This is a genomic window from Phenylobacterium sp. (assembly GCF_025351295.1).
In the GTDB taxonomy this organism is placed as follows: Bacteria; Pseudomonadota; Alphaproteobacteria; order Caulobacterales; family Caulobacteraceae; genus Phenylobacterium.
In genome coordinates this window covers 1-47,031 of sequence record NZ_JANXWD010000015.1, presented here as the reverse complement: position 1 = coordinate 47,031, position 47,031 = coordinate 1, and the positions used below count along the sequence as shown (strand labels likewise).

Genomic DNA, 47,031 nt, shown 5'->3' with positions numbered 1-47,031 from the left:
AAGCACTGAGGGGCTCCGCCCCGGGCCTCACCCCCCGATCCTCAACCCCCGATCCTCACCCCCCGGGGCCGTCATCCCCGGCCTTGTGCCGGGGTCCCATCGTGGCGCCGGTACGGTCGTGAGAGCAGGCCGCGCTGCGCGGCCTGCCGCACTGACTCGCGCAAGCTGAGGCATGGGTCCCCGGCAAAAGGCCGGGGATGACGCGCAAAAAGGGGTAGCGACCCTGCCGAGCCCCCTACTTCACCGCGATCGTCTCGATCCGCCAGCGCAGCTGCGCCGCGCTCGCGCCCGGCACGCCGTCGACCCGGCGCAGGGTGGCCTTGCCAGACCGGTGGTATTCGCCGCCGGCGGCATAGCGCCCGTACAGCACCACCGGCACGTCCACATAGAGCGAGCCGGCGGCGCCCTCGATCGCGCCCGGCGCGCCCACCTGGGCGTGCAGGGTCCTGAACGGGCGCAGATCCTCCTGGACGCCGTCGACCCGCAGCGCCGCGCCGTCCGCTGTCTTCCCGGCCTCGACCAGGGCGTAGTAGGTCTCCACGACCGTCGCCGCCGCCTGGCCGCTGCCGGCCTCGGCGGGACGCTCATTCAGCGGCGTGCGGTCGTCGGGCAGCCCGCCCGGCGTGCCCGGCGCCGGCGGCTCGACGGGGGCGTCCAGCAGGGCCTTCTGCGCCGGCTGCACGCAGCGCACGCCCGGGTCGGTGGCAATGTCCTCGCCGGCCTTCACCGCCGCCAGCATCCCCTCCTGGCCCTTGGTCCACCATTGCAGCCCGTCGCCGACATAGCGCACGCCGCTGCCCGAGACGCCGGCGCTCATCCGATAGGTGCTGCCGTCCAGCTTCACCTGCGCCGTCGTCGCGTCCGGATAGAGCGCCTTCAGCGTCCGGCCGTCCGCGCAGACATAGGGCGTCCAGGCCACCGCGCCCTCGGCCGGCCCGGCTGCGGGCGGGCGCGAACAGGCCGTCAGCGCCAGCGGCGCGACCAGCCACAGGATCGACCGCATGGCCGCTACTTCTTCAGCCAGGGCTTGGACTTCGAAGACGACCGCGCCGCCGCGGCCCGCTCGTCGCCCATCCGGCCGCGGCCGGGCGGCCCGCCCTTGCCCGCCGCCGCCGCCTTCTTGAGCCGCAGCGCCTTCTGGATCGGGGTCTCGCCCGGCGGCCCTGCCTCGTCGTCACCTTGCGCCATGCCCGGGCTCCTTCAAACGCCGCCAAGTCTAACCCGCTCGCCGCCCCTGTCGCGGACATTCCGAACGCGGGCGGGGTTGCCGCGACCTTGGGGCTAGAGCACAGTTCACGCGTCCGCCGTACCGGTTCGGGAGGGTGATCTGAGCACCGAGCTAACCCCGTTCTCGGTCAGCGCCGGCGAGTTGCGTCGCTCCCATGTCGAGGTCCGGACCTATGTCGAGGCCCTGGCCGATCGGCTCGAGCGCGCCCTTCCCGACCGCGTCACCGTGGAACGCAAGCGCGAAGGGCTGTTCAGCAAGGAGACCCACGTCGCCAGCCTGACCTTTCGTGGCGACAAGGCGATCTATGCCCTGACCATCGGCAAGGGCCAGGTCACCGCCACCCGCGGCAAGGTGGTGCGCGGCGTCTCGATCAGCTCGACCCAGATGCAGCCGCCGGAATGGCTGGCCGAGCTGGGCGACGAGCTGCGGATCGTCGCCCAGCAGACGGGCGAGGCCAGCGAAGCCCTGCTCGGCTTCCTCTAGCCGCGCCAGGAGCAAGCGATGGCCTGGTTCTCCAAGAAATCCCCCGCCGAGCGCGAGGCGCAGGACGCCGCCAAGGACGCCCGCGGCGCCGCCGCCGTGCGCCTGGCGGCCTGGGACGTGGCCCTGTCGCGGGGCGGCCTGCCGGACTTCGTCCAGCAGCGGCTGGGCGACGCCGCCGCGCGCCGCACGCCCTGGCTGGCCACCATGACCGCCTCGGAGCTGCTGATCGTCCGCTCGCACGGCGCGCGGCCCATCGCCACCATCTGCGGCACGTGCTGGTTCCAGTTCGGGGCCAGCTGGACGCGGGGCCATGCCTCCGGCTGGCGCACCGCCCTGGAGCGGCTGATCGACGAGGCCCGCGCCTGCGGGGCCAACGCCGTGGTCGACGTCAAGCTGCGCACCTCGGCCTCCGAGGGCGCCAGCATGGACTACAGCCTGATCGGCACTGCCATCCGCTTCGACAGCCTGCCGTCCAGCCCCGACCCCGTCGTCGCCACCACGCCTGCCCTGGAGTTCGTCCGGCTGCTGGAGGCCGGGGTCGTCCCCGTCGGCATCGCGGTCGGGGCCCACTACGAGTGGATGACCGATAATTCCTTCGGCGGCCTATCCGGCAATGTGTTCAGCGGCAACCAGCCCCTGACCAAGCTGGGCCGCTTCTGGGAGAGCATCCGTCGCCAGGCCCACGCCGAGCTTCGCCGCGACGCCGCCCGGCAGGGGACCGGCGTGCTGGCTCACACCCACTTCGGCCAGCTGATCAAGCAGGAGGTCGAGAAACAGCCCGACCGCTACCTGGGCCGCCACATCGTGGTCGGCACCGTGGTCCACGCCAAGCCGGGCGAAGGCGTGCCGCACGACATCGAGATGGTGGTCGACATGCGCGACGGGGACTCGTCCCTCATCCGCCCCGACGCCGAACCGGCCATGGCCTATCTGAACGACGAGACCGAGGGAGCCATCTGATGAGCGCGACGACCAACATCCCGGCCCATGCGCTCGAGCGGCTGAAGGGCCTGCGCGGCGAGGGCCATCCCGGCGGCATCTTCACCTCGGACTTCTCGGTCAACGAGTTCCTGCTGGTGCGCAAGGCGGGCTTCGAGCCAGTCGGCCTCTGCGTCGGCTCCTGCATCTACCATGTGGGCGTCCAGTACGGGAACTGGAACAAGAACGAGGAGATGACCGTCCTCTCGCAGGCCATGTACCACGCCCGCGAACTGGCCATGAGCCGCATGCGCGAGGAGGCCGCCGACATGGGCGCGGACGGCGTCGTCGGCGTCCGGCTGACGGTCAAGCGCCAGGAGTGGGACGGCAACGTGCTGGAGTTCGTTGCGATCGGCACCGGCGTGGTCCACGCCGTCGGCCACGCCGCCTTCAAGGGGCCCAAGGGCCAGCCCTTCACCTCCGACCTCTCGGGCCAGGACTTCTGGGTGCTGCTCCAGGCCGGCTATCGACCGCTGGAGATGGTGATGGGCAGTTGCGTCTATCACGTCGCCCACCGCGGCCTGTTCAAGACCCTGGGCCAGACCGGCCAGAACGTCGAACTGACCAACTTCTCCCAGGCCCTCTACGACGCCCGCGAGATCGCCATGGAGCGGATGCAGGCCGAGGCCATCGCCGCCCAGGCCGAGGGCGTGGTCGGCATGCAGCTGCACGAGGGCAGCCACGCCTGGCAGCCGCATATCATCGAGTTCTTCGCCGTCGGCACCGCCGTCACCCCGATCGGCGCCGAACTGGCCGCCTCCACCATCCCCGACCCGCAGCTGGTGCTCTCCGTCAACGGCTGAGCGCGGCGGCGCGCTCCGTCCGGCTGCGGCTCAAAAAGACAGCACGGCGCGCCGCGAAAACGAGCTGCACGCGCCCGCTCCCGGCGCTCCGCCCCCGCTGCGCGTCCCCGGCATGCCCGCGGGCGTACCGGACTGTGAGCCATCGGAGCGATCCCATGTTCCTGTCCCGCGCCTGCCGCCTTCTGGCCCTCGGTTTCGCCTCCGCCTTCGCGTGGCCGCGTTGGGTGTTCCGCGCCATGGCCCATCCCGGCGCCGCCCGTCCCGCAGCCGTCCTGATCGCCCGAGCCTGGTGGATCTCGCCTGAACTCTAAACCTACGGCAAGGTTTCGCCTCATTCCGGACGAATAATACTTAGTTAAAACACAATATAATTCGCCACATTTCAAACATAGATGAGGTTGTGGAAGGTCTTTATGCAACCAAAAGTCCTCCGTCGAATTATGACATATGAAGAGGGCATAAAATGATGAATGCGGATCGCGTTTTATTGGTCGACGATGACTATTTGAGTAATCTAGCCCTGCATGAATATCTGGAGGCTGAGGGCTTTCCGGTGGAGTCCGTCTATTGCGGACCGACCGCCCTGGCCGCGCTGCGCGACCATCCGCCCCAGGCCCTGGTTACCGACGTGGACCTGGGTCCCGGCCCCGACGGCTTCGACGTCGCCCGGGCCGCCCGCGCCGCCTGCCCCCAGCTGACCGTGGTCTACATCTCCGCCCATAACGGCAACCGCCATCCCGCCGAGGGCGTCCCCGGCTCGGAATTCGTCGCCAAGCCCTTCCAGGGCAAGGACATCGTCGCGGCGCTCCGCCGTGCGGGGCACCTTAAGGCCGCCTGAAGCGCCTAATCGCCGCGGGCGGCCTCTGGCGCCTCAAACGTCGAGCCGAACTCGGCGATCGCATCGGCCATGAAGCCGCCGCCCGCAGGGGGCGGATCCTGGTCGGTCCGATGCCGCACGAACAACTCTTCGAAGCCGCCGGGTATGAAGCTGACCAACAGCTCGACCGGCGCGCCCGACACATTGACGTATCCATGCCGTACGCCGGCCGGCACGCGCACAAAGTCGCCCGCCGCCAGGTCCACGATCGTCTCCCCGATCAGGAACCGAAGCGACCCGGCGCGCACATAGAACGTCTCCTCAATGCCCGCGTGCCGATGCGCGCCGTAGTCCGCCACGCCCGCCGATCCGGTCCCGGCGGCGACGACATATTCCATCAGCGAATAGGCCCCGCCGGTGTCGCGCCCGAACACCAGCACGCGGCCGCGGTCGTCACCGTCTTCGAACGGAACCCCGCCGCTCGACGGTACGGTCAGGAGGTCGGTCATCGGCGCAGCATAACCGACGCCATCCGCCGAGGGGAACAACCCTGGCCGTTGGGCCTTAGACAGGCTTGACTGGAGGCGCGCGTGCTGTTGGAACCCGGGACCACCTGCTGGCGGCGCGAGACCGCGGGCCGCGCCGCCCTGCTGATCGACATGGCGGACTATTTCGACGCGGCGATGAAGGCCATGCGCAAGGCCCGCCACACCATCCACCTGCTGAACTGGGCCTTCGAGCCGCAGACCCTGTTCCACCCGCAGCCGGGGTGCACGGGTCCTGAGGACGACCGGATCGCCAACTTCCTGAAGGCCCTGGCGCGGGACAATCCGAAGCTCGACGTGCGCATCCTGTGCTGGAAGTCGGCGCTGCCGGTCGCCGCCACCCAGAACTGGTTCCCGCTCGCAGACCGCAAGGTGTTCGCTGGAACCCCGGTGAAGTTCGTGCTGGACGGCCAGCTGCCGGTCGGCGCCTGCCATCACCAGAAGGTGCTGGTGATCGACGACGCCATCGGCTTCTGCGGCGGCGGCGATATCGGGCCTGACCGCTGGGACACGCCGCAGCACCTGGACGACGACCCACGACGGGAAAAGACCCGGCACGCCCACGGCAACAGCAAGGACGACTTCAACAGCCGCCACGAGGTGATGGGCCTGGTCGAGGGCGCGCCCGCCAAGGCGCTGGGCGCGCTGTTCCGCGACCGCTGGGCCCGCGCCACCGGCGAGATCCTGCCTGAACCCCCGGCCACCCGGCCCAGCTGGCCGGCCGGGGTGACCGCGCAGTTCGAGGGCGTCGAGGTCGGCCTCTCGCGCACCGCCGGGGCCTGGCGAGGCCATCCCGAGGTCCGTGAAGCCGAGCGCCTCCACCTCGCGGCGATCGCCGGCGCCACGCGGTCGATCTACATGGAGAACCAGTACTTCACCTCGCCGCTGATCGCCGCAGCCCTGGCGCGGCGGCTGGCCGAGCCGGACGGGCCGGAGGTGTTGCTGGTCGGCACCGAGCATTCGCCCAGCTACTTCGACCAGGCGACCATGGACCGCACGCGGGTGAAGTTCATCGAGACGCTGAAGCGCGCCGACCGGCACGGCCGCTTCCAGGCCTACAGCCCGGTCACCACCCTGGGCCGGATCATCATCGTCCACGCCAAGCTGACGATTATCGACGACCGGCTGCTGCGGATCGGCTCGGCCAATATCAACAATCGCTCGCTGGGCTTCGACACCGAGTGCGACATGAGCTTCGAGGCCGCCGGGCGGATCGGAACCGGCGCCCGGCGTGAGATCGCCCGCCTGCGCACCCGGCTCCTGGCCCACTGGCTGGGCTGCGACGAGGCGATCGTGGACGCCGCGATCCGCAAGGCCGGCGGCCTCGGCGCCGGGGTGGAGGCGCTGCGCAACGCCGGCTACGCGCGTCTGCGGCCGATCCTGCTCCCGAAGGTCACAGGCGTCGCGGCCGCCATCGCCGCCTACCACCTGGGCGACCCGTTCAGCCCCAACGACTCCTGGCGCCCCTGGCGGCGCAAGACGGAGTCCGAAAGCGCCGCGCGGCGCGGCCGGCGATCGTCGGCGGACGCGGCGGCGCTCAGCTGACCGCCACCACCTGGACCGCCGCCCCGTTCACCGTCACCACGTCGTCCACGCCCTTGCCCAGCACCGCTCGCGCCAGCGGTGACACATAGCTGACGCTGCCGGCCCTGGGATCGGCCTCGTCCTCGCCGACGATGCGGAACACCTGCCGCCGACCGTCGTCGCGTTCCACCTCCACGGTCGTTCCGAACTGCACCCTTCCCGCCGCCCCGTCGGGCTCGGTCAGCTGGGCGCTGCCGCGCCGCGCGGACCAGTAGCGCAGGTCCCGCGTGGCCCGCGCCATGGCGGTGCGGTCGGCGGCGATCCCGCCTTCGGTCTGGGCGGCGGCATAGGCCGCCCGCGCCGCCGCCAGCTTGGCCTCGATAGCGGCCAGCCCGGTGGCGGTGACCAGGTTCGGCTGCGTCGAGACCGGCCGGTCCGGCAGGTTGGCGGCCTGGGCCTCGTAATCCTCTTCCCGGGTGAAGGCGACGGCCATGGCTAGCCCGCCTCGCGTGCGGCGGCATAGTCCGCGATCAGCTGCGGGAAGGACTCGTTCGGCGGGAACCGCTCATAGCTGTGAACTGCGGGCGTCGTGACCCAGGCCAGCTTCTCGCTCACATACGTCTCCGCGAACGGCGTGAACCCGGCCGTGTCGTCGAGCATGGTGGCGCGCACATTGACGATGCCGAACCCAGGCCGGGTGAACACCCAGCTCATGCAGTAGGGACAGTGGAAGTGCCCCCCGTCGTCGCGCCGGAGCGCACCGCCAGCCACCGGCTCGCCGGCGGTGACCGCGAACCCCGCCTCCGGCACGACCACGGTGAGCGAGAACGCGCTCCCGGTCATCCGCTGGCAGCCGGTGCAATGGCAGGCCATGGTCAGCAGCTCAGGCCCCGAGATCGCGAACCGCACCCGCCCGCACCGGCACCCACCGTCCCGCGCCTCGCTCATTGTCTGCCTCCGCTCGTCCAGCGCGCCGACTGTACCCCGGTTCCGCCGCGGGGCCCGCGTCGTCTTCGCCCCTTGCGCAAACCCAGGCCTGCCCCAGATTCAAGACTCGCTTGGAGACCATCCCCCGTGACGTCCCCCTTCGACGGCTATGAGGTTGAGACCGGGCTGCGCCCCGCGCCCCGGGCCTATCCGTTCGACCTGGACCGCGCCCTGTCGGCTGTGGTCGCCCTGCAGGCCCGCGTCCCCGGCGACGCCTTCACCGCCCAGACGCTCGGCACCGACCGGCTCGGCAACGGCACGGTGATCGGGCCGACCGGCCTGGTGCTGACCATCGGCTACCTGATCACCGAGGCCCAGGACATCACCCTCACCCTGAACGACGGCCGCCGCGTCCCCGCCCACGGACTGGGCGCCGATCCGGTGACCGGCCTCGGCCTGGTCCAGGCCCTTCAGCCGCTCGACGTCCCGGCCCTGCCACTCGGCAATTCCCGCACGCTGGCCGCCGACAGCCCGGTGATCATCGCCGGTGGCGGCGGGCGCGCCCACGCCGCGGCCGGCCAGGTCCTGACCCGCATGCCGTTCGCCGGCTACTGGGAGTATCTGCTGGATGACGCGATCATGACCGAGCCGGCCCACCCGCACTGGAGCGGCGCGGCCCTGATCGGGGCCGGCGGCGAGCTGATGGGCGTCGGCTCGCTCAGCCTGCAGCGCCAGTCGCGCGGCGGCGTCACCCCGCTCAACATGTTCGTGCCCTCAGAGTTGCTGCCGCCCATCCTCGACGACCTTGCCAAGGGCCGGCCGCCGCACCCGCCCCGCCCGTGGCTGGGCGTCCTGGCGCAGGATCTCGGGCGTCAGGTCGTGGTGGTGGGCCTCAGTCCCCGCAGCCCCGCCGCCCGCGCCGAACTGCGCAAGGGCGACGTCATCCTCTCCGTCGCCGGAACCCCCGTCGCCGACCTCGCCGACTTCTACAAGCGCCTCTGGGCCCACGGCCCGGCCGGCGCGGTCATCCCGCTCAGCCTCCAGCGCGAAGGCGATGTCTTCGACGTCGAGATCCGCTCCGCCGACCGCACGGCGCTGCTGAGGAAGCCCCACTTCAACTGAGGCACGACGCGGTCTTCCCTCCGGCACGATCAATTTCGACTCGCGGTCACCGTCGAAAATTTTCTATGATGTTGCCAGGGCGGGGCTCGGCCTTGGGGCTGAGCGAGCTTCGCCTCCATGCAAGGCCCCGGAAGGACACGCTCGTGCGGGTTCCCGTTCGCGGTATCGCGCTCGCCGGCACGCTGCTAGCGGCCGCCGTGGCTCTGACCAGTACACAGCGGCCGGCCCGCGCCGCCGACCACTTCGACCCGCCCCCCCGGACCGACCCGACGGTCACCTCGACGCCGGACATCGCCGCCGACATCGCCGACGTCTACGTCTGGCACACCTCCGACACCCTGGTGATCGCGCTGACCTTCGCCGGGCCGGCGCCCAACACCCGGCCGGCCCGCTACGACCGCGACGTGCTCTATACGATCAACATTTCCAACGCCAACGCCCCGACCGACCCGGAATTCCAGATCCGCTTCCGGTTCGCCCAGGACGCCCAGGGCAACAACGGCGTCGAGGTCAGCGGCCTGCCCGACGGCGGCCCGCCGCTGGTGGGCCCGGTGGAACAGACGCTCACCCGCAACGGCATGCTCGTGCGCGCCGGGCTCTACGACGATCCGTTCTTCTTCGACCTCCAGGGCTTCAAGGAGACCCGCGCCACCGGCGCCCTGGCCTTCGTCTCCACCCGCAACTTCTTCGCCGGCCAGAACGACACCGCCATGGTGATCCAGATCCCGCGCGCCCGCGTCGACGCCGGCAATGAGCTCAACATCTGGGCGACCACCGCGCGCATCAAGGCGCCGACGTTATGAGACCGCTCCTGGTCATCCTTCCGGCCCTGTTTGCGCTCGCGGCCTGCGGCGGCGGCGGCGCGGACCCGCTGACGCCCATCCCCTCCACCGCCCCGCCGGGCGCGCCGCTCAGCGCCCTGCCCTGTCTCAACCAGGCGGTGGGCCCAGGCCAGCGCAGCGTCGCCAACCTGGTGGTCCCCGACACCATCAAGCTGGACTTCACCAAGCCCTCCGGCTTCCCGAACGGGCGGCGCCTCACCGACTCGGTGATCGACACCGAGCTGGCCTGGCTGTTCATCGACCTGACGAAGCACCCCGCCAACGTCCTGGCCAGCCGCCCGCTCGGGCCCCAGGCCAACGACGTGCCGTTCCGCAGCGACTTCCCCTACCTGGCCCCGCCGCAGGGAAATCCCCCGCCGCCGCCGGCCGGCGCCGACTTCAACTTCCGCACTGACGCCCCTTCGGCCTACGTCCAGGTCGACCGCATGGGCATGCCGGCGATCTCCACCGTGGTGATCGGCTCGTCGAAGAAGCTCTCCTACAACGACGACAGCCCGGCGGTGGACGGGACCCTGAAATACGTCAACGAGATCTCCACCACCCTGGGCGGGCTGGCCAACGCCCTGGCCGACGACTGGCAGAAACTGGGCCTCGCCGTCTGCGCCAAGCCCTGAGGCGGGTTTTTAGAAGCCAGATCTGCCGTCGTCGTCCCGGCGCCTGCAGTCCATCACCAAGACCGCCCGAGTCTTCGCCATCTGCGAACGCCGCCGCCTTTTTGGATGGTCATCCTATCCCAAACCGGACATACTTTTCCCACGCGGCCCTTATGCTGCCTCGATTTCAGCAGGAGGTCTCGCGATGGTTCGGGATGTTTTGAGGAAGCGGGTCATGCGCACCCAGGTGACCTTGGCCGCGGCGGCCGCCGCCGTCCTGTTCGGGACCGGCGCCGCCCAGGCCGCGACCCTGTCCACCACCGACAGCTTCACCGGTTCGGCCCTGGTCTATGACCCGGCGACGGACTATTCCCCCGGCAGCGGCTACGCCCCACCGACCAGCCTGGGCGGGTATGACGGCCTGCTGACGCTGAAGGGGTTCAACCCGGCGCTGGGAACCCTCAACTCGGTCTCGATCAGCGAGACCATCGAAAGTTCGCTTGAATTCAAGCAGGCCTACGCTTTCGGCGACTCCATCACGATCAACGCCAACCTGTTTGTGTCAGGCCAGGACCCTTACGGCGGCGCCGGGTTCGGCCTTCCCTACACATTTTCCATCGCAGGGACGGTTGCCGGACATACCTACGATACCGGAACACAGTATTTCAACCAGACGTCTGGCGCCTACGTGAACAATCTGGCCCTGGCGTTTGGCCCGTTCTTCGCCAGCAAGATCTATGTGCCAGTGCTGGGATACGTTTATCTTGGTCCGAGTACAGGATCGTACCTGGGCAACACCACATCGACCTACACCTATGCCATGACGTTCGACTATGACTATACGCCGAGCGCGACCGGCGGCGCCCCCGAGCCCACGACCTGGGCGCTCCTGCTCCTCGGCCTCGGCAGCTCCGGCGCCGCCCTGCGCGCCCGCCGACGCCGAGGTTTCGCCTCCTAGCGCCGGTATTCCTCGAACTTCGACAGCGCCAGCAGTTCGGCCGTGCGGGCCTTGGTGACGCGATCGAGGCACAGGGCGTAGGTCATCGGCTGGATCGAGCCGCCCTCATAAACGCTCGCCTCGTAGCGGCATTGGCTGTCGCGGAAGTTCAGCCACGACCGCTCAGCCTGGCGCAACTCCGGCGTGGCCCGAAGCCTGGCGTAGGCCGTGTTCAGCTGCCAATTGGCGGCTTTCGCCGAGGCGGTCGCGTGAGCGTTCATGTCTGCCTGTGTCTGAGCGAAGGCGCTCCCGGAGAATCCACCCGAGAACAACAGCATTGCACCGAGGATCCATCGCGACAGTCCGCTCATCGGTTGGCCAGCCAGTCGAACACGCGACCGTCTCCTACTTCTGCACCGGCCGCCGCAAAGGTGGTTTCGCGGCTGACGCCTTCGTCGCCTCCGCCTCATCCTCCGCCAGCAGCCCGTGCACGAACCCCGGCAGCCAGGAATTGCGGCCCGGCTTCATCCGCTCAGCGCGGTAGATGTGGCCCATGTCGGCGTAGGCGCGGTCGAAGTTCTTGTTGACGATGACGTAGTCGTACTCGGCCCAGTGCAGGATCTCCTCGCGGCCCAGTTCCAGCCGGGCGCGCATGGTCTCCTCCGAGTCCTGGGCGCGGGCGCGCAGGCGGCGTTCCAGGTCGCCCCAGGCCGGCGGGAGGATGAACAGGCGCACGCTGTCGTCGGGCGCCTTTTCGGCGATCTGCGCCGCGCCCTGCCAGTCGATGTCGAACAGCACGTCGTGGCCGCCCTCCAGGGCCGCCATCACCGGCGCCTTGGGGGTGCCGTAGTAGTTGCCGTTGACCACCGCCCACTCCAGGAAGTCGCCGGCGTCGATCATCGCCTCGAACTGGGCGCGGCTCTTGAAATGGTACTCGCGCGCCTCTGCCTCGCCCGGCCGCGGCGCGCGCGTGGTGGCCGAGATCGACAGGGTCAGGTCCGAGTGGTCGGCCACCAGGTTGCGGGTCAGCGAGGTCTTCCCCGCCCCCGCCGGGCTCGACACCAGTAACAACAGCCCCCGCCGCGTGGTCTCCCAGGGCTTGGCGTGGTCGTCCGTGTGCGCCGCGTTCATGCCAGACTCTTTGACGCGTAGCGGCCCGCATTCAAACCGCAGAAAACGCGAAAAACGCAGAAACCTGCCCGGACTCCTCCTGCGTTTTCCGCGTTTTCTGCGGTCCCCGCCTTCGGCGGTGCGTCACTCCACATTCTGCACCTGCTCGCGGAACTGCTCGATGGTGGCTTTGAGGTCGAGGCCCAGGGTGGTCAAGGCGCCGGTCTGCGATTTTGAGCACAAGGTGTTGGCTTCGCGCATGAATTCCTGGGTCAGGAAGTCCAGCCTGCGCCCCACCGCCACGTCCGCCGCCAGCAATCCCCGCGCCGCCTCGACATGCCCGCCCAGCCGGTCCAGCTCCTCGGTCACATCGGCCTTTACCGCCATGGCGGCGGCCTCCTGGACGATGCGCTCCTCGCTGGCCGCCTCGCCCGCCAGCTCCTTCAGCCGGGTCTCGAAGCGGGCCTTGATCGCCGCCGGCTGGCCCGCCGCCGCCGCCCGCGCCTGGGCGGACAACTCGCCGATCCGCGCCACCTGGCCCGAGAGCACGACCAGCAACTGGCGGCCCTCCAAAGCCCGGCCCGCCGCCAGCCCGTCCAGCGCCGCGCCGATCGCCGCCGCCATCGCCGCCTCCAGCCCAGCCTGAGCGTCCGGGTCCAGCCCGGCGTCCTCGACCTCGATCACGCCCCTGAGCGCCAGCAGGCCGTCCAGCCGTCCGCGCTCCACCCGCCCGTCCGCGACCAGCCCATCGCCCGCCGCCACATAGCGCTCCAGCTGCTCCAGGTTGATCCGCACCGAGCCCGCGCCCTCGCTGCGCTTGGCGGTCACGCCGACGGTGAGGTTTCCCCGCTGGAACCGACCCTGCGCGCCCTCGCGCGCGGCCCGCTCCAGTCCCTCGAAGCCCGGCGGCCCGCGGAACCGCACCTCCAGGTTCCGCCCGTTGACGCTGCGGGCCTCGACCGCCCAACTCCAGGCGCCCAGGGCGCCGTCGGCCCGGCCAAAGCCGGTCATCCCGCTGATCGGCATCAGTTTTCCCTCCCCTTCATGGGGAGGAACAGGCTGCGCAGCAGCCCGGGTGGGGAACGAACGATCATCCCCGACGCCGCGCTCCGGCCCACACTTCCCCACCCGGACCGCTTCGCGGTCTGTCCATCCCCATTAAGGGGAGGGAAAAGGCCTGCGTTCGTCTTCACTTCGCACTCGCTTTCGCCTTCTCGATCGCCCGCCATCTTTCCACGTTCTTCGCATGCGCCTCATAGGTCGAGGCGAACGCATGTCCCCCCGTCCCGTCGGCGACGAAATAGAGCTCGTCGGTCTTGGGCGGATTCAGCACCGCCTCCAAGGCCGCGCGGCCGGGGTTGGCGATCGGGGTCGGCGGCAAGCCGATGGTCCTGTAGGTATTATAGGGACTTGTGCTCGCAAGTTCAGACGCCCGGATGCCGCGGCCCAGCGGCCGTCCGCGGGTGAGGCTGTAGATGATCGTCGGATCGCTCTGCAAGGCCATGCCGGCGCGCAGGCGGTTGATGAAGATCGCTGCGATCCGCGGTCGCTCGGCGGCGAGGCCGGTCTCCTTCTCGACGATGGAGGCCAGGGTCACCGCATCCTGCGGCGTCGCCAGCGGCAGGCCGGGCTGGCGCGCCGCCCACAGCGCCTCCAGCACCCGGTTGCGGGCGTCGCGCATCTGCTGGATCGCCGCCGCCCGGGTCTCGCCGCGCTGGACCTCGTAGGTGTCGGGCAGCAGCGAACCCTCCGGCGGCGCCTCGGCGGCCCCGGTCAGCTCCGGCGCCGCCGCCACGGCGTCCAGGGCCATGCCGCTGGTCCAGCCCTCGGGAATGCTGATCAGGTGGCGCACCACCTTGCCGGCCCGGATGTCGGCCAGGACCCGGGCCATCGAGGCGCCGGACGGCACCTCATATTCCCCGGCCTTCAGGGTCGCGGTCCCGGTAAGCCGCGCGGCGACGTCGAACAGGGTGGCGGAACCGATAACCCCGGCCGCCTTCAGCGCCTGGCCGATCTGGCGCACGCCAGAGCCGCGCGCCAGCATCACCGTGGTGACCGCGCCGGGCCTGGCCTTGGGCCCCGGCCCGGCGTAGCTGAACACCGCCGCCAGCCCGAGCAGGATCGCCACGCCCAGGGCGATCAGCCCGCCCCCGCCCGCGGCCCTGCGGCTCAGGCGAAAGCGGCGGGTCACTGGTATTTCTTGAAGATCACCGAGGCGTTGGTGCCGCCGAACCCGAAGCTGTTCGACAGCGCCACATTGATCTCCATCGGCTTGGCCTTGTGGGCGATCAGGTCGATTGGCGTCTCGACGGAGGGGTTGTCCAGGTTGATGGTCGGCGGCGCGATCTGGTCGCGGATCGCCAGGCAACAGAACGCCGCCTCGATGGCGCCGGCCGCCCCCAGTAGGTGGCCGGTCGCCGACTTGGTCGAGCTCATCGAGGCCTTGGCCGCGGCATTGCCCAGCATCCGCTCCACCGCGCCCAGCTCGATCTCGTCGCCCAGCGGCGTCGAGGTGCCGTGGGCGTTGATGTAGTCGATCTCGGCGGGGTCGATGCCGGCGTCCCTGATCGCCGCCCGCATCGCCCGGAAACCGCCGTCGCCGTCGTCCGCCGGGGCGGTGATGTGATAGGCGTCGCCGGCCAGCCCGTAGCCGATGATCTCGGCATAGATCTTGGCGCCGCGCGCCAGGGCGTGCTCCAGCTCCTCGACAACCACGATGCCCGCGCCTTCGCCCATGACGAAGCCGTCGCGGTCCCTATCATAGGGGCGGCTGGCCCTTTCCGGCGTGTCGTTGAAGCTGGTCGACATGGCGCGGCAGGCGATGAAGCCGGCGATGCCCACCGGCACCACGCTAGCCTCGGCCCCGCCGGCGATCATCACGTCGGCGTCGCCGTACTTGATGAGCCGGCAGGCGTCGCCGATGGCGTGGGCGCCGGTGGCGCAGGCGGTGACCACCGCGTGGTTCGGCCCCTTGAAGCCGTAGCGGATCGAGACCTGGCCGGAGACCAGGTTGATCAGCGCCGAGGGAATGAAGAACGGGCTGACCCGGCGCGGGCCCTTCTCATGCAGCTCGATGGCCGTCGCGGCGATGGTGCCCAGGCCGCCGATGCCGGAGCCGATGATGACCCCGGTCCGCTCCTTGTCCTCGTCGGTCTCCGGGACCCAGCCGGAATCCTTCACCGCCTCGTCCGCCGCGGCGATGCCGTAGAGGATGAAGTCGTCGACCCGCCGACGGTCCCTGGCCGACATGGTCTTTTCGGGATCGAACGAGCCCGGCACATCCGGCCCGCCGCCGCCCCGCCCGTCGACGCGCGGGACCTCGCAGGCCACTTGGCACGCCCAGCCGTCGACGTCGAAGGCGCTGATCCGCCCCGCGCCAGAGTCCCCGGCCAGGATCTTCTTCCAGGTCAGCTCTGTCCCCTGCCCCAACGGGGTGATGAGCCCGATGCCGGTGACGACGGTGCGACGCATGTGTGGGCCTCAAAAACGAAAACCGCCGCGCCTACGGGGCGAACCCCAGGGACGCGGCGGCTTTGATTCCGATGAAACGGTTCCGGACGGCTTAGCCGCCCAGCCGCTCGCCGATGAACTTCACGGCGTCGCCGACCGTCTGGATATGTTCGGCGGCATCGTCCGGGATCTCGATGTCGAACTCTTCTTCGAACGCCATCACCAGCTCGACATTGTCGAGGCTGTCGGCGCCCAGGTCATCAATGAAGCTGGCCTTTTCGGTCACCTTCTCGGGATCCGCATCGAGATGTTCGATCACGATCTTGCGGACGCGTTCAAGGACGTCGGACATTTAGGTAGGTCCCTCAGGGCTTAGTCAGGTGTTTGCATCGGCGACGCAGAGGTTGAAGTCAACCGTCGCCTTGGCGATCAAATCCGGGGGTCGGGTAGCATGTTCCCTCCGGACTGGCGATAGTCAGATCATGGCCATCCCGCCGTTCACGTGCAGCGTCTGGCCGGTGACGTAATTTGCCTCGTCGCTCGCCAGATAGGCGCAAGCGGCCGCCACGTCATCCCCAACGCCCAGCCGGCCGGTCGGAATGGTGGCCAGGATCTGGGTTTTCTGCGCCTCGGTCAGCGCCTCGGTCATCGGGCTTTCGATGAAGCCGGGGGCGACACAGTTCACGGTGATGCCACGCGTGGCCACTTCCTGCGCCAGGGCCTTGGAAAACCCGATCATTCCGGCCTTCGAGGCCGCGTAGTTGGCCTGGCCCGGATTGCCCATCACGCCCACCACCGAGGTGATGCCGATGATCCGGCCGTGGCGGCGCTTCATCATGCCCCGCATGGCCGCGCGGCTGAGCCGGAAATAGCTCTCCAGGTTGACCTTCAGCACGGTCTCCCAGTCGTCGTCCTTCATGCGGAGCAGCAGGCCGTCCTTGGTGATGCCGGCATTGGCCACCACGATGTCGATCGGCGCGCCGGCGGCGGTCTCGGCCGCCTCGATCAGGCCGTCGACGGCCTTGGATTCGGACAGATTCGCCGCCACCGCCGACACGCGCGCGCCCAGCGTCGCCGAGAGTTCCTCCAGCGCGACCTCGCGGGTGCCGGACAGCACCACGTGAGCGCCCTGGGCGTGCAGTGTCCTGGCGATGGCGGCGCCGATGCCGCCGGTGGCCCCGGTGACGAGGGCGGTCTTGCCGGTCAGGTCGAACATGCCATCCCCTCTCAGAGCGATTTCGCGAAGGCTTCCAGGTCGGCGGACCCGTTCAGGGGAACGGCCTCGGCGTCCGGGGCGATCCGCTTGGCCATGCCGCTCAGCACCTTGCCCGCGCCGGCCTCAGCGAAGCGGGTGATTCCGCCGGTCCCGGCCATCCAGATCATGCTCTCGCGCCAGCGCACCCGGCCGGTGACCTGTTCGACCAGCAGGCGTCGAATGACCTCGGGATCGTTGGTCGGCTGGGCGGTGATGTTGGCCACGATCGGCGCGCGGGGCGCCAGGATGGTCGCCGCCGCCAGGGCTTCGGCCATTTCATCCGCGGCGGGCTGCATCAAGGGACAGTGGAACGGCGCCGAGACGTTCAGCGGGATCGCCCGCGCGCCCAGTTCCTTGGCCTTCTCGATGGCCCGGTCGACGGCGGCCTTCTCGCCGGAGATCACCACATTGCCGTTGTTGTTGTCATTGGCCACGACGCAGACGCCCACCTCTGAGCCGGCCTTGGCCGCTGCCTCCGCCAGCGCCAGGTCGGTCTTCGGCCCGATCAGCGAGGCCATGGCGCCCTGCCCGACCGGCACGGCCCGCTGCATGGCCTGGCCGCGCAGCTTCAGGAGGCGCGCGGTGTCCGACAGGCTGATGGCGCCGGCCGCCGCCAGGGCGGAATATTCCCCCAGGCTATGGCCGGCCACGAAGGCCGCCTTGCCGATCCCGACGCCGAACTCGGTCTCCAGGGTCCGCATCACCGCCACGCTGACCGCCATCAGCGCCGGCTGGGCGTTCTCGGTGAGGGTCAGCTGATCCTCCGGCCCGTCCTTCATCAGCTTGAACAGCTTCTGCTCCAGGGCGTCGTCGACCTCCTGGAAGACCTCGCGCGCCGCGGCGAAGGCCTCGGCCAGGTCCTGGCCCATCCCGAGCGCCTGGCTGCCTTGTCCGGGGAAGAGGAAGGCGAGGCTCATTCCGAAACGCTACCTGTTGATTCCGAGGTCGCGAGGGTTAGGGGATAGAACCGGCGGCGACAAGAAAACGAATCCAGGAGCGGACGCATGCGAGCAGTGATCCGACGCGACAGGCGGCTGGTCTGCGACGAGATCGCGGAGCTGACCCCCGGCGCCGGCCAGGTGCTGGTCAAGACGCTGGCCTGCGGCATCTGCGGTTCGGACCTGCACGCCCTGCACCACATGGAGCATATGATCGACCTCGGCCGGCGCTCCGGCGCGCCGGACAGCGGCTTCGATCCCAGCGCCGACACGGTGTTCGGCCACGAGTTCTGCGCCGAGATCCTCGACCACGGCCCGGGCTCGGCCAAGGCCCTGAAGATCGGGACCCGGGTGGTCAGCGTGCCGGTCACCGTCCACGGCGCCGGCATGGAGGCCCTGGGCTTCTCCAACCGCCTCCCCGGCGGTTTCGCCGAGCGGATGATCCTGTCGGAGGCGCTGATCCTGGCGGTCCCCAACGGCCTGCCGACCGACCAGGCCGCCCTCACCGAGCCCTTCGCGGTCGGCGCCCACGCGGTGGCCAAGGCGCGGCTGGAGCCCAAGTCGGTCTCGCTGGTGATCGGCTGCGGCCCGGTCGGCCTGGCGGTGATCGCGGGCCTGAAGGCCAAGGGCCACGGCCCGGTGATCGCCGCCGACTTCTCGCCGCGCCGCCGGGCCGCCGCCGAGCGCCTGGGCGCCGACATCGTCATCGACCCGGCGGTCGAGAGCCCGCACGAGCGCTGGGAGGGCCTGGGGGTCCCCAAGAGCCGCGCCGCCCAGGGGATGATGCGGATGATGGGCCAGGCCATCGCCCAGCCGGTGGTGTTCGAGTGCGTCGGGTCTCCTGGCGTCCTGCAGGCGCTGATCGAGGCCGCGCCGGCCGGCAGCCAGATCGTCGTGGCAGGCGTCTGCATGGAGACCGACAAGATCGAGCCTTCCATCGCCATCACCAAGGAGATCGAGCTCACCTTCGTGTTCGGCTATTCGCCCGAGGAGTTCGCCATGACCCTTCGCCAGCTCTCCGAGGGCGTCATCGACGTCACCGGCCTGGTCACCGGCACGGTCGGGCTGGACGGGGTGGCCGACGCCTTCACCGCCCTGGGCGATCCCGAGGCGCACGTGAAGATCCTGGTGCAGCCCAACGGCTAGGGCGCGTCAGGCGAAAGTGGATCCCGGTTTCGCCGCCCGACGCGCTCTAATTCAAAGAGTTAGAGCCTTTTTATCGGGTTCAAGTGAGTCCACTTGAACCAGAAAGGCCCTAGGGCGCGCTGGCGGTTACTCCGGGGTGGTCGTGCAGATAGGCGGCCGCGGCGGTCGTGAGCGCGGCCGACGAGACCCCGTCCACCGGGCCGACGTAGTAGCCCTTGCGCGCCAGCAGGGCCTGGGTTTCCGACAGGGTGGCGGCCGGCGGGATGACCATGGCGAGCTCGGTGGGCGGGCTGGCGCCGGGCTGGTAGCCGGAGGCGTCGCGGTCCAGGGCCGACCGCTCGGCAGGCCTCAGGCGGGCTTCCAGCTCCAGCTGCTTCTCGCGGGACGCCGTGTCGCCGGCGTTCGCCGCCACCGTGAACCAGCGGTAGGCCTCCCGCAGGTTCCGCTCCACCCCGCGACCGCTCTCGTAGAGCAGGCCGAGGTCGTGCTGCGAATCGACCACGCCGCGCTCGGCGGCGCGGCGGAACCAGACCGCGGCTTCACCGTCGTCGCGCGCGCCACCCTCCCCGTTGACCAGGAAGATCGCCAGGTTGTGCATGGCGATCCGGTCGCCGCCCTCCGCCGCGCGACGGGTCCAGCCGCGCGCGGCGCCCAGGTCGCGCGGCGTGCCGGCCCCGCCGCTCTCGTAGAGGCCGGCCAGCGCCAGCTGCGCCTTGGCGTCGCCCCCCTGGGCCAGGCCGGTCAGCCGCGGCAGGGCCGTCGCCTCGCCCCGGGCGAGCGCCGCGGTCGCCGCCTCATAGGTGTCGCGCACGGCGTCCCTGGCCGGCGCGGTCGGCGCGGCGGCCGCCGGCAGCGCGGTCGCCAGGCGGCCGGCGACGGCCGGGCGAGCCGGCATCGGGCCAGGCCGCAGCGGCAGATCGGTCGGCGGTGACGCGATCGCCTGCGGCAGCGCCCCGGGATGGGCCAGCACCAGCGCGCACGCCCCCAGCACGCTGAGCGCGGCCGCCGTGCTGGCGGCGCCGAAGATCAGCCGGATCGAAGCCGGGTCCGTCGCCGCAACGACAGCCGTCCGGGCGGCCGCGGCAGGCGCCAGGTCGGCGGACGCATCGACCTGCGGGGCCGCGCCGCGGTCGACCCGGATCTCCAGGCGTTGCGCCAGCGCATCCAGCGTCGCACCCAGGGCCGCGTGCCGGCCGGCGGCGTCGTGCTCCCGTTGCGACACGCGCCAGGCCAGCGTCTCCAGGGCCTCGGCCAGGGCGACCATCGCGTCCGGCGGCAGCGGCGCGGGCCCGGGGGCGGCCAGCCGGCCTTCCACATCGCCCAGGATGGCGTGCAGCTGCGCGACCGCGCGGCGCGTACGGTCGTCGTCCGGGCCCCGCGGCTCCGGATCGGCTCCCCTCGGCCAGGCGCCGTCAGCGGCCATCTGCCCTCCCAGCCGCGCGCCCCACCGGCCCGGCACGACCCCAGGCTACACCGAACCGGAAACCCGTACGCAAGGACACATCGCCTGGCGCAGGCGATCACCGCCGGCGCCTTAATGTAAAGCTTACCGGACCTGCGCGCCGTCGCGTAGCCTGCAAAGCAGCGCGTTCGCGACCGATCGCTCGGCGGTCACAAGCAACGGCCGCCAGCCTTCGCGACCCTCCACCGTCTAGAGGCTCTACCTTGACAGTGACCGAACGCGGTTCTAGAGCGGTAAGTGGCTAACAAAAGGTAAATTCGGGACTTGCAACCCTGGGCGCCGCGCCGGTTCTATTTTCCCCTCCGAGGGGAATATTCGGCGAACGCGGGCTGACCAAGTCTCGACCAAGTAGTGCGCATCTGCCGAAGGTGCGCTTCAAGGGGTGTAAAAGATGAAACTTCGTATTGCGCTGGCCGCCGCGGCCCTGGGCCTCGTCGCCGCCTCCCAAGCCTCCGCCGCCGGCCCGGCCACGGCCAACACCACCGCCACGGCCACCATCGTCGCCCCGTCCCAGCTGACGGCGACCCGCAGCCTGGACTTCGGGACCATCGCCAAGCCGACCACCGGCACCACCACGGTGACCGTCGCCTCCGCCGCCAGCCCGGCGGCGACCCCGGCCGTCTCGGGCGGCAACGGCTATATTCCCACCGCCGGCCTGGCGCACGCCTCTGCGTTCCACCTGCTCGGCACCAGCGCCGAGACCTATTCGGTCACCTCCACCACGCTCGTATTCACCGGCGCGACGGGCAATCTGTCCGCCATCGGTGCGGAGGCTCCCGTGGCGGCCAGCGGCGTGCTGAACACCCTGCCGGCCTCGGGCACGGATGACGTCTACATCGGCGGCCACTTCGACATCACCGCGTCAACCGTCGCGGCCACCTATAACGGCACGCTGACCCTGACCATCAACTTCGACTGAACAGGGCAGCCGGGCGGCAAACGGGCCTTTCCGTAAACCTTTCGGCGGGACAGTCGCTCCGGCCATGACACGAGCCATATCCAACCTTGGAACCCTGGTCGTCTCGACGGCGCTGCTGGCGGCTGCGTCCGCGCAGGCCGCGACCGTCCCGGCGCACGCGGCCATCGTCGAGGCCAGCAACGTCAAGGTCGAATGGGCGCTGGCCCCGCCCAGCGTGAAGGCCGTGATCCAGGGGGCCGACTTCCTGGGCAACATGCCGTCCCTGGCGATCGGCCTGCTGATGCCGCGAAATGCAAGGTTAACGCTTCGTCGCGAAGATGAGACGGGGGCGACCGTGACCGCTCCCGCCGGCTTCGTGGTGGTCACGACCGAGGGAGGCGACGCCTTGATCGTGAGAACCGGCGCCGACGCCGAACGCCTGATCGCGCGCCAGGGCGCCATCGTCGCCGGCTCGCTGGCGGGCCGCACCGCGACCAGCATCGACGTGGCCCGGGGCGGCCTGACCCTGATATCCACCGCCGGGTCGCAGCCGCCGGCCCCGGCGGCCACGCTCGTGGTCACGGTTCAGTACAACTGATGCGCGCGCCGCTCTTCGGCCTGCTCACCGCCGCGACCGCGGCGGCCGGCGCCTTTGTGTCGTGCGGCCCGGTCCTCGCCCAGCCCGCGCCCGTGGCGCCGGCGGCGAGCCCGCTCAACGCCTTCCTCAACATCACCCCCAAGCGGCTGACCTTCGACCGCAGCCGGCGCAACGGTACGGTGGTGCTGCTGAATCAGGGTACGGAGCCGGTGACCGTCGACATCGCCCTGATCGACCGGGTGATGCTACCCGACGGCCAGATCTTCGCTGTCGAGGACGCCGACAAGCGCGCCGACGGCAAGGCCGCGGCCGCCCAGCTCAAGTCGGCCAGGGACCTGCTGCAGATCTCGCCGCGCCGCGCCATCCTGCTGCCCGGCCGGCCGCAGACCGTGCGCGTGCGGCTGGCGACCCTGCCCGAAGCCACCGACGGCGAGCACCGCAGCCACCTGACCGTCACCACCATCCCGCCCCGCGACGCCGGGACCACGGTGGACGCCGCCGCGGCCACCGGCGGCCAGAACGAGCTGCGCTTCCAGATCACCGCCGTCTACGGCCTGTCGATCCCGATGATCGTGCGCCCGGCCGACGCCGACGTGCGCGCCACCCTGGAGGGCGCCAAGCTGGAGTATCCCGAGGTTTCCACCGACGGCCGCTCGCCGCCGAAGCGGATGCCGGTGGTCAGCCTGGACCTGGTCCGCGCCGGCACGAGCTCGGTCTACGGCAATTTCGAGGTGCGCGTGGTCGGCGAGAAGAAGGGCGCCGATCCGCTGGGCGTGGCGCGGGGTGTCGGCGTCTATCCGGAAATCGCCCGCCGCATCGTGCGGATCCCGATCAGCCGCGCGCCCGCCGCCGGCGAGCAGCTGGAGGTGACCTTCACGGACGACGACACGTCACCGGGGAAGGTCCTTGCGAAAGCCGCGATCTAGTTGGCCCTGCCCCCTCGCGACCGCAGTCCTCATCCTGCTGCGGAGCGCGCCGGCGTACTCCGCGCCGTCCCCGCCGCCTGAGCGCTCGGCCGCGCCGGCGGCGAGCGAGCGGTCGATCGAAGCCATCGACCCGGCCAGCCTGCTGCTGTTCTCGGTCTCGCTGGACGACCTGACCCTGTCCGACGGGCTGGGCGCCTATGGCGCGCCTGAGGATCCCCTGGCGCCGTTCGGCGAGCTGGTGCGGCTGCTGGAGGCCGACGTCGACGTCATGCCCGCCGAGCGCCGCATCGTCGGTCGCCTGGGGCCGACCAAGCGCTCGCTGGTGGTGGACCTGAATGCCGGCGTCGCCCGCGTCGGGGGCCAGGAGATCGCGATCTCCAGCCAGGACGCGGTGGTCACCCCGACCGAGATCTACATGCGCGTCTCGGCGATCCAGAAGCTGCTGCCGCTCAAGATCGAGGTGGCCTCCGACGACCTGGCGCTGCGGCTGCACGCAATCGAGAAGTTCCCCGTCCAGGCCCGGCTGGAGCGCCTGGCCAACCGTCCCGACGGCGCCCAGGTCGGCGGCGCCAGCCAGGAGGCGCTGAAGGTCGACCAGCCCTATGCCTTGATCAGCCCTCCCGGCTTCGACGTGACGCTGGACGGCGGGCTGCAGTCGGGCCGCCACAACCGCGACTTCCGCTACGACATCCGGATGGCCGGCGACCTGCTGTACGCCAACCTGCAGGCCTACCTGGGTTCCGACGAGCTGGGCCGGCCGGCCAATGCGCGCTTCCTGCTGCAGCGCCGCTCGCTGGAAGGAAACCTGCTGGGCCCGCTGCACGCCCGCGAGGTCACTGCTGGCGACACCTTCACCCCGGGCCTCTCCATCGGTCCGCGCAGCATCGGCGGGCGGGGCTTCTCGTTCTCCACCGCGCCGCTGGAGCAGACCAACATCTTCAACCGCATCGACCTGCGCGGCGAGCTGCCGCCCGGCTTCGATGTCGAGCTCTATGCCAACGACGTGCTCAAGGGCAGCACCAACCAGTCGGTGAACGGGCGCTTCGAATTCCTGGGCGTGCCCCTGTCGCCGGGGCTCAACGTCCTGCGCCTGGTCACCTATGGGACCCGCGGCGAGCGCACCGAGGAGGTCCAGGTGGTCAATGTCGGCGCGGCCCTGCTGCGCCCCCACGAGGCCCAGTTCGCCTTCGGCATCGTCGATCAGGACCAGCCGCTGTTCCGCTTCCGCAACCAGTCGCCCAGCATACTGGGTGATCCCGGCCTGTTCGCCACCCGCGGCACGCGGATCGTCGGGTCGCTGAACTATGGCGTCACCGACCTCCTGAGCCTCACCGCCGGGGTGGCGCGGGTGCCACAGGTGGGCGGCGGCGCCCTCGGCGTCTACACGGCCGGCGCGCGGACGTCGTTGATGGGCCTGGCCACCCAGGCCGACCTGGCCGTGGACGGCAGCGGCGGGTCGGGCGTCTCGCTGGGGATCGCCGGCCAGCTGCGCGGGACCTCCGCCGTGCTGCGCCACGCCGAGTACCGCGATGGCTTCGTCGACGAGAACAATCTGGGCTTCAACTCGCGCCTGGAGATGCAGCGCCGGACCGAGCTCACCTTGGATTCCAGCGTCAATCTGCGCGGCCGGATCGTCCCCGTCTCGATGCGCGTGATCCGCAACGAATACGCCGGCGACTCGCACGACCTGCTGGCCTCGGCGCGCGCGTCCTCCAGCATCGGCCAGGTGCTGATCTCGGCGGGTGGGGAGTACCAGCGCCAGGACTACCCGCTCTCGCGCCCCACCGAGACCCTGAATGGCTATATCGCGGCCTCGACGTACCAGACCGGCCACTGGCAGATCCGCTCGACGCTCGACTATCAGGTGCTGCCGGACTTCAAGGCCAAGTTCCTCGCCGTGACGGTCGACCGGCGGCTCAACGACGCCTGGTCCATGCGCTTCGGCCTCGGCCAGCCGCTGGACAAGCTCAGCGGCTGGAACGCCACGGTCTCCAGCATCCTGTCGACCTCGAAGGGCGACCTGGCCCTGACCGGCCAGTACGACCACTCCGACGACAACTGGCGGGTCGCGCTGCAGTGGAACTTCGGCATCGGCTACAACCCCGGCCGCAAGGGCTATGACCTGATCCGCAGCGGGCCGGGCTCTGGCGGCTCGGTGCTGTTCAATGCCTTCATCGACGAGAACGGCGATGGAATCCGCCAGGCCAGCGAGGCGCCGGCCCCGAACGTCGGCCTGACCGGCGCGGCGCAGCGCGGCATCGTCACCGGCGCGGACGGGCGGGTGCTGGTCACCGGCCTGGGCGGCGGGCCGACCGCGCACATGGACGTCAGCCTCGACAAGGTCGCCGACGCCTCGGTCTCAACCCCGCCCTCGCGGCTGGACCTGCGGCCGCGGCCGGGCAGCATCGCCCGCGTCAACTATCCGATGCGGCCGACCGGCGGGGTGATGGTCAAGGTCGAGCTGCTGCGCGACGACGGCAAGCGCGTCGGCCTCTCCTCGGTCCGCGTCCAGCTGGTCCCCGACAAGGGAACGCCGGTCGACGCGGTGACCGAGTTCGACGGCTCGGCGATGTTCGACGCCGTGCCCATCGGCGCCTACCATCTGCAGCTTGAGCAGCGCCAGGCCGACCGGCTGCGCATGCGCCTGCTCCAGGAGCCGACCGTGACCATCAAGAGCGGCGGCGACTTCGCCCCCGACGTGGTGGTGCAGGTGCGCTTCCTGCCGCCCGCGCCCGAGACCACGGTCGCCAAGGCCGGGGGGAACTGAGGTGGCGCGACAGGCGGACCCGGGTCTGGTATCCGACGCCAAGATGCGGCCGGCCCTCCCAACCCTGCTGTTCCGCGCCGCCGGCTTCGCCTGCGCCCTGCTGGCCGCGCCCGCCGCGTCGGCGGCCTCGTATGTCGTCAACATCGGCGGCGGCCTGGACCTGCAGTCCGTCGCCACCGCAGCCGCCGGCGATACGGTGTTCCGGATCAACCCTTCCAGCGGCGCGGTCACCGTCCAGAGCGGCGCCGGCCGCCGGCTCTCGACGACGTCCGTGCGCGGCCAGGTGACCATCACCTGCAAGCCGTCCCGCCCGACCGACACCGCCTGCACCACCGCCAATGTGCCGATGCGGATCGGGACCATCGGGCCGCTGATCGGGCGCGCCCGGGCCCTGACCAACTTCACCGTCGCGATGGGCACCGCCAGCGTGGTGGGGCCGCCGACCGGGACCAACCCGCTCGGCTTCCAGCTCGCGCCGCCCGGCGACAACACGCCCAAGACCTTCTTCGTCGGCGCGGACTTTCCGGTGGCCGGCGACGACGCGCCCCTGGCCAGCGGCAACGGCGAGAACAGCTTCTACGTCTACGCGGTCGACCCCGCCGGGCTCGAGATGGCCGGCGACAGCGACAAGGGCAAGGTCAAGGCGCTGCGCGCCCTGGCGGTGGCCAAGACCGCCGACCTCAGCTTCGGCCGCATCCAGATCCCGCCGTCGGGCGCCAGCACGATCTCCCTCAACGCCAGCACCGGGACCCGCACGGTGACCGGCGGCGCCTTCGCGTTCCCGACCCCGGCGCCGACCCGCGGGGCCTTCACCGTCACCGGCGAGGGCGGCCAGCAGGTCTCGCTGACCATCCCCACGACCTTCAACCTGACCGGCCCCTCGACGATTCCCGTGACGGTGACCAACACCGCCCCGCCCTCGCCCAGCCTGAGCGGCGGCCTGGGCTCGGGCGGGACCTACAGCTTCACGATCGGCGGCAGTTTCGCGATCTCCAACACCACGCCGACGGGCGCCTATTCCGGCGTCCTGACCGTCAGCATCGACTACAATTGAGCCCCCTTGCGCTAAGGCGGGCCGCGGTATTCAACTGTCCCGCTTTCTTCAAAGTCTCCCGAGGAATCCACCCATGACGCGTCTCGTTCTCGCCGCCGCCGCCGCCGCTCTGCTGGCCACCCCGGCCTTCGCCGCCCTGAAGCCCGGCGACAAGGCGCCCACCTTCACCGCGCCCGGCTACCTGGCCGGCGAGCCGGTGACCCTGTCGCTGGCCGAGGCGCTGAAGAAGGGGCCGGTCGTACTCTACTTCTTCCCGGCCGCCCACACCTCAGGGTGCAACCTTGAGGCCCACCTGTTCTCCGAGGCCATCGACGACTTCAAGGCCCAGAAGGCGACGGTGATCGGCATCACCGCCGGCAAGGTCGACGAGCTGGCCGCCTTCTCCAAAGAGACCGAGCACTGCGGCGGCAAGTTCGCGGTGGCCGCCGACCCGGGCGCCAAGATCGCCAAGCAGTACGACAGCGTCATGATGGTGAAGCCTGACTGGTCGGACCGCACCTCCTATGTCATCGCCCCGAACGGCACCGTCCTGCGCGCCTATTCCAAGCTGGACCCCAGCGACCACGTGAACCAGACCCTGGCCGCGGTGAAGGCCTACAACACCAAGAAGTAGGCGCGCTGGCCTCGGGCGGATAGGCAACGGCCGGGCGGTCGAGCGGCCGCCATGGCCCACGAGCGGGGACGGCGCGGCGGTCGCTGTTCTGAATCAAGGCGCGGCGCCAAGCTCCCGCTACGAGTCACGGGGCATGAGGTGCGAACGACCATGACCCTGCCGCCTGCCGCGCCAGACCCGCCCGACGCGGTCAAGCAGCCCGAGCGGCCCAAGCTGCTGCAGGTGCTGGGCCCCGGCCTGATCACCGGCGCCTCCGACGACGATCCCAGCGGCATCGCCACCTATTCCCAGGCCGGGGCCCAGTTCGGCTTCAACATGGCCTGGACGATGCTGTTCAGCCTGCCGTTCATGTGCGCGATCCAGGAGATCAGCGCCCACATCGGGCGGGTCACCGGCCGCGGCATCGCGGGCAATATCAAGCGCCACTACCCCGGACCCGTGCTGGCCGGGCTGGTCGGCCTGCTGCTGGTCGCCAACACCCTCAACCTCGGCGCCGATCTGGGCGCCATGGCGGCGGCCCTGAAGCTGGTGATCGGCGGCCCGGAGTTGTTCTATGTCGCGCTGTTCGCCGTGCTGTCGGCCGGGCTCGAGATCTTCGTCCGCTATTCCCGCTACGTCTCGGTCCTGAAGTGGCTGACCCTGGCCCTGTTCGCCTATGTGGGCGTGGCGTTCGTCGTGCACATGCCCTGGGCGACCGTGGGCCTGCACCTGATCGCGCCGCACATTCAGTGGACGCCGGCCTACATCACCACCTTCGTGGCCATCCTCGGCACCACGATCAGCCCCTACCTGTTCTTCTGGCAGGCGGAGGAGGAGGTCGAAGAGGTCAAGGAACGCCCGGGCGCCAGGCCCCTCGACCGCGCCCCGGCCCAGGCCAGCGGCGAGTTCGCCCGCATCCGGTTCGACACCTATGTCGGCATGGCGCTTTCGAACGCCGTGGCCCTGTTCATCATCCTGACGACGGCCGCCACCCTGAACGCGCACGGCGTCACCGACATCCAGACCTCCGCCCAGGCGGCGCTGGCGCTGCAGCCGATCGCCGGGCCGGCGGTGTTCGCCGTGTTCGCTCTGGGGATCGTCGGCACCGGCTTGCTGGCGGTGCCGGTGCTGGCCGGCTCGGCCGCCTATGCGGTCGGCGAGGCCTTCGGCTGGCACGTCGGCCTGGCGCGCAAGTTCCACCGGGCCAAGGCTTTCTACGGCGTGATCGTCGCGGCCACCGTCATCGGTGCTTTGCTCAACTTCACCACCATCGATCCGATCAAGGCGCTGTTCTGGAGCGCGGTGATCAATGGGGTGGTCGCCGTTCCGGTGATGGGGATGATGATGCTGCTGAGCAGCCGGCGCGACGCCATGGGCGAGTTCACGCTCTCCGGGCCGCTGAAGGTCATGGGCTGGCTGGCGACGGCGCTGATGGCCGCCGCGTCCGTCACCATGTTCGCCATGTGGGGCAAGGGCGGTTGAGGGTCGCCACCGCCGCCATCCCGCTGGCCGTCGCGCTGGCCGTCGCGGCCTCGGCCGGGGCGGAGGAGCGCAAACCGAAGCCGCCTCCCCCGCCGGTGACGGTGAAGATCAAGGACACCCTCGACATCTGGCGCAATGTCCGTGGCGGCGTCGCGGTCGGCTACACCTCGCTCAACAAGCTGCAGATCAGCGCCACGGCGGACGGCGACGCCTTCGGCCTGCCGGGCTTCACCGCCCACGCCCACGTCTTCACGACCAACGGCGAGAGCCTCAGCGGATCGCGTACCGGCGACATCCAGACCGCCAGCAATATCGAGGCGCTGAGCGTGACCCGCCTGTTCGAGGCCTGGGCGGAACAGACGTTCGGCCAGGAGGGCGCGGGCGGCGTGGCCGTTCGGGCCGGCCTGATGGACCTGAACGAGACCTTCGACAGCATCGGCACGGCGGGGATCTTCATCAACTCCTCGCACGGGATCGCCCCCGACCTGTCGCGCAGCGGCCCCAATGGGCCCTCGATCTTCCCGGTCACCGCGGCGGGCCTGCAATTCGGCTGGACGCCCAGCGCCGCGCTTTCCGTGCATGCGGCGGTGTTCGATGGCGTGCCGGGCGACCCGGACCACCCTCGCGCCTTCGCCGCCGTGCATCTCAGCCGGCGTGACGGCGCCCTGCTGATCGCCCAGGCCGACTACCGGTTCGCCACCGACAGCCAGGCCTCGATCGGCGTGTGGAGCTACACCGCGGCGTCGAACACCTACGCCGACCCGCGGCGGCGGCTCACGGCGCACCCTGGGGTCTATGCCTTCGCCGAAGGGCCCGTCCCGTTGCCAGGACAGCCCCGCGCCTGGGTCCGCGCCGGGATCGCCGACGACCGCGTGCAGGCGGTCTCCGGCTACCTGGGCGGCGGGGTCGTCTGGACCGGCCTTCTCACGGGGCGCGGGCAAGACCAGTTCGGCATCGCGGTCGCCCACGCGGTGATCGGCGCAGAAGCGCGTCGGCGGCTGGATCTGCCCAGGGCGGAGACGACGTGGGAAGTGACCTACAGCTACCGGCTGAACGACACGATCCATCTGCAACCCGATGTGCAGTACATCGTGCACCCCGCACTGGCGCCGCATCTGCCGGACGCGCTCGCCGTCGGCCTGCGGGTGGTGGCGGACCTGAAACTGCCCAGCTGGTCGCCCGACGACGACAACTAGGTCGTAAGGACGATTTAGGGCTCGGGCTACGGGGCGAAAATCCTTGCCCGGCCACGGCTTTTCCCCTATGAGCCCGCCTCTTCACGGAAGGCGGTCTCACGCGGAGCCTTCATGGATCGGGAAACGCCCGCTCCTGCCGCGTCAGAGATCCATCGGGGCCGGCGGACTTCCGCCTACCGGCCGCGCCGCCCTCCCCCAACGGAAGAAGGAACGCATGGCGCTCTACGAGCACGTTGTCATCTCGCGGCAGGATATCTCGCCGCAACAGGCCGAAGCCCTCAACGACACCCTCAAGCACCTGATCGAGGAAGGCGGCGGAAACGTCGCCAAGATCGAGTACTGGGGCCTTCGCAATCTCACCTACCGGATCAAGAAGAACCGCAAGGGTCACTATTCCCTCCTCGCGATCGATGCCCCCTCGGACATCGTCAAGGAAATGGAACGCCAGCTGTCGATCAACGAAGACGTGCTGCGTTACATGACAGTCCGCGTGGAAGAACTCGACCTTGAGCTCTCCCCGATCCTCGCCCGCCGCGATCGCGACCGCGAACGCCGCGACGACGTCCCGCAATTCTAGGAAAGGGAGGATCACGCAATGACTGACGAAACCTCCGTCCAGGACACCCCGCCGCCCGCCGCCGGCGCGGCCGCCGGTGGCCAACGCCGCCCGTTCTTCCGCCGCCGCAAGGTGTGCCCGTTCTCCGGCGCCAACGCGCCCAAGATCGACTACAAGGACGTCAAGCTCCTGCAGCGCTACGTCTCCGAGCGCGGCAAGATCGTGCCGTCGCGGATCACCGCGGTCTCGGCCAAGAAGCAGCGTGAACTGGCCAAGGCCATCAAGCGCGCCCGCTTCCTGGCCCTGCTCCCCTACGTCGTGAAGTAGGGAGTCCGGCACATGAAAGTCATTCTGCTCGAACGCCTCGAAGGCTGGGGCGCCCTTGGCGACGTGGTCACGGTGAAGGACGGGTTCGCCCGCAACTTCCTGCTGCCGCGCTCCAAGGCGCTCCGCGCCAATTCGGCCAACATGAAGGTCTTCGACGCCCAGCGCGCCGAGATCGAGGTCCGCAACGCCAAGACCAAGGAAACCGCCGGCGGCGCTGGCGAAAAGCTGGACGGCACCGCCTACATCCTCATCCGCCAGGCGGGTGAGAGCGGCCAGCTCTACGGTTCGGTCGCCGGCCGCGACGTGGCCGAGATCATCAACGCCGAAGGCGGCAAGGTCGAACGCGCCATGGTCGTGCTGGACAAGCCGATCAAGACGCTGGGCCTGCACGAGGTGAAGGTGCGCCTGCATGCCGAGGTGACGGTCACCGTCACCCTCAACATCGCGCGCAGCCAGGACGAAGCCGAACGCCAGGCCCGCGGTGAGAACGTGATCAACTCGCAGTTCGAGGAAGATCGCGCCGCCGATGAACAGGCGACGGCCGACCTGCTGCAAGGCGGCGCCGGCTCGGCCGAGAAGGACTACGGCGGCGACGCCTAGCCCGAATTCGACCCGATCTCTGACAAGCGGCGCGGGGGACCCACCCCCGCGCCGTTTTCATGTCCGAGGCAAGCAAACGCGCGGCTTTTCCACAGGCGCAATTTGTGTGTGGAAAGAGGTCCGCGGGCGGCCTTGTCGCAGTCCCGGCGGGGCCCGCCTTCCTGTATCCGTCACGGATGGCTCTCGTTCCCGCCCTCGACCTCCGCGCCGTCCCCAACGACATCGCGATCGCCCATGTCCCCTCGAACATCGAGGCCGAGCAGGCGCTGCTGGGCGCGCTGCTCTATGACAACGCCGCCTTCGAGCGGCTGGGCGACAACCTGCAGCCGCGCCACTTCTTCGAGCCCTTCCACCAGCGCCTGTTCGAGGCCGTCCAGGTCGCCATCCGCAAGGGCCAGCTGGCCGAGCCGATCCTGCTGGCCGAGCAGTTCTCCAGCGATCCGGCGTTCAACGACCTCGGCGGCATCCGCTATCTGGCCGACCTGGTGGACCGCGCCCCGCCGGCCGCCAACGCCCCGGACTACGCCCGCTCGATCTACGACCTGGCGCTGCGCCGCGACCTGATCCGCATCGGGGGCGACATCGCCGCGACGGCCCAGCAGAGCGACGCCGAGCTGGACGCCCGCGACCAGATCGAACAGGCCGAGCAGCAGCTCTTCGAACTGGCCGAGGCCGGCGGCGTTACCCAGGGGTTCGTGAAGTTCGCCGACGCCCTGCAAGGCGCCGTGGCCATGGCCGCGGAGGCCCACAGCCGCGACGGGGGCCTGGCCGGCCTCTCCACGGGCCTGATCGACCTGGACCAGAAGATCGGCGGCCTGCACCCCTCCGACCTGGTGATCATCGCCTCGCGCCCGTCGATGGGGAAGAGTTCACTGGCCGCCAACATCGGCTTCGACGTCGCCCGCCAGTACGCCTGGGAGCCGCAGCCCGACGGCTCGCGCAAGACCGTGCGCGGCGGGATCTGCGCGTTCTTCTCCCTGGAAATGAGCGCCGACCAGCTGGCCATGCGCATGCTGGCCGAGGTCTCCGGGGTTTCGGGCGACCGGCTGCGCAAGGGCGAGATCGACGCCATGGAGTTCGGTCGGGTCCGCGACGCCGCCATCGAGATCCAGGAGGCGCCGTTCTATATCGACGACACCGGCGGCATCACCCTGGCCAAGCTGACCGCGCGCGCTCGGCGGCTGAAGCGCACGGCCGGCCTCGACCTGCTGATCGTCGACTATCTCCAGCTGGTCACTATCGGCGGCGCCGCGCGGACCGACAATCGCGTGCAGGAGGTGAGCGCCATCACCATGGGCCTGAAGTCGCTGGCCAAGGAGCTCTCTATCCCGGTCATCGCGCTGGCGCAGCTGTCCCGCCAGGTCGAGAACCGCGAGGACAAGAAGCCCCAGCTGTCCGACCTGCGCGAATCCGGCTCGATCGAGCAGGACGCCGACATGGTCATGTTCATCTACCGCGAGAGCTACTACCTCAGCCGTCTGGAGCCCCGGGAGGGCACCGAGGAACACTTCAAGTGGCAGGAACAGATGGACCAGGTGAAGGGCCTCGCCGAGATCGTGATCGGCAAGCAGCGCCACGGCCCGATCGGCACCGTGAAGCTCTCGTTCAACGAGGACCTGACCAAGTTCGGCAATCTGGCGCGTGACTCCAGCCGGTACGAACAGCACTAAGCGCCCATGAGTCCCGACCGGGCGCGCCTGACCATCGATCTCGACGCGCTCGCGCACAACCGCGCGGTGCTCGCCGACGTGGCGCGTGGGGCGGAAGTGGCCGCCGTGGTCAAGGCCGACGGCTATGGCCTGGGCGCCGGGCCGATCGCGCGCCGGCTGCACGCCGAGGGAACCCGCAGCTTCTTCGTCGCCCGCCTGGCCGAGGGCGAGGCCGTGCGCGCCGCGCTGGGCGACCGCGACGCCACGGTCTACGTCCTGGACGGCCTGCTGCCCGGCGGCGCCGATCGCCTGGCCGCCGCGCGCCTGACGCCGGTGATCGCCACCGTGCCCCAGGCGGCCGCCGCCCTGGCCCGCGCCACCGCCGCCAACGCCGCGGGCGGGCGCTATCAGGTCGCCCTGCAGGTTGACAGCGGCATGAACCGCCAGGGGCTCAGCCTGGCCGAGGCCCGCGCCCTGACCGGCGCGCCCGGCGGTCTGCGCGCGCTTGACGTCGGCCTGGTGATGAGCCACCTGGGCTCGGCCACCGACCCGGCCGAGCCGCGCAACCTCGAGCAGCTGGCCCGCTTCCGCGAGATCCGCGCCCTGTTCCCCGACGCCCGCGCCAGCCTCGCCGCCTCGGCCGGAGCCTTCCTGGGCCACGACTACGCCTACGACATGGTCCGCGCCGGCATCTGCCTGCTGGGCGGTGGGCCGCAGGAGCTGCCGCATCCGCGCCTGAAGGCGGTGGCGACGCTGACCGCGCCGATCCTCGACATCCGCCACCTCAGCCCCGGCGACCGCGTCGGCTACGGCTCCGGCTTCACCGCGCCGCGCCCCATGCGGGTGGCCATCGTCGGGGCCGGCTACACCGACGGCGTGATCCGGGCCGGCATGGGCAAGGGCTACGCCTGGGCGGCCGGCGCACGCCGCGCCCTGCTCACCGTCAACATGGACCTGCTGACCATCGACCTGGGCCCGGGGCAGGCCGGGGTCGGCGACGCGGTCGAGTTGCTGGGTCCAAACGTCGCCCTCGACGATGTCGCGAGCGCCGCTGGCACCGTCGCTCACGAGGTGCTGACGCGGATCAGCACCCGGGCCGAGCGGGTCTATCTGAGCGGCGTGTAGGAGGCCGACAGCGGCCCGCCCAGCTCCGCAGCGCTGGCCGCCAGGACGCCGCGCGCCGTCCACAGCCCGAAGATCACCACCAGGATCGCCGCGAACGCGGTCAGCCGATGCGCGTCCGGGATCGCCAGCATCCGCGGCAGGCCCAGGTACAGCGTGTAGAGGCTGTAGACCCCGGCCAGGACGCCCACCGCCAGGCCCAGGCTGGGATAGAGTTCGGCGACCCCGCCGATCCAGCTCGCCGTGGCCGCATAGCTCACCAGTTCCAGGGCCCGCCCACGGTCGCCGTCCCCGCCGAACGCCCGGGCGATCAGGGCCACCAGCACACCGGCCGCCGCCACCGCCGCGAACGTCAGCGCATAGCCGGCGAACGCCCCCAGCACGAGCCCGAGCGGGCTCATCATCACGTCCACATTGGCTATGTTGAACCCGAACTTCAGCGGCCCGGCGACGCTGCAGACCGCCGGGATCGCCGCCAGCGGCGCCACATAACGCCCGAACAGTCCGCGCGGGTCGGCCGGCTCCGCCGCGATCGCCACCCAGGTCCGGCCCGGCATCACCAGCAGGCGCAAGGCGCGCGCGATCACGGCGGCTCCCCGCGGCGTACCCATCCGGCCCTCCAACGCAACTCCGCGGAATGGGTAGCATGGCGCACGCCGATCCGGCTCGAGCAGCATCGCAAAACCTTGACGCGGGATCATTCTTGTGTTCTTGATGTGTTCACGGTGCGGATCGCATGACGCAACGACCGCCTCTCCAACGGTCGTCATCCCACGGTCAGCCGCAGGCTGATCCGGGGGACCCAAGCTGGGCCGGCAAAAGCGACGCGTCGGCTTGGGTTCCCCGGATCGCCCTGGCGGGCGACCGGGGGATGACGCGGGTTGAGGAGAGCAAGGCGGCCGCCCAATCCCGCGCCGACCCCACCCCCGAGTCAGCCTAGACTCAGCGCATTCGAATCACGGAGACCCCATGGCCCGAGACGGCGCCATCTACGCCTGTCAGTCCTGCGGGGGCGTGCAGACCAAATGGTCGGGGCAGTGCCCGGCCTGCAACGCCTGGAACAGCCTGGTCGAGGAACTGACCAGCCGCCCGCCGGGCGCCATGACCCTCACCAAGCCGACGCGGAAGGTCCATCTGGCCTTCGAGGGCCTGGACGAGGCGACGGTCGCCCCGCCCCGCATAGCCACGGGCGTGGACGAGTGGGACCGGGTCTGCGGCGGCGGCGTGGTGCCGGGCTCGGCGATCCTGGTCGGCGGCGACCCCGGCGTCGGCAAGTCCACCCTGCTGCTGCAGGTGGCCGCCCAGGCCGCCCTGCGCGGCGCCAAGTGCGCCTATATCTCCGGCGAGGAGGCCGTGGAGCAGGTCCGCGCGCGGGCCCAGCGCATGGGCCTGGCCGGCGCCCCGGTGAAACTGGCGGCCGAGACCAGCCTGCGCGCCATCTCCGACGGCCTGAAGGCCGAGCACTTCGACTTCGTGGTGATCGATTCCATCCAGACCATGTGGAGCGACGCCCACGAGGCCGGCCCCGGTTCGGTCACCCAGGTCCGCGCCGCCGCCGGCGAACTGGTGCGCCTGGCCAAGAAGCGCGGCATGGCCGTGGTCCTGGTCGGCCACGTCACCAAGGAAGGCGCCATCGCCGGTCCCCGGGTGATCGAGCACATGGTCGACGCGGTGTTCGCCTTCGAAGGCGAGCGCGGCTATCCGTTCCGCATCCTGCGCGGGGCCAAGAACCGCTTCGGGGCCACCGACGAGATCGGCGTCTTCGAGATGGGCGACGCCGGCCTGGCCGAGGTGAAGAACCCCTCGGCCCTGTTCCTCAACACCTCCGGCGAGCGCGCCGCCGGCGCGGCGGTGTTCGCCGGCATCGAGGGCTCGCGGCCAGTGCTGGTGGAGATCCAGGCGCTGGTCGCCCCCTCGGCCTACGGCACGCCGCGTCGCGCGGTGGTCGGCTGGGATTCGGGACGCCTGGCGATGATCCTCGCCGTGCTGGAAGCGCGATGCGGCCTTAGTTTCGGCGACCGGGATGTCTATCTGAACGTGGCAGGAGGCCTCCGCATCTCAGAACCCGCCGCCGACCTCGCCGCCGCCGCCGCCCTCGCCTCCTCGGTCTTCGACCAGGCCCTGCCGCAGGACTGCGTGGTGTTCGGCGAGATCAGCCTCTCCGGCGAGGTCCGGCCGGTCAGTCGCATGGACAGCCGCCTGAAGGAGGCCGCCAAGCTGGGCTTCCGCCGCGCCCTGGCCCCCGCCGTCCAGGATTCCGCCGGCGGCGCGCTGCCGGTCACCGGCGCCAGCCGCCTGGCCGACGCCATCCAGCGCATCCACGACGCCAACTGGGACGGCTCGCCTTGACCCAGTTCGATTTCCTGGTCCTGGCCCTGCTGGGCGTGTCAGCTGCCATCGGCTTCATGCGCGGGGCCGTGCGCGAGATCGCCGCCCTGCTGGCCCTGATGGTGGCTGCCGGCCTGGCGGTGTTCGGTTTGCCGGTGTTCGGCCCGATCTTCCGCGGGTTCATCCATCCGCCCTGGCTGGGCACCGTCGCGTCGCTGACGATCGTCTTCGGCGTGGCCTTCGTCGCCCTGCGGCTGATCGGCGCGGGCGTGGCGCGAGCGGTGCAGAGCACCCAGATGCTGGGCTTCCTGGACCGTTCCCTGGGCCTGTTGATCGGCCTGGGCCGGGGCCTGATCGTGCTGGGGGCGCTCTTCCTGATGTTCAGCGCCGCCACGCCGGAAGACCTGCGTCCCCATTGGATCACCGGCGCGCGCACCTGGCCTCTGGCGACCAACATGGGCCATGTGCTGGACGAACTGGCGCCCAAGGGCCTTGACGTGGCGGGCAAGCTGAAACCGGCCTTCGATCGCGCCGTTCGCGACGGGTCAGGTGACAGAACGACGACAGACGGCTACGACGCCCGCAACCCGGCCGGCCCCGACGACCCGGAGCGATCCAGATGACCCAGCAGCACGAGCGTTGGTCGCCGCCGCCGCGCGACCCCGACGACGACACGCCCCGGCTGGAATGCGGGGTGTTCGGCGTCTACGACGTAGCCGAGGCGTCCGGCCTCACCGCCCTGGGCCTGCACGCCCTGCAGCACCGCGGCCAGGAAGCCTGCGGGATGGCCTCCTTCGACGGCCAGCGGTTCCATACCGAGCGGCACATGGGCTACGTCGCCGAGGCGTTCGGCGGCGGGGGGCTCAACGAGCGCCTGCCCGGCCGCGCCGCCATCGGCCACACCCGCTACTCCACCGCCGGCGGCAGCTTCATCCGCAACGTCCAGCCGATGTTCGCCGACCTGGAAGCCGGCGGCATCGCGCTGGCCCACAACGGCAACCTGACCAACTTCCTGACCCTGCGCGAACAGCTGGTCCAGGAGGGCTCGATCTTCCAGTCGACGTCGGACTCCGAGGCGATCCTGCACCTGATCGCCCGCTCGCGCCGGCCCAAGTTCCTCGACCGCTTCACCGAGGCCCTGCAGCAGATCGAGGGCGGCTACGCCCTGGTCGCCCTCACCAACAAGAAGCTGGTCGGCGTGCGCGACCCGCTGGGCATCCGCCCGCTCGTACTGGGCGAGCTCAACGGCAAGTCGGTCCTGGCGTCCGAGACCTGCGCCCTCGACCTCGTCGGCGCCACCTTCGTCCGCGACGTGGAACACGGCGAGATGGTCGTGATCGACCAGAGCGGCGTACGCAGCTTCCGCCCGTTCCCGGCCCAGCAGGCCCGGCCCTGCATCTTCGAATACGTCTATTTCGCCCGCCCCGATTCCGTCGTGAACGGCCGCTCGATCTATGAGGTGCGCAAGCGCATGGGTCGCCGCCTGGCCCAGGAGAGCCCCGCCGACATCGACGTGGTGGTGCCGGTCCCCGACTCCGGCGTCCCCGCCGCGCTGGGCTTCGCCCAGCAGGCCGGCGTGCCCTTTGAGATGGGCATCATCCGCAACCACTACGTCGGCCGCACCTTCATCCAGCCCACCCAGGGCGAGCGCGAACTGGGCGTGCGCATGAAGCTGGCCCCCAACCGCTCGGTGCTGGCCGGCAAGAAGGTGCTGCTGGTCGACGACAGCATCGTGCGCGGCACCAACTCCGTGCGCGTGGTCCGCATGGTCCGCGAGGCCGGCGCCGCGGAGGTGCACCTGCGCTCCGCCTCCCCGCCGATCCAGTGGCCGGACTACTACGGCATCGACATGCCCGACCGCGACAAGCTGCTGGCCGCCAACCATTCGGTGGACGAGATCGCCAAGATCCTGGGCGTCGACTCCATGGGCTACCTCTCGGTCGAGGGCCTCTACTGGGCCATGGGCGCCGTGCGCGATCCGGTCCACCCGCAGTATACCGACCACTACTTCACCGGCGACTACCCCACCCGCCTGCTCGACCGCGAGATCGCCGAGGGCCGCAACGAGCTGGTGGAGCGGCAGCTGTCGTTCCTGGTCGACGCGTGACGTCCAGCCGCCTCCTCTCCCCCGCGAAGCGAGAGGGAGAGGGTAGGGAGAGGGTCGGCTCCGACGCTCAGCCGGCAGGGTTCCGGATCAAGGGCCCGTGGATGAACAATGGCTGGTGCGGGAGCGCCAAACCTACCCGCCTGCGCCGGCCCTCTCCCTACCCTCTCCATATCGGGCTTCGCCCGGGGGAGAGGAGGCGCGCACGGCCGTTCGAGTGAAGTTCAAGATCGACTGGTACCTCGTCCTGATCATCCTGATGGCGGTCGCCGCCTCGGTGATCCCGGCGCGGGGCGAGACGGCGTTCTGGCTGGGTTGGGCGTCGAAGGTCCTGATCGGGATCGTGTTCTTCCTGCACGGTGCGCGGCTGTCGCGCGAGGCGGTGCTGCGGGGCGCGACCCACTGGCGGCTGCACCTGCTGATCCTGGGCGCCACCTTCGTGCTGTTTCCGGCGCTCTGCGTCGGCATCGCCCACCTGCCGGCCTGGATCACCCCGCCGGAGCTGGCCAGCGGTATCGTGCTGCTAGGCTGCCTGCCCTCCACGATCCAGAGCTCGATCGCCTTCGTGGGGGTCGCGCGCGGCAACGTCCCGGCCGCCGTCGCCTCGGCCTCGGCCTCCAACATGATCGGCGTTTTCCTGACCCCGGTCCTGGCCAGCGTGCTGATGCACGCCAAGGGCGCGGTCAGCGCCGGGTCGTTCTGGGCCATCGTGCTCCAGCTCCTGGCGCCCTTCGTGGCCGGCCAGCTGCTGCGCCCGTGGATCGGCGGCTTCGTGGCCCGCCACAGCAAGACCCTGGGCAAGCTCGACCGCGGCACCATCCTGCTGATCGTCTACGTCGCCTTCTCCGGCGCCGTCGTGGAGGGCGTCTGGGACCGGCTCGGCGCGCTCGACCTGGTGCGGCTGCTGGTCCTCTGCCTGGCCCTGCTGGGCGTCGTCCTCCTCGTCACCATGCTGGCGGCCCGCGCGCTCGGCTTCGACAAGGCCGACGAGATCGCCATCGTGTTCTGCGGCTCCAAGAAGTCCCTGGCCAGCGGCGCGCCGATCGCCGCGGCCCTGCTCAGCCCCGCGGTCGCCGGGGTGGCGATGATCCCGCTGATGATCTTCCACCAGATCCAGCTGATGGCCTGCGCCGCCATCGCGCAGCGCTATGCGCAGCGGCCTGACACCGACACCGCGAGCGGTTAGAGAAGCCGTCACATGAGCCAGACGCCCCTCTCAGACCGCATCGCCCTCGTCACCGGCGCCAGCCGCGGCATCGGCCACGCCGCCGCCCTGGCCCTCGCCAAGGCCGGCGCCCACGTCGTCGCCGTCGCCCGCACCCAGGGCGCGCTGGAAGCCCTGGACGACGAGATCAAGGCCGCCACGGACCGGGCCGCCACCCTGGTTCCGATGGACATCGCCGAGGCCGACGGCCTCGACCAGCTGGCGCTGGCGATCCACCAGCGCTTCGGCCGGCTCGACATCCTGGTCCACGCCGCCGCCATGCTGGGGCCGATGACGCCGATGGCCCATATCGAGCCCAAGCACTGGGACAAGGTGGTGGCGCTCAACCTCACCGCCTCCTACCGCCTGATCCGCGCCGTGGAACCGCTGCTGCGCGCCTCGGAGCACCCGCGCGCCATCTTCCTGACCAGCGGCCGCGCCATCCGCCCGAAAGCCTTCTGGGGCCCCTACGGCGTCACCAAGGCGGGGCTGGAGCACATGGTCCGCACCTGGGCCGACGAGCTGGAGCAGACCAAGGTCCGCGCCGTGCTGCTGGACCCCAGCGTCATGTGCACTCGCATGCGGGCCGAGGCCATGCCAGGCGAGGATCCGGCCACCCTGCCCGACCCGTCCGAGATCGGACCGCTGGTCGTGGAGCTGGCCCAGGCCGACCTGGGCAAGCCGGCCGCTAGCGTGGTCTTTTCGGACTGGAAACGGGCCGGGACGCTCGCTTCGGCTTGACGCCGGGGCGGATCAGCTTGGCCGCCCGGCCGCGCGGGTTGCCGGGCTTGGCCTTGGGCCCCTGCGGTTTGGCCTTGCCGTGCAGCTTGGGCTTGGCGCCGGCGCCTTCCTTGGCCTTGGCCGCCGCCGCCCGGCGGATCTTGGCGGCCATGCCGGTCTTGGCCTCCGAGGGCTTAGCCCGCGTCAGGCCCGTGCCGCTCTTCTCTTCGCCGGTGGCGAAGGGGTTCTTGTTCGACTTCACCGTCAGGCGGATCGGCACGCCCGGCAGGTCGAAGCTCTCGCGGATCGAATTGACCAGATAGCGGCGGTAGTGGTCCGGCAGCTGGTCGGCCCGCGAGGCGAACATCACGAAGGTCGGCGGCCGGGCCTTGGTCTGGGCCATGTACTTGGGCTTCACCCGCTTGCCGCCGACGGAGGGCGGCGGGTGGCGCTCCACCGCCATCTTCAGCCAGTCGTTGAGGTCGCGGGTCTTGACCTTGGTCGACCAGTCGGTGTGCGACTTGATCACCGCCGGCATCAGCCGCTCCAGCCCGCGCCCGGTCTCCGCCGAGACGGCCACCACGGGCGAGCCCTTCAGCTGCGGCAGCGACAGGTTGGCCTGCTCGATGAACTCGGCGAGCTTGGCGCGCTGGTCATCGACCAGGTCCCACTTGGCCAGCACGAACACCAGCGACCGGCCCTCGCGTTCCACCAGGTCGGCGATCTGCAGGTCCTGGGTCTCGAACGGATGCGTCGCGTCCATCACCAGGATCACCACCTCGGCGAAGGTGATCGCGCGGATGGAGTCGTGGGTAGATAGCTTCTCCAGGTTCTCCTGCACCTTGGCCTTGCGGCGCAGGCCCGCGGTGTCGACCAGGCGGATGGCGCGGTCGTCCCAGGTCCAGTCCACGGGGATGGCGTCGCGCGTGATGCCGGCCTCGGGGCCGACCAGCAGGCGGTCCTCGCCGATCAGCCGGTTGACCAGGGTCGACTTGCCCGCGTTGGGCCGCCCGACGATGGCGATGCTGATCGGCTTGCCGGCCTCGTCGGGCTCGTCGTCCACTTCCAGGGCGTAGATCGCCACGGCCGCGTAGAGGTCGGCCATGCCCTCGCCGTGCTCGGCGGAGATCGGGATCGGCTCGCCAAGGCCCAGGCTGTAGGCGTCCAACACCCCGGCGTCCGACGCCTTGCTCTCGGACTTGTTGGCGGCGAGCACCACCGGCCCGCCCTTGCGGCGCAGGACGTCGGCGAAGATCAGGTCGCCCGGGGTCACGCCCTCGCGGGCGTCGATGACGAAGAGTGCGATATCGGCCTCGTCGACCGCCAGCTCGGTCTGGGCTCGCATACGCGCTTCCAGGCTCTCGTCGGTGACGTCTTCGAAGCCGGCGGTGTCGATCAGCTCCAGGTCCAGGTCGCCCAGCCGGCCCGTGCCGAAGCGGCGGTCGCGGGTGACCCCAGGCTGGTCGTCGACGATGGCGAGCTTCTTGCCCGCCAGCCGGTTGAACAGCGTGGACTTGCCGACATTGGGCCGGCCGACGATCGCGATCTTGAGCGCCATGTTGGGCTAAGTGTACCGCCTGATCAGCGAATAGCGATCAGGTCGGCCTCCTGGGTCACCACATAGACCGTATCGCCCATGGCGATCGGCGAGGTCACCGACGCACCCTTGAGCTCGATCCGCTTCTGGATCTCGCCGGTCTTGGCGTTCATCACGACCATCTGGCCGGTCTGGCCGACGATCAGCAGCCGGTCGTTGGAGAGCAACGGACCCGACCAGATCGGCCGAATCTGCTTTTGGCCGCCGACCCCCAGAACGCCGCCCTTGCGCTTGGACTTGAAGCCCTCGTTCAGGTTCTTGATCCAGTAGATCTGGCCGTTCTCGCGGGCGGCGCAGATCACCAGGCCGTCCTTGGAGACCGCGTAGACCACGTCGGCGGCCACCAGGGGGGCGGTGACGCCCACCACCGGCAGGGTCCAGCGGGCCTGGCCGGTGCGCAGGTCGGTGGCGGCGAACACGCCGGAGTGGCTGACCGCGAACACGTCGCCATTGTAGATCGCCGGGCGGCCCGGGATGTCGCGGATCTCCGACAGCGCGCTGGTGCGGCTGGCGCGCGATAGCGCCTCGTTCCACAGGTCGTTGCCGTTCGCGGCGCGGATCGCCACCAGCTCGCCCGAGCCGAAGGCCGCCACCACCGTGTCGCCCGACACCGCCGGGCTGGAGGCCGAGAGGATGCGGGCCGATTCCGCCAGCGCCTGATAGGTCCAGGACGGCGCGCCGGTGGCGGCGTCGAAGGTCAGCAGGGTATTGTCCAGGGCCACCACGAACACCCGGCCGCCGGCCACTGTGGGCGCGCCATGGATCGATTCGCTGGTCTTGGTGCGCCAGCCCAGCGCGCCGGTCCTGGCGTCCAGCTGCATCACATTGCGGAAGCCCGACGAGACGTAGAGCTTGCCGTCGGCGTAGGCGACGCCGCCGCCGAAGGCCACCTTGTCGCGCTTGTTGTCGCCGGGGTTCGCGCCGGTGCGCCAGATCTGCGCGCCGGTCCTGGCGTCCACCGCCACCGCGCGGCCGTCGCCGTCCATCAGGAACACCTTGCCGTCCGCGGCCACTGGCGGGGCGGTGACGTAGCGGCCGCGCCTGGAGCCTTGGCCGAAGCTTTTGCGCCAGGCGACGCTGAGGTTGGCGCCGGCCGACACATTGCCGACCACCTGCTCGGGGGTGCCGCCGGGCAGCGGCCACTCGGCGATCGTCTGCACGGGCGGCAGGGCGAAGTCGACGCCCTTCAGCGCCGCGGCCGGCGCCAGCAGCTGGTCCGGCGGGATGATCGAGATCCGCTGGCCCTCGCCGGCCAGCTCCTTGGCGGCCTTATCCTTCTTGCCGAACGGATTCAGCTTTCCGACCGTCGAGCAGCTGCTGGCTCCCAGCGCCGCGATCAGGATGGCGGCGAGGATCGTCGTGCGGCGGCTCATTGCGGGGCGTTTTCTTGCGGCTGGCCTTGCGGGCCCGGTGGCATCAGGAGGGACGGGTCGATCGGCATCGGCGGCGGCAGCAGGGCGGCGGCCCTGACCACTGTGGGCACGGCCTTGGCCGAGCCGGCGTCGATCAGGCCGATGGCGGCCTGGGCGCGGGCCTGGGCGCCCTGGCCGGCGTCCAGCGACTGGGACAGCAGCACGAAGTCGCCGCGCGCGCCCTTCAGGTCGCCGGCGTTCAGCTTGGCGAAGGCCAGCGCCTCGCGGGCCTGGGCCTTGTAGGGGTGGCCCTCCTCCATCAGCGGCTTCAAGCGCCCCTCCAGTTCCGACAGGGGAGCGGTGTCGAGGAGGGCGAAGGCGGATTTGAGGCGGGCGGCGTCGCCGATGATCGGGTCGGGCGCGGCCGCGGCGGCCTCGTCCAGCAGCTTCACGGCCTCGGCGGTGTTCTTCTTGTCGGCGGCGAAGGCGGCCAGGTGCATCAGCGACAGGGCCTTGTAGCCGCCGGCCTGCGACTTGGAGACCGTGGTCCACAGCGTCCGCGCCTTGTCGGCGTCGCCCTTGCCCATGGCGTCCATGGCCTCGGCGTACTGTTCCGAGGCGGCGTCGGTCTGGCGGGTGCGCCAGGTGTCGTAGCCCCAGTAGCCCAGGGTGACGATGAGCGCGATGGCGGCGAGCCCCAGCAGCCACGGCAGCAAGGTTCGCGCGAACTGCCGGTAACGGTCGGAGCGCAGCTGCTCTTCGACCTCTTCGAATAGATCCGTCACTTAGCGGGACTCCGGGCTCGGGACTGGTCGCGGAAAGAGCGCGGAACCTATAGCGGGCCGCCCCTCGCCTCAACCCTGTGCGCGAAGGGGTCGCGGGGAGGATGTGGGAGGCGCCGCGAGGCGGCTTTTGCGTGGGGGCGTTTCGTGGTTTCGTGTCCCGCGGGCACGGGGTTCGGGACGGTGGACAAACGGGCGTCGAGCAGTCGGGAGCCGGCGCCGCGATCGCCGGCCGCGGCGCCCGCCGAACGGCCCTACGCCGGCGGCCATCTCGATGACCTCAGCCCCGCCGGGACCGCGCTGCAGGCGTTCGCCGACCTGGCGCAGACCGGCCCGCGGGCGGTCGCCCAGCGCCGCGCCCTCGGCGCGATGTTCGGACCGGTCGCCCCGCCGGCGCAAGCCGGCCCCGTGGCGCAGCTGGCCCCCGGCGGAGTCGTGCAGGCCAAGCTGGAGTTTTCGGGCACGCGGGCGCGGCTGAGCGAGATGCTGCGGATCGGCGACCTCCACGTCCTGCATGGGCGGGTGCTCGCCGCCATCGACGCCAGCCGCCCGATGCTGGAGGAAATGAAGGTCGAGGGGCTGGCCGAGACCCGCGACGAACTGGAACGCTTCAAGGCGTTCCAAAACAATCTGACCTCCCTCGTCAACAGCTCGGTCGACTACGGCGAGATCAATCTCGACAACCCCCAGCACGTGTATCTCTACGTCAAGGACGCCGCGCGATTCCTGAACCGGACCCGTCGGGACAGCGTGCGGGAGGAGGCGGCCGTGACCGAGGCCGCGCGGTTGAAGGAGGAGAAGCGGCTCGCGAAAGACGGCCCCGCCGTCGCTCGGCCCAGGTCGCCGGGTACGCCCGACGTGACCTTTCAGGTGGCCCTGCTCGGCACGGGCGCCAGCGTCGCAGACTACATCAACGTCCACGGGACCGCGATGGACCCCACGACCACGGTGGTCATCGGCGAATCCCAGCCCTGGAAGCCATCGAAGACCGACGCGCGCAGCCGTGGCATCGGTTTCGTCAACCACCCCGCCAACATGACCTCGCCGCGGCGCGAGACGACCCAGCTCCCGGCCGAGCCGTCGGGCGCCGACGAGGGCTTCAAGGGCAATGCCGAACAGCTGAGCGGCGACATCGACTTCGTCATCGACCGTTTCGGCGCGCGCCGGGTCAAAGCCGCGATCGGCAAGGTGAAGCGGCTGGACAGCGGCTGGTACCAGATCACCACGAACCTCGGCGAGTTCTATGCCTGGAAGGTGGTCTCGGGCCTGGGCATCGGGCCGCACCGCTTCGCGGGCCAGAACAAGCTGGAGAAGCAGATCACCACCGTGGAGCACAAGGCGCGCGAAAAGGAGCGCGTGCTGGATCTCGACGCGTTCCAGCGGGAGGCGGCGAATCCGCTATCCCCGCTCCGCCTTGAGCACGCGCGCAATCCCCTCACGATCGGCGTTTCAGGGCCGAACGCCGGCACGGATGCCGTCCACGTCGCGACCGAGCTCGGCATGTTGGTCAAATGGATCGTTTCGGCCGACGGTCCGGCGATCGCCGAAGGTATGGGCAACAAGATCAGCCGCGTCGGCCTGGTGACGGTCTATTTCGACTATCTGAAGGGCTGGACGATCAGCGCGGCCGATTACATCAGGCTCGATATCGGCGGCAAATGGCCGGACACGAAAAACCCGGGCAATACCCGGGACCTTTCCGAAGGTGCGTTCCTGGAGGACCAACCGGGCTGGAGTGGGCGGCTGTCGCGCGACCCCTGGGAGTTGGTGGACTATCTGGTCATCGCCCAGGGGCCGGAGGTCGCCACTCTGTGGAACGTCTTCGACCCCAGCGCCACCAAGGACCTCGAGTTGAAGGGAGATCCAAGCGGTCGCTTCGGCGCCGCCACCGCGCGCCGCAGTCAGGGGACAATCGAGACCTCTCTCGAGCACAGCAGCTATAATATTCGCTACGTGGGCATCGATCGCGCGGTCACGCGGATCTTCGTGAAGGAGAAGATCGAGGGCGGGCGGCTTTACATCTACGCCATGGTCCGCGACCAGTTGCAGCAGGGGGCCTTTGACATCCTGGGCGTCACCGAATTCGCGCCGATCATCCTGCAGTCCGGCGTCGCGCCGCAGCTTGCATCAACGGACGGGTCCTTCGAGATCATCGGCGGGTCGGCGATCCGCGTGCTCAACTACCTCGATATGCCGGCGAACCAGGACAAGGCGCCCAGGGCGCTGAGGGGCGGCGGCAAGGAAGACCGCATGAAGCAGGTGCTGAAGACGCTGCCGACCCCGACCCTCCTCAACAACGACCAGCTGACCCCGATCCGCAGCCAGATCGAGGCCAGCGGCGACTACATGCCGGGCTATGTCGGCACCAAGGAATCCAACTTCGTCACCGACGACCAGACGATGATCGCCGCCCAGATCGCCGCCGAATACGTCGCCATTCCCGGCGAACTCGCCAACTGGGTCACCCAGAAGATCATCCAGGACCGCCACGTCCGCGGCGTCCGCCCCGGCACCAGCGGCGGCAGCCGCGCCTTCGTCGACCTCTGGAAGGGAAAACTCGCGAAACTCGACGCGCTGTTCTCAAGCGCCAACCTCAAGCGCCTGGCCCTCGAGGCCGTCGCGGCGAAATGATAGGCGCAGCTCACGCGCCGGCTGCGACGACCCAGATCGCGGCGCGCAGGGCGACGGACCCACGGGCCTCCCGCTCGGCCAGCGCGGCCCACGGGCGGGGCTCCGCCGCCGCTCGCAGCCCGGGCGCCTCGCGGAGGATCTTGCCGACCTGGTGAAAATTGGCGAAGGCAGCCGCGGGATCGGCAAACGCCATCACGCCAAACCGGGAGAAGACGCCGTCCGCGCTCCGATCCGGCAGCTCGACCGTCTGCGCGTCGCCCTCGACTGATACCAACCGCCCTTAATCTGCACCGCAGATGGCCCATTGTCGTGATCCGAGGGATTGGATGCGATCTGGTTCGGCGATGAGGCGGTTCCAGGCGTCGCAGACGGCGTCGAGGATGGCG

General features: G+C 70.3%; 48 protein-coding genes. 29 read left to right on the top strand and 19 right to left on the bottom strand.

Annotated elements, in window-relative coordinates:
* Nucleotides 1–235 precede the first annotated feature (235 nt).
* Both Q0R13_RS02465 and Q0R13_RS02460 read right to left on the bottom strand, forming a co-directional pair.
* A complete protein-coding gene (locus Q0R13_RS02465) occupies nucleotides 236–1,003 on the bottom strand; it encodes an MliC family protein (RefSeq protein ID WP_293898946.1) in 768 nt (255 codons plus the stop codon).
* 5 nt (nucleotides 1,004–1,008) lie between these two features.
* Nucleotides 1,009–1,188, bottom strand: coding sequence for a hypothetical protein (locus tag Q0R13_RS02460; protein ID WP_293898944.1), 180 nt, complete (start codon nucleotides 1,186–1,188; stop codon nucleotides 1,009–1,011).
* A gap of 181 nt (nucleotides 1,189–1,369) precedes the next feature.
* On the opposite strand from Q0R13_RS02460, the gene Q0R13_RS02455 reads away from it, so the two are divergent.
* The 4 genes from Q0R13_RS02455 to Q0R13_RS02440 all read left to right on the top strand — a co-directional run bounded on the left by Q0R13_RS02455 (nucleotide 1,370) and on the right by Q0R13_RS02440 (nucleotide 4,330).
* On the top strand, nucleotides 1,370–1,711 hold the full coding sequence (locus Q0R13_RS02455) for a hypothetical protein (protein ID WP_293898942.1): 342 nt from the start codon (nucleotides 1,370–1,372) through the stop codon (nucleotides 1,709–1,711).
* 18 nt (nucleotides 1,712–1,729) lie between these two features.
* The gene (locus Q0R13_RS02450) at nucleotides 1,730–2,671 is read left to right on the top strand and encodes a heavy metal-binding domain-containing protein (protein WP_293898940.1); all 942 of its coding nucleotides are present in this window, start codon (nucleotides 1,730–1,732) and stop codon (nucleotides 2,669–2,671) included.
* On the top strand, nucleotides 2,671–3,492 hold the full coding sequence (locus Q0R13_RS02445; protein ID WP_293898938.1) for a heavy metal-binding domain-containing protein: 822 nt from the start codon (nucleotides 2,671–2,673) through the stop codon (nucleotides 3,490–3,492). The genes Q0R13_RS02450 and Q0R13_RS02445 overlap by 1 nt, the downstream gene beginning before the upstream one ends.
* A gap of 463 nt (nucleotides 3,493–3,955) precedes the next feature.
* Nucleotides 3,956–4,330: a response regulator gene (locus tag Q0R13_RS02440; protein WP_366852255.1), complete on the top strand. Its 375-nt coding sequence runs from the start codon at nucleotides 3,956–3,958 to the stop codon at nucleotides 4,328–4,330.
* Nucleotides 4,331–4,335: 5 nt separating this feature from the next.
* On the opposite strand, the gene Q0R13_RS02435 is transcribed toward Q0R13_RS02440, so the two are convergent.
* Complete coding sequence (locus Q0R13_RS02435; RefSeq protein WP_293898936.1) at nucleotides 4,336–4,818, bottom strand: cupin domain-containing protein; 483 nt, start codon at nucleotides 4,816–4,818, stop codon at nucleotides 4,336–4,338.
* 81 nt (nucleotides 4,819–4,899) lie between these two features.
* Here Q0R13_RS02435 and Q0R13_RS02430 point away from each other — a divergent pair, with 81 nt between their 5' ends.
* The gene (locus Q0R13_RS02430; RefSeq protein WP_293898934.1) at nucleotides 4,900–6,399 is read left to right on the top strand and encodes a phospholipase D-like domain-containing protein; all 1,500 of its coding nucleotides are present in this window, start codon (nucleotides 4,900–4,902) and stop codon (nucleotides 6,397–6,399) included.
* On the opposite strand, the gene greA is transcribed toward Q0R13_RS02430, so the two are convergent.
* On the bottom strand, nucleotides 6,392–6,871 hold the full coding sequence (greA, locus tag Q0R13_RS02425) for a transcription elongation factor GreA (RefSeq protein ID WP_293898932.1): 480 nt from the start codon (nucleotides 6,869–6,871) through the stop codon (nucleotides 6,392–6,394). The two genes, Q0R13_RS02430 and greA, sit on opposite strands and share 8 nt — an antisense overlap.
* A 2-nt stretch (nucleotides 6,872–6,873) precedes the next feature.
* Nucleotides 6,874–7,326, bottom strand: a complete 453-nt coding sequence (locus Q0R13_RS02420) for a GFA family protein (RefSeq protein ID WP_293898930.1) — start codon at nucleotides 7,324–7,326, stop codon at nucleotides 6,874–6,876.
* 126 nt (nucleotides 7,327–7,452) lie between these two features.
* On the opposite strand from Q0R13_RS02420, the gene Q0R13_RS02415 reads away from it, so the two are divergent.
* The 4 genes from Q0R13_RS02415 (at nucleotide 7,453) to Q0R13_RS02400 (ending at nucleotide 10,820) form a co-directional block, all read left to right on the top strand.
* The gene (locus tag Q0R13_RS02415; RefSeq protein ID WP_293898928.1) at nucleotides 7,453–8,427 is read left to right on the top strand and encodes a S1C family serine protease; all 975 of its coding nucleotides are present in this window, start codon (nucleotides 7,453–7,455) and stop codon (nucleotides 8,425–8,427) included.
* A 143-nt stretch (nucleotides 8,428–8,570) separates the two neighbouring features.
* The gene (locus tag Q0R13_RS02410; protein ID WP_293898926.1) at nucleotides 8,571–9,230 is read left to right on the top strand and encodes a hypothetical protein; all 660 of its coding nucleotides are present in this window, start codon (nucleotides 8,571–8,573) and stop codon (nucleotides 9,228–9,230) included.
* Complete coding sequence (locus Q0R13_RS02405) at nucleotides 9,227–9,883, top strand: DUF4331 family protein (RefSeq protein WP_293898923.1); 657 nt, start codon at nucleotides 9,227–9,229, stop codon at nucleotides 9,881–9,883. The genes Q0R13_RS02410 and Q0R13_RS02405 overlap by 4 nt, the downstream gene beginning before the upstream one ends.
* 214 nt (nucleotides 9,884–10,097) lie before the next feature.
* The gene (locus Q0R13_RS02400) at nucleotides 10,098–10,820 is read left to right on the top strand and encodes a PEP-CTERM sorting domain-containing protein (protein ID WP_293898920.1); all 723 of its coding nucleotides are present in this window, start codon (nucleotides 10,098–10,100) and stop codon (nucleotides 10,818–10,820) included.
* Here Q0R13_RS02400 and Q0R13_RS02395 read toward each other — a convergent pair.
* From Q0R13_RS02395 to fabD, 8 genes are all read right to left on the bottom strand, one after another.
* Nucleotides 10,817–11,137 carry a lysozyme inhibitor LprI family protein gene (locus tag Q0R13_RS02395; protein WP_293898948.1) on the bottom strand — a complete coding sequence of 107 codons (321 nt, stop codon included), beginning with the start codon at nucleotides 11,135–11,137 and terminating at the stop codon, nucleotides 10,817–10,819. The genes Q0R13_RS02400 and Q0R13_RS02395 overlap by 4 nt on opposite strands.
* A 67-nt stretch (nucleotides 11,138–11,204) precedes the next feature.
* Nucleotides 11,205–11,930 (bottom strand): guanylate kinase, encoded by a 726-nt coding sequence (gene gmk / locus Q0R13_RS02390; protein WP_293898917.1) that lies wholly within the window; start codon nucleotides 11,928–11,930, stop codon nucleotides 11,205–11,207.
* A gap of 123 nt (nucleotides 11,931–12,053) precedes the next feature.
* On the bottom strand, nucleotides 12,054–12,935 hold the full coding sequence (locus Q0R13_RS02385) for a YicC/YloC family endoribonuclease (protein WP_293898914.1): 882 nt from the start codon (nucleotides 12,933–12,935) through the stop codon (nucleotides 12,054–12,056).
* Between the two features lie 163 nt (nucleotides 12,936–13,098).
* Entirely contained in the window at nucleotides 13,099–14,100 is a 1,002-nt protein-coding gene (gene mltG, locus Q0R13_RS02380) for an endolytic transglycosylase MltG (protein ID WP_293898911.1), read from the bottom strand.
* A complete protein-coding gene (fabF, locus tag Q0R13_RS02375) occupies nucleotides 14,097–15,380 on the bottom strand; it encodes a beta-ketoacyl-ACP synthase II (protein ID WP_293898908.1) in 1,284 nt (427 codons plus the stop codon). Before fabF ends, mltG begins: the two co-directional genes overlap by 4 nt.
* A gap of 91 nt (nucleotides 15,381–15,471) precedes the next feature.
* Complete coding sequence (locus Q0R13_RS02370; protein ID WP_293345933.1) at nucleotides 15,472–15,711, bottom strand: acyl carrier protein; 240 nt, start codon at nucleotides 15,709–15,711, stop codon at nucleotides 15,472–15,474.
* Between the two features lie 123 nt (nucleotides 15,712–15,834).
* Nucleotides 15,835–16,575, bottom strand: coding sequence for a 3-oxoacyl-[acyl-carrier-protein] reductase (fabG, locus tag Q0R13_RS02365; RefSeq protein ID WP_293898904.1), 741 nt, complete (start codon nucleotides 16,573–16,575; stop codon nucleotides 15,835–15,837).
* An 11-nt stretch (nucleotides 16,576–16,586) separates the two neighbouring features.
* On the bottom strand, nucleotides 16,587–17,531 hold the full coding sequence (gene fabD, locus Q0R13_RS02360; RefSeq protein ID WP_293898901.1) for an ACP S-malonyltransferase: 945 nt from the start codon (nucleotides 17,529–17,531) through the stop codon (nucleotides 16,587–16,589).
* Nucleotides 17,532–17,618: 87 nt separating this feature from the next.
* Here fabD and Q0R13_RS02355 point away from each other — a divergent pair, with 87 nt between their 5' ends.
* The gene (locus Q0R13_RS02355; RefSeq protein ID WP_293898898.1) at nucleotides 17,619–18,698 is read left to right on the top strand and encodes a zinc-binding dehydrogenase; all 1,080 of its coding nucleotides are present in this window, start codon (nucleotides 17,619–17,621) and stop codon (nucleotides 18,696–18,698) included.
* 109 nt (nucleotides 18,699–18,807) lie between these two features.
* Here the strand turns inward: Q0R13_RS02355 and Q0R13_RS02350 are convergent, their stop codons facing one another.
* Nucleotides 18,808–20,121: a tetratricopeptide repeat protein gene (locus tag Q0R13_RS02350; RefSeq protein ID WP_293898895.1), complete on the bottom strand. Its 1,314-nt coding sequence runs from the start codon at nucleotides 20,119–20,121 to the stop codon at nucleotides 18,808–18,810.
* Between the two features lie 430 nt (nucleotides 20,122–20,551).
* Here Q0R13_RS02350 and Q0R13_RS02345 point away from each other — a divergent pair, with 430 nt between their 5' ends.
* The 13 genes from Q0R13_RS02345 (at nucleotide 20,552) to alr (ending at nucleotide 33,930) form a co-directional block, all read left to right on the top strand.
* Complete coding sequence (locus Q0R13_RS02345; RefSeq protein ID WP_293898892.1) at nucleotides 20,552–21,079, top strand: DUF4402 domain-containing protein; 528 nt, start codon at nucleotides 20,552–20,554, stop codon at nucleotides 21,077–21,079.
* 64 nt (nucleotides 21,080–21,143) lie between these two features.
* Nucleotides 21,144–21,656, top strand: a complete 513-nt coding sequence (locus Q0R13_RS02340; protein WP_293898889.1) for a hypothetical protein — start codon at nucleotides 21,144–21,146, stop codon at nucleotides 21,654–21,656.
* On the top strand, nucleotides 21,656–22,582 hold the full coding sequence (locus Q0R13_RS02335) for a hypothetical protein (RefSeq protein ID WP_293898887.1): 927 nt from the start codon (nucleotides 21,656–21,658) through the stop codon (nucleotides 22,580–22,582). Before Q0R13_RS02340 ends, Q0R13_RS02335 begins: the two co-directional genes overlap by 1 nt.
* Nucleotides 22,563–25,349 carry a hypothetical protein gene (locus Q0R13_RS02330; protein WP_293898884.1) on the top strand — a complete coding sequence of 929 codons (2,787 nt, stop codon included), beginning with the start codon at nucleotides 22,563–22,565 and terminating at the stop codon, nucleotides 25,347–25,349. The genes Q0R13_RS02335 and Q0R13_RS02330 overlap by 20 nt, the downstream gene beginning before the upstream one ends.
* Before the next feature lies 1 nt (nucleotide 25,350).
* Nucleotides 25,351–26,403, top strand: coding sequence for a DUF4402 domain-containing protein (locus tag Q0R13_RS02325; RefSeq protein ID WP_293898881.1), 1,053 nt, complete (start codon nucleotides 25,351–25,353; stop codon nucleotides 26,401–26,403).
* A 73-nt stretch (nucleotides 26,404–26,476) separates the two neighbouring features.
* The gene (locus tag Q0R13_RS02320; protein ID WP_293898878.1) at nucleotides 26,477–27,016 is read left to right on the top strand and encodes a peroxiredoxin; all 540 of its coding nucleotides are present in this window, start codon (nucleotides 26,477–26,479) and stop codon (nucleotides 27,014–27,016) included.
* Between the two features lie 150 nt (nucleotides 27,017–27,166).
* Nucleotides 27,167–28,477, top strand: coding sequence for an NRAMP family divalent metal transporter (locus tag Q0R13_RS02315; protein ID WP_293898875.1), 1,311 nt, complete (start codon nucleotides 27,167–27,169; stop codon nucleotides 28,475–28,477).
* The gene (locus tag Q0R13_RS02310; protein ID WP_293898872.1) at nucleotides 28,474–29,673 is read left to right on the top strand and encodes a carbohydrate porin; all 1,200 of its coding nucleotides are present in this window, start codon (nucleotides 28,474–28,476) and stop codon (nucleotides 29,671–29,673) included. Before Q0R13_RS02315 ends, Q0R13_RS02310 begins: the two co-directional genes overlap by 4 nt.
* Before the next feature lie 214 nt (nucleotides 29,674–29,887).
* Nucleotides 29,888–30,250: a 30S ribosomal protein S6 gene (gene rpsF / locus Q0R13_RS02305; RefSeq protein ID WP_293898869.1), complete on the top strand. Its 363-nt coding sequence runs from the start codon at nucleotides 29,888–29,890 to the stop codon at nucleotides 30,248–30,250.
* 18 nt (nucleotides 30,251–30,268) lie between these two features.
* A complete protein-coding gene (rpsR, locus tag Q0R13_RS02300; protein ID WP_293898866.1) occupies nucleotides 30,269–30,556 on the top strand; it encodes a 30S ribosomal protein S18 in 288 nt (95 codons plus the stop codon).
* Nucleotides 30,557–30,568: 12 nt separating this feature from the next.
* Nucleotides 30,569–31,156, top strand: a complete 588-nt coding sequence (gene rplI / locus Q0R13_RS02295) for a 50S ribosomal protein L9 (protein WP_293898863.1) — start codon at nucleotides 30,569–30,571, stop codon at nucleotides 31,154–31,156.
* 176 nt (nucleotides 31,157–31,332) lie between these two features.
* On the top strand, nucleotides 31,333–32,826 hold the full coding sequence (locus Q0R13_RS02290) for a replicative DNA helicase (RefSeq protein ID WP_293898860.1): 1,494 nt from the start codon (nucleotides 31,333–31,335) through the stop codon (nucleotides 32,824–32,826).
* A gap of 6 nt (nucleotides 32,827–32,832) precedes the next feature.
* Complete coding sequence (gene alr, locus Q0R13_RS02285; RefSeq protein WP_293898857.1) at nucleotides 32,833–33,930, top strand: alanine racemase; 1,098 nt, start codon at nucleotides 32,833–32,835, stop codon at nucleotides 33,928–33,930.
* On the opposite strand, the gene Q0R13_RS02280 is transcribed toward alr, so the two are convergent.
* The gene (locus tag Q0R13_RS02280) at nucleotides 33,912–34,538 is read right to left on the bottom strand and encodes a Yip1 family protein (protein WP_293898854.1); all 627 of its coding nucleotides are present in this window, start codon (nucleotides 34,536–34,538) and stop codon (nucleotides 33,912–33,914) included. The two genes, alr and Q0R13_RS02280, sit on opposite strands and share 19 nt — an antisense overlap.
* A gap of 358 nt (nucleotides 34,539–34,896) precedes the next feature.
* Between Q0R13_RS02280 and radA the strand changes: the two genes are divergently transcribed.
* From radA to Q0R13_RS02255, 5 genes are all read left to right on the top strand, one after another.
* On the top strand, nucleotides 34,897–36,276 hold the full coding sequence (gene radA / locus Q0R13_RS02275; RefSeq protein ID WP_293898851.1) for a DNA repair protein RadA: 1,380 nt from the start codon (nucleotides 34,897–34,899) through the stop codon (nucleotides 36,274–36,276).
* Nucleotides 36,273–36,878: a CvpA family protein gene (locus Q0R13_RS02270; protein ID WP_293898848.1), complete on the top strand. Its 606-nt coding sequence runs from the start codon at nucleotides 36,273–36,275 to the stop codon at nucleotides 36,876–36,878. Before radA ends, Q0R13_RS02270 begins: the two co-directional genes overlap by 4 nt.
* Complete coding sequence (purF, locus tag Q0R13_RS02265) at nucleotides 36,875–38,362, top strand: amidophosphoribosyltransferase (RefSeq protein ID WP_293898845.1); 1,488 nt, start codon at nucleotides 36,875–36,877, stop codon at nucleotides 38,360–38,362. Before Q0R13_RS02270 ends, purF begins: the two co-directional genes overlap by 4 nt.
* A gap of 214 nt (nucleotides 38,363–38,576) precedes the next feature.
* Nucleotides 38,577–39,545, top strand: coding sequence for a bile acid:sodium symporter family protein (locus tag Q0R13_RS02260; protein WP_293898842.1), 969 nt, complete (start codon nucleotides 38,577–38,579; stop codon nucleotides 39,543–39,545).
* 12 nt (nucleotides 39,546–39,557) lie between these two features.
* Nucleotides 39,558–40,304 (top strand): SDR family NAD(P)-dependent oxidoreductase, encoded by a 747-nt coding sequence (locus tag Q0R13_RS02255; RefSeq protein WP_293898839.1) that lies wholly within the window; start codon nucleotides 39,558–39,560, stop codon nucleotides 40,302–40,304.
* Here the strand turns inward: Q0R13_RS02255 and der are convergent.
* The 3 genes from der to Q0R13_RS02240 are packed head-to-tail and all read right to left on the bottom strand — an operon-like array spanning nucleotide 40,252 to nucleotide 44,017.
* Entirely contained in the window at nucleotides 40,252–41,841 is a 1,590-nt protein-coding gene (gene der, locus Q0R13_RS02250) for a ribosome biogenesis GTPase Der (RefSeq protein ID WP_293898836.1), read from the bottom strand. The genes Q0R13_RS02255 and der overlap by 53 nt on opposite strands.
* Before the next feature lie 23 nt (nucleotides 41,842–41,864).
* Nucleotides 41,865–43,253 carry a PQQ-binding-like beta-propeller repeat protein gene (locus tag Q0R13_RS02245; RefSeq protein ID WP_293898833.1) on the bottom strand — a complete coding sequence of 463 codons (1,389 nt, stop codon included), beginning with the start codon at nucleotides 43,251–43,253 and terminating at the stop codon, nucleotides 41,865–41,867.
* Entirely contained in the window at nucleotides 43,250–44,017 is a 768-nt protein-coding gene (locus Q0R13_RS02240) for a tetratricopeptide repeat protein (RefSeq protein WP_293898830.1), read from the bottom strand. Before Q0R13_RS02240 ends, Q0R13_RS02245 begins: the two co-directional genes overlap by 4 nt.
* 180 nt (nucleotides 44,018–44,197) lie before the next feature.
* On the opposite strand from Q0R13_RS02240, the gene Q0R13_RS02235 reads away from it, so the two are divergent.
* The gene (locus Q0R13_RS02235) at nucleotides 44,198–46,645 is read left to right on the top strand and encodes a hypothetical protein (protein ID WP_293898827.1); all 2,448 of its coding nucleotides are present in this window, start codon (nucleotides 44,198–44,200) and stop codon (nucleotides 46,643–46,645) included.
* A gap of 10 nt (nucleotides 46,646–46,655) precedes the next feature.
* Here Q0R13_RS02235 and Q0R13_RS02230 read toward each other — a convergent pair whose 3' ends face one another.
* A complete protein-coding gene (locus Q0R13_RS02230; RefSeq protein ID WP_293898824.1) occupies nucleotides 46,656–46,919 on the bottom strand; it encodes a methyltransferase domain-containing protein in 264 nt (87 codons plus the stop codon).
* Nucleotides 46,920–47,031 lie beyond the last annotated feature (112 nt).

Bases quoted from the DNA above. Each gene is read 5' to 3' on its own strand.
- der (WP_293898836.1), bottom strand. From the start codon at position 41,841: ATGGCGCTCAAGATCGCGATCGTCGGCCGGCCCAATGTCGGCAAGTCC.
- Q0R13_RS02370 (WP_293345933.1), bottom strand. From the start codon at position 15,711: ATGTCCGACGTCCTTGAACGCGTCCGCAAGATCGTGATCGAACATCTC.
- Q0R13_RS02245 (WP_293898833.1), bottom strand. From the start codon at position 43,253: ATGAGCCGCCGCACGACGATCCTCGCCGCCATCCTGATCGCGGCGCTG.
- Q0R13_RS02355 (WP_293898898.1), top strand. From the start codon at position 17,619: ATGCGAGCAGTGATCCGACGCGACAGGCGGCTGGTCTGCGACGAGATC.
- Q0R13_RS02440 (WP_366852255.1), top strand. From the start codon at position 3,956: ATGATGAATGCGGATCGCGTTTTATTGGTCGACGATGACTATTTGAGT.
- Q0R13_RS02465 (WP_293898946.1), bottom strand. From the start codon at position 1,003: ATGCGGTCGATCCTGTGGCTGGTCGCGCCGCTGGCGCTGACGGCCTGT.
- Q0R13_RS02345 (WP_293898892.1), top strand. From the start codon at position 20,552: ATGAAACTTCGTATTGCGCTGGCCGCCGCGGCCCTGGGCCTCGTCGCC.
- fabG (WP_293898904.1), bottom strand. From the start codon at position 16,575: ATGTTCGACCTGACCGGCAAGACCGCCCTCGTCACCGGGGCCACCGGC.
- Q0R13_RS02335 (WP_293898887.1), top strand. From the start codon at position 21,656: ATGCGCGCGCCGCTCTTCGGCCTGCTCACCGCCGCGACCGCGGCGGCC.
- fabD (WP_293898901.1), bottom strand. From the start codon at position 17,531: ATGAGCCTCGCCTTCCTCTTCCCCGGACAAGGCAGCCAGGCGCTCGGG.
- rplI (WP_293898863.1), top strand. From the start codon at position 30,569: ATGAAAGTCATTCTGCTCGAACGCCTCGAAGGCTGGGGCGCCCTTGGC.
- Q0R13_RS02435 (WP_293898936.1), bottom strand. From the start codon at position 4,818: ATGACCGACCTCCTGACCGTACCGTCGAGCGGCGGGGTTCCGTTCGAA.
- Q0R13_RS02255 (WP_293898839.1), top strand. From the start codon at position 39,558: ATGAGCCAGACGCCCCTCTCAGACCGCATCGCCCTCGTCACCGGCGCC.
- Q0R13_RS02450 (WP_293898940.1), top strand. From the start codon at position 1,730: ATGGCCTGGTTCTCCAAGAAATCCCCCGCCGAGCGCGAGGCGCAGGAC.
- Q0R13_RS02350 (WP_293898895.1), bottom strand. From the start codon at position 20,121: ATGGCCGCTGACGGCGCCTGGCCGAGGGGAGCCGATCCGGAGCCGCGG.
- radA (WP_293898851.1), top strand. From the start codon at position 34,897: ATGGCCCGAGACGGCGCCATCTACGCCTGTCAGTCCTGCGGGGGCGTG.
- rpsF (WP_293898869.1), top strand. From the start codon at position 29,888: ATGGCGCTCTACGAGCACGTTGTCATCTCGCGGCAGGATATCTCGCCG.
- Q0R13_RS02405 (WP_293898923.1), top strand. From the start codon at position 9,227: ATGAGACCGCTCCTGGTCATCCTTCCGGCCCTGTTTGCGCTCGCGGCC.
- Q0R13_RS02280 (WP_293898854.1), bottom strand. From the start codon at position 34,538: ATGGGTACGCCGCGGGGAGCCGCCGTGATCGCGCGCGCCTTGCGCCTG.
- fabF (WP_293898908.1), bottom strand. From the start codon at position 15,380: ATGCGTCGCACCGTCGTCACCGGCATCGGGCTCATCACCCCGTTGGGG.
- Q0R13_RS02395 (WP_293898948.1), bottom strand. From the start codon at position 11,137: ATGCTGTTGTTCTCGGGTGGATTCTCCGGGAGCGCCTTCGCTCAGACA.
- Q0R13_RS02340 (WP_293898889.1), top strand. From the start codon at position 21,144: ATGACACGAGCCATATCCAACCTTGGAACCCTGGTCGTCTCGACGGCG.
- Q0R13_RS02315 (WP_293898875.1), top strand. From the start codon at position 27,167: ATGACCCTGCCGCCTGCCGCGCCAGACCCGCCCGACGCGGTCAAGCAG.
- Q0R13_RS02420 (WP_293898930.1), bottom strand. From the start codon at position 7,326: ATGAGCGAGGCGCGGGACGGTGGGTGCCGGTGCGGGCGGGTGCGGTTC.
- Q0R13_RS02445 (WP_293898938.1), top strand. From the start codon at position 2,671: ATGAGCGCGACGACCAACATCCCGGCCCATGCGCTCGAGCGGCTGAAG.
- purF (WP_293898845.1), top strand. From the start codon at position 36,875: ATGACCCAGCAGCACGAGCGTTGGTCGCCGCCGCCGCGCGACCCCGAC.
- Q0R13_RS02460 (WP_293898944.1), bottom strand. From the start codon at position 1,188: ATGGCGCAAGGTGACGACGAGGCAGGGCCGCCGGGCGAGACCCCGATC.
- rpsR (WP_293898866.1), top strand. From the start codon at position 30,269: ATGACTGACGAAACCTCCGTCCAGGACACCCCGCCGCCCGCCGCCGGC.
- Q0R13_RS02290 (WP_293898860.1), top strand. From the start codon at position 31,333: ATGGCTCTCGTTCCCGCCCTCGACCTCCGCGCCGTCCCCAACGACATC.
- Q0R13_RS02385 (WP_293898914.1), bottom strand. From the start codon at position 12,935: ATGCCGATCAGCGGGATGACCGGCTTTGGCCGGGCCGACGGCGCCCTG.
- alr (WP_293898857.1), top strand. From the start codon at position 32,833: ATGAGTCCCGACCGGGCGCGCCTGACCATCGATCTCGACGCGCTCGCG.
- greA (WP_293898932.1), bottom strand. From the start codon at position 6,871: ATGGCCGTCGCCTTCACCCGGGAAGAGGATTACGAGGCCCAGGCCGCC.
- Q0R13_RS02320 (WP_293898878.1), top strand. From the start codon at position 26,477: ATGACGCGTCTCGTTCTCGCCGCCGCCGCCGCCGCTCTGCTGGCCACC.
- gmk (WP_293898917.1), bottom strand. From the start codon at position 11,930: ATGAACGCGGCGCACACGGACGACCACGCCAAGCCCTGGGAGACCACG.
- Q0R13_RS02400 (WP_293898920.1), top strand. From the start codon at position 10,098: ATGCGCACCCAGGTGACCTTGGCCGCGGCGGCCGCCGCCGTCCTGTTC.